A 57671-nucleotide genomic window follows, 5' to 3' on the forward strand; every position below is an offset into this window, starting at 1 on the left:
CAGGAAAAAGACTTCGGTTTTGCCCGGGTGTACGGTGTGGAGCTAAAATACAAGCAGCCGCCAAAGCTGGACCGCAACATGCTTTACGAGAAGATGGAACATTACACGGGTAAAGTGGATCGCAAAGAACAGCAAAATCCAGACACTGCGGGACTTGCTGTGTGGGAAGCGAACAATCAGGAATTGCTGCATTTTTTCCATCTGAATTATATGGTTGAATACGCGCAAGGCGAAATGCCGGCGCAAACCAGCCTGGTGGATACGGAAAGCCGCCCGGTCACGGACTATGAAACGGCCATTCAGCAGTCCTGGCATTGGCGGGAGGCAGCTCAAATCGTGAGTGAGTGCGAGCACTCGCTGCTGTTGATCGACATGATGGCATCGGGACTTGATCCCAAATCGCGGCTGCAGCTGTTTACCGGTTCCCTGCGGGCGGTGCTGGAAACAGCGCCCTGCGACGCAATCTATTTCCGGGAAAGCGACAAGCTCGTCGAGCCTAGCGCTTATCTGGCGGCGATTGAAGAAGGTGAGCTGTTATATGGTGCGCTGAACATACGTTTTTATAATGTTGAAGGCACCGGCAGCGGCCGCCCGGAAGGTCTGATGGATTCATTGGGACTCGCCGCGCTGGGCATTCCTGATGTTCAGTGTCATTATTACGATCTGGAGCCAGATGAAGTAGCCGGTAATTTGCTCAATATCGCCTATTATTTATTTGACCGCGGAGACGTTATTTCCGACGGGGAGACGGTTGGTTTCACCGAAGAGATGCGCTGGCGCTGCGAGCACCAATACGCGCTGGCCGCGCCGCACCGGGTTGTCATCGATATAGATCCGGGAGAGCCTTATTATGCCGGCAGACAGGGCGCAGAACAGTCATAACCCCTACTAACCCCTACATCCCGTGAGCCTGTTATGTGCAGTTTTATATCAAATAGAGAAAAACCAGTCTTTCGCACGGAAAATCGTGCGTAGACTGGTTTTTTATATGCATTCATGCGATTGAAGATAAACCTTGACTCACCAAAGTCTTATTGGGCTCGGTCCCCGTCAATAAATCCCGCTTTGAGCAGCATTCGGTACAAAAGCGCCGTCGTTTCGGCGCGGGTTACCGGTTTCTGCGGATGCAGCGCATTCCCGTCACCCTTCACCAACCCTCCGTCAATGGCGATCCGAATAGCTTCGCTTGCCCAATTGCTAATTTGATCATGATCCGTGTAACGTTCCAGATCAACCATGACTCCGGCGGCATTTGTTCCCGGATGGCCATTCATCAGCTGCATCGCCCGAACGATCATCACGATCGCCTCCTGCCGGGACACCGGCTGATTCGGTTTAATTGCTCCATCCTTGAAGCCATCCATCATGCCATTGGCTTTCATGGCTTCGATCGCGCCGCTGTACCAGCTTGATTCAGTTACGTCTTGGAATTCCCGACCGCCCTCTTTTTCAGGCAATCCCATGGATCTGGCAAGCAATGCGGCCAATTCAGCTCGTGTCATGACAGCCTCAGGGGCGAATCGGCTTCCGTCTATGCCTTGAACAATCATTCTGCTGTTCATGTCTTCGATATCGGCCGCAGCCCAATGACCTTGTATATCCGTTAGCTTCGGAGTTTTGTATATCAGCACAAACGCGCCGTTCGTGAAGCTGTGAATGAAAGCAGCTTGGCGCCCATCCACTTTAATGAATTTCGTCGGCACCGGACGTATCCCTTGCTTAGGGTCCCAAACTGCAGCCGTTGAAACTTTGGCGTTCTCGCCCGGCAAGTAAACGACCCTCTCCACGAAATGTTTGAAGCTGGGGACTTCTTTTTTGGAGCCGTGATTCTGCACATACATATGAAAAAGAACCGGCTCACCTACAAGCTGTAAATCTCCTTGATCCGCCGCCTTTTGCAGCCCGGTCACCGCTTTCGCTTGGCCAGGTTCAATCGTGATTTGAACTTCCCCGTCCTTTGTCCAATCCGGCTCTTGCTTCACTACTTCGGCCAAAGGCAATCGATATTGGCCTTCCTTGGTCTTCAGCATGATTACAGCCTTCTCTCCAAGGAGTTTCGCCGTTTCAACGGGGATCCGGAAAGCGACTTTGCCCGGCTCGTTAGCGATGGAAACCGAAAGCTCAGAGTCTGCAGCGGAACGTGCATCGAGTACCTTTTTTATTGTTTTGATATCTAAAAGAACTTCAGTGAAGTTCGTCCCATTGGCTGCTGGCTGCCGCGAGGCAATGCCGGATACCTTTTGCTCATTGATCCAAACCGCGATCGGGTTGCCGGATGGCGCAGTGTTTGATGGAAGCTCGGCATTCGGAGCTCCCCCAGAATAGGAACCAGAGCTGGGGCCTGAATTAGGGCTCGGACCAGGGCCTGGATTTGGGTTTGGGTTTGGATTGGAGCCGGGTTCCGTGCTTTCAGCTGAACGAACCACGGTGAGCGTATATGTTTTAATGGAGCCGTCTTGTGCCTTGACCTCAACCTCAAACTTGTTGCTGCCAAGCTGAAGGGGATACTCATCGGTTAACGTTCCGCCATTTACCTCTACCCCATTCACGGAAACGGCAGCGTAAGTATTCTCCGCCTTCAGTATCATTTTTACGCCATGTACCGGATATGCCGCCCCGACCGAATAATTCGTTTTTTCCGGATCAAACTTGAAGTTTACCAATCCTCCTACTCCTGTCAGCTGCCAAAACGCCAGATTCGCGTTGCTGCTCCTCGGAACAATATTTGCGATTTCGATCAGGCTAACGTTCGCGTTGCCTGCCGCATCGCGCACATAGATAGAAAAAATCCCGTTTTGCTGTACGGTGAAATGATTCTCTATTTCCGTTCCCTCCGTCTCGAAATAGGAGACAGGATGATTTCCTTCAGCCCATTTGATAGCCGATATGCTGTTGAACTCGCCATAGGCGGCGGCCTTTACCGTAACCGTAACACTTTCAAATGTCGAGGTTACGGGATCCGCTTGCAGTTCAATACCCGGAGGCTGCTCATAAGTAAATTTGATGCTTACGGTTTGGTCCAGCGTCACGCCGCTGGTTTCCTCCTTTGCAAGAAAAGTCACATTTTCCGCCGCCGTATTGGTAACCTCAAATATGGCAAGTCCGTTCTCATCGGTCACCCCATTGACCTCATGAATAACGGACCGCCCGCCATCGTCTTGCAGCAGCACCCGTTTTCCGGCGAGCGGATGATCAAATTCATCATTAAGTTTGACGGTAATCGACGCTTTACTGCTTCCATCCGCTTGTACGACAAGATCGCTGGCGGTCATTGTCGAATGGGAAGCACTTACCTCTCCCGACACGAACTGCACATTCGCCGTTTGCTCCACCGCTTGGCCGCCGATGCTTGCGCTGATCGTCGCGGCGCCTACCGTCGTTGGAGCCGTCAATATCGCCGTGTACGTTCCGTTTTGGTTGTCCGTTACTGCACTGACGATACCTGCCGTCGCAGTAATGACAACATCAGTCCCGCCGCTTGTTACGTCATTTCCCTGCGCGTCCTTCAGCTTCACGCTGATCGCCGTTTGGCTTGTCCCGTCTGCAGGCAGAAAAGAGTCCGCTGCTTCAACCATACTTGTTTGAAGGGACGGCGGCCCTGACAAGAACTGTACGCTCGCCGTTTGCTCCATCGCTTGGCCGCTTATGCTCGCGCTGACCGTCGCGGTGCCTACCTTTGTTGGAGCCGTCAATATCGCCGTATACGTTCCGTTTTTGTTATCCGTTACGGCGCTGACGGTACCTGCCGTTGAGGTGATGGCAACCACAGCGCCCGCGCTTGTTACGTCATTCCCCTGCGCATCCTTCAGCTTCACGGCGACCGGCGTTTGGCTTGTCCCGTCGGCAGGCAAAGAAGCGGCTCCCATTTCAATCATGCTAATCTGAAGTGACGGCGGTCCAGGTACGAACCGCACGCTTGCCGTGTGCTCCATCGCTTGGCCGTCGATGCTTGCGCTGATCGTTGCGGTGCCAACCGTCTTGGGAGCGGTCAGCGTCGCCGTGTACGTTCCGTTGTGATGATTCGTTACGGCGCTGATGGCACCTGCCGTCGTGGTCATGGCAACTTCAGGCGCTCCGCTTGTTATGTCATTCCCCTGCGCGTCCTTCAGCTTTACGGTGATCGTCGTCTGGCTTGTTCCGTCGGCGGCCAGGCTCGAATCCGCGCTTGCGATCCCGCTCTCGGCCGGGGATAACGAATAGTCCGGGACCATATAGGTCTTGAAAGCAAAATCATATCCGGGAGCCGCAGAGGAACCCCCTTTATAGGGATCACCACCGGCCATGTACCAGCCGAAACCCGAAGGTTGTCCGAATTCAGTGGATACGACCATCCGATACATCGTATTTCTCTTCAAATAAGGCGATTCACCGGAAAAATCGATCGTTGCCCAACCTGACCCGAATGAGGCCAACTCCGCAGATCCCAGCGGCTTCGAAAGATCTCCTTCCTTATATAACACTACCCGAAGAGCTCCAGTCGCACCAAAGCTGTCGAATATATTGAGTTCAATCCTGCCCAGTTTTCCGGTTACGGATGGCGTAAATGTCTGATATTTCGGGTAATCACGATTCACCCAACCATTCCCTTCGGATTTTGTCTGCTCTTGATCCAAGACAGCCGTATCGTCAGCGAAAACAGACCTCTCCCAAGGTAATCCCGACACAATCAATGCAATAATCAGCAGGGCGGCAGTCCATCGCTTCCCCTGTTTCAACACCTTCATCCATGCTCCTCCCAGTCTTAGCTTCGATATGATCGCGATGATGATTACAATCCATATCATTTCATCCCTTTTCATAAAACCAGCGCTTCATTTTTCTACTAACCATGACTTTTCGGGTTTCAGCCCGCAAAAAAGGTGCCTATTCCAACAACGGCTGCCGCAACGAGACAAATGCCGAAAAACCACTTGGTAAATCTTAGGCTCATGCCAGCTCCGTCCCACCAGACCTTGACGTAGATGACAATGCCAAGCAGAACGATGCTAATAAAAGCGATGAAGGCATTCGTCATTTTTCCTCAATCCCCTCCAAATGAAGTAATGGCAAATAGAAGCATAGGTCATATTTTTCAATTCCTTAATACCTAAAAAGGGGTATTTTCCGCAAAAACAGCGTTATGTCTACAAAATCCAACTCTACCTCTATCGTGGTATGGCGTTTTCTGTCATGCGGCTTTAAGATAATCGGTAGGTTTTATATGCGAGGGCAAACCATGAAAGAGAGGGCTAAATGTCGAATATGTTTGCATCCATCTGCACTAATGCCAAACGGAGGATCCTCGTGGTCAACGTGGTTATTCATAGCTTCTACATTCTTGTACTGCCTGTGTGGTATTTTTTGTCCGTATTCTCTGCGCCGAATGTGGGGCAAAGCTGGAATCTTGCGGTATGTTACTACGCTTTAAAACTGTATCCCTACGCCGTAATCGTCATCATTGCTTGGGCCTGGGTATTTTATGAAAAGGGATTTTACAAATGGACCTATCCGCTTAATGCCATTCCCGCGGTCCCTATAATCTTATGTACGGTACTGATGGCTGGTCATATCGGTTAGCTTTCCGGGCATTTTTTTGGGGCTGTTGCATATGGGGCTCTTCTATTAAAATAAATCGTAACTGGAAGTAATGCTGACGTTAGAGGTGTCCGAAAAATGAAAATGAATCATCCCTCAGAGAGCTCCCCGGGCCAATCGGAACATACCACTCGGGGCCAAGATTTTGGAGCAGAACTGGCAGCAGGTGTGACCCTTGAGGAATACATGGGACGGCAAAAGTGTGTTGATCCGGATCTGTTTGTCCTGCTTGCAAGATCGATTGCGGCGTGTATCTTGAAACTGCATCTGAAGCAAACTCTGCATCTCGATCTGCGACCGGAGCGAATTGGCCTCTTCCCCGGCAAAAATGAAACTTTTCTGGTCGATTCCGGGGTTGCCGTCCAATGTTCGGAGTCCGGTTATGCCCTCCCCCAAGACTTCAGCGTTTCTGAAGCCATCCTGCCCTATTGCCCGCCCGAACTTACCGGCCGAATGCTTCGGACGGTGGATGAACGCAGCGATCTGTATTCTCTGGGCGTGATTTTCTATAAAATGCTCACTGGCCGCCTGCCTTTTACAGCCGACGATCCGCTCGAATGGGAGTATATGCATCTGGCGCAAACCCCGCCGCCATTGGCAAGCCAAGGTGCCGAATTGCCTGAAGGGCTGTCCGCCATCGTCATGAAGCTGCTGGAAAAAAATCCGGATAATCGTTACCAAAATGCGGGTTTTCTCATTCAGGATTTGGATAAAATAGGGGATTCCCAGGGTACCTTTCTTATGAAACCCGGCCTCCACGGCAGAGAGTATGAAATGTCCATGCTGACGCAAGCCTTTTATTCCACATGCTTCGGATCAACGGAAATGGTATATATATCGGGCGAAGCCGGCATTGGCAAAACAAGCCTGATGGATGAAATGTTCCGAAAGCAGCAGCATGCGCAGGATTTCTTTTATATCACAGGCAAATTCGAGCAATTATCCATGGAAAGCCCTTATCATCCGATTATTCAGGCGTTCCGCGGATTGATGCGCCATTTGCTGGGGCTGCGGATAGACCGGTCCGAGGAGTGGAAAACCAAGCTGCAAAACGCTTTAGGTTCCAATGCGAACGTTATAACAGCCATTATTCCGGAGGCGGGACTTCTGCTGGGCAATACACCGGCAGCGGAAGAGCTTCAGGCCAGTGAATCGAAAAAAAGGTTCATTTACGCTTTTCGCAAATTTGTGCAGGCACTGGCTTCCAAAGAACAACCGCTTGTCCTGTTTATCGATGACCTCCAGTGGGCCAATTCCTCGTCTCTTCAGCTGCTTCATGCGCTGCTAAGCGATCCGGAATCCCAATATCTGATGATTGTCTGTGCCTACCGCCATACGGAAACGGATGAAACCAGGCTGCCCGGGTATGAACCGGACGGAAATGTAACGGATCAGGCGGTTGTCCGCCGCATCCACCTATCTCCGCTCAGTTTGGAACAGATGAACCGGATCGTCATGGAGATGCTTTATAGCTCCGAAGATACAACGCTGCCTTTGACGGAATTGTTATATCATCGATCAGGCGGAAACCCTTTTCACTTCAAACAGATTCTGCTCCGCTTGCAGGACGATCGTTTGCTTGCATACAACCATGAAACGCGTTCCTGGCAGTGGCATCTGGGCCAGATTATCGACCAAGAACCAAACTTCTCCATCCATGATTTGATTGAGCATAAGCTGCGCCGTCTCTCGCCTGAAGCACAGCGGCTGCTCGAAATTGCTGCCTGTGTGGGGAGCGCGTTTGATCCGCAACTGATCGCATGCGCCTTCAAAGGAAAGACCGAAACCGTAACGGAAGATTGGTCCGCCATTGAAAGCGAGGGCATGATCGTTCCGATGGAAGCAGATCGTTTCCGTTTTGCCCACGACAACATACAGAAGCTGATATATGGCCGGATAGCTGATGGCTCAAAACAGGATATCCACCTCCGGATCGGCAAATGCTTGGACGGCGATAACCGCTGGAATGAAAGTGATTTTGATGCAGTCAACCATTTGAATCTGGGTTCGGGCAAAATGACGGACAAACAGGAAATCCGTCATCTTATTGAGATGAATCTGAACGCGGGAAACCGCGCCAAAGCATCTTCCGCCCACGACGTCGCGCTGGCGTATTTCAGCAAAGGCGTGGAACTGCTGACCACAGAAGATTGGAATCAAATGTTCGATCTCAGCTTCGAACTTCATGCACAAAAGGCAGAATGTCAATATTTATGCGGAAATTCCGAGGAGTGCAGCCGGGAAATCGATTTTCTGCTAGGGATTGCCCGCAATCCCGTTGAACGCAGCAGAGTGCAGATGATCCGGATTATGAAGTACATCAACCAAGGGAGATATTTGGAAGGCACGGCTCTCGGGCTTGAAAGATTGAGGGAACATCGAATTATCATTTCGCCTCATCCGGGTAAATTCATGCTGATGATCGAAGGCATGCGGATCGAGATGCTGCTGCGTGGACGGTATGACAAGCTCGCCCAATTAAAGGAGATGTCGGATCAAGAGCGGATTGCCGTAATGAATCTGATTTTTGCGATCACCCCCTCCACCTTCTTCACCGATAAAAAGATCTTTTTCCTGCTCATGTGCAGAGCCATCCAACTATCGCTTAAATACGGGAATACTCCTGTATCCGCAGCCGTGTATTCCTCGATCGGCATGGTACTGGGGCAAGCGATGAATAAATTCGATAAAGGTTATGCACTAGGCAAAATTGGCGTGGAGCTTTCCGAGAAATACGACATTGCCTCCATTAAAAGCAAAACCTACACGATTTTTGGCGGCGTGTTATGCCAGTTTGCCGGTAACGCCAGCGAAGGCGACGCCTATTTGGACAAGGCCCTCCGCTTCGGTATGGAATCGGGCGATTACGTGTTTGCCAGCTATGCGATGGGAGCGCATGTCAATTCCTTGTACATCAGAGCGCCTTTAAGCGAATTAGCCAGAACGATTGCGGATTATATGACGGTGTTGGATACCACGAATGATGAATTCGTGAGGCAGAATTTTTATTTGTATCAGCGGTACATTCTCGCTCTTCAGGGAAAGACGGCTGCTCCCGACTCGTTTAACGGGAACGGTTTTGAAGAAGAGGAGTTTTTGAACCGCATCAGTCGGGAGGAAACTTCGGCTACCACCTTGTTTCAATACAGCACATATAAAACCCAGCTCTGTTATTTGGCGGGCCGCCATCATGAAGCGATTCGCTGGGCCAAGGAGGCGGAGTCTTATGAGGCCTATGCCACCCACCTGCCTCATCTGCCTGAATGCCTGTTCTACGAATCACTGGCCATTACGGCCAGTTATCCGGACTTACGCCAGGAAACCGGCATGAGGAAAAAGGTGATCGGCAATCTTCGCCGTTTCCGCAAATGGGCTGCTTGGAGCCTGAAAAATTACCATTCAAGGCTGATTCTTTTGGAAGCGGAATATGCGTATGCAAACGGCGATTGGGACAAGGCCGAAGAGATGTATGACAAGGCGATCCGCGAAGCAAGGGAACATGGAGATATCCAGGTTGCAAGCATTGCCTGTGAACGTGCAGCCAACCATTTCTTGAAACGGGATCAACGAAAATCAGCGTTGCATTATTTGCATTCGGCTGTTGAAGGATACTCTCATTGGGAATTAAATATGAAGATAGCGGAATTGGAAGAACGGATGGAAAACCTGCAAAATCCTGCGAATACCGGGCGAGCAACCGAAAACGGACAAGCTGAAACTGTCCCGATAGCTCCGGAACAGGCTCATGGAGCAGCGCTTCTTCCATCTCCCCCTCCATCCTCCGGCGTCGACTTTGCGGCAATTTTGAAAAAAATGCAGTCGGCAGCAAACCCTATGGACATGGATGCGGTGCTGACGGAAATCATGAACAACATAATGAAATATGCGGGCGCAAGCAAAGGGGCCCTACTTGCAACCAGTCATGACACGCTTGTTGTTCAAGCATATGCCGATTCGAAAACTCAGATCATCACCTCGCCTTCAGAGCTGAGCAACAGTGCTCTTTTGCCTGAAGGAATTATTCGGTATGTTTACCGTACCGGGGAAGATGTCCAATATACGGGGGGCGAAGAAAGCTGGTTGATTCATAACCCTTATATCGCCTTAAACCATCCGCAATCCGTTTTATGTACTCCGGTCATCGTTCATGGCATTATGCTCGGGATTCTTTACCTTGAAAACAAGCTGGCCCAAGGCGTATTCACTAAAGCTCGCATGGAATTGCCGCTGACCCTGGCTTCGCATGGCATTTTGATGTGCGTGCTGCAAAGCTTTGCCGAACAAGCTGCTGCAGATCCCGATACGGACGAGGAAACAGCTCCCGTGCCAGGTCACATGGAAGAACCGCTTACGGATCGCGAGCTTGAGGTGCTTGCCTTATTGGCGGCAGGTTTGTCCAACAAGGAAATCGCCGATCAATTGATTATTGCCGTCGGAACAGTGAAGGTTCACGTCAAAAATATTTTTGCAAAATTAAAGGTGAACCGCCGCACGAAAGCAATTGCTCAAGCCAAGGAGCTTAAACTACTGGATCAGACCTCGAAACCGTAACATTCGGTTCATGCGTGGAGACTATCATTGTGCAGCAGGAACTAGAATCATTGGCAGCACTGGCATCCAAGGGCGATAAAAATGCGTTCGGGACGCTGATACGCGCCCATGAAGCTTGCCTTTACCGCATTGCCAAAACGGTTGTTCATTCCGATGAAGATTGTGCGGATGCCATACAAGAGGCGGTGCTAAAAGCATACCGTTCCATTCGTTCGCTGCGTGAGCCGAAATATTTCAAAACATGGCTTATCCGCATACTCATCAACGAGTGCCGTACGCTGCTTCGCAAAAAAAAGAAAACTGTTCCGTTTGCCGAACTTCAGCATACTCCTACCGAATCGGATGATTATGGGCATATCGAAATGATCGATATCGTCAACCATTTGGAGGAAGACTTGCAGGTTGTCGTTACCCTGTTCTATATTGAAGATTTGCCGCTAAAAGAGATCGCCGAACTGCTGGATCAGCCCGTCGGTACGATCAAGTCCCGCCTGTACCGGGCGCGGTGCACGCTGGCGAAATTACTTCATATTCATAACGGCGGTAAAAAGGACCTGATGATCTAGACAAATCGAAAACTCCCCCGAAGCGAAACATGCCGTTTCCTTCTGGGGGAGTTTTTTGCCTAAAGGGATGCAGCCCCTGCCGCCCTCTAGGCCTTGGTTTTGAACCCCTTTGAGTCTGCCTTAGTACTTCGTGGTTGGTTCTTTTACCTTATCGAAGACGATAATGCCGTCATACTGTTCCTTCGGAACAAATTTCATTACCATCGGTTCAATGATTTCGGAGGTCATGCCATCCTCAGCAGCGTACATCGGCTTGAACATCCAGGCGTTGTTTTTATTTGGCGACTTGTGTTTGGATAAATCGGCGAAGGCAATCTTATAACCGCTCTGCATAAACAGATGCTCCAAGCTTCCCTTCGGCATCGGTTTGATCTGAAACAGCTTCTGCGTCGTGATGGTGCTTGCTTGTCCGCTGTTCATATACAGGCCGATAACGTATTCCTTATCCTTCAATTTTTTATTAAGCAGTTCGCCCATGCTGGTAAAGCTGTTAGTCCATTTCCCCTGTTCTTTAACGGCGATTTTGGATGTGTTTTTTGCCAAATGGTCGTTATGCGCCCACAAAATCACTTTTTTCCCTGGATACAGCTCCTTCATTAACCATTCCACGTTTTCAGTCATGATCCGGTCTCTGAATTCATAACTTCCCCTCGTATCGTACATACCCATTTCGATAAACTTGACGCGGTCCTCCAGGGTTTTCACAGCGACTTCGAACAGATGCGGATTTTTCGGATATGCCGCCACCAGCTCTTTTTTATGGTCTGTCATGAACTGGATTAACGCTTTGTATTTCGGTTCGTATTCATCTTTGACTTTCTTAATTTCCTGCTTGACCTGCGGGTTATTGTCGTTATCCAAGCCGTATTTGTTAAGAACCCCATAATAATCGGTCATCGCCTGCATTTCAAAGTTGAAATAGTCCTGCCCCTGCTCTTTGTCTACTTTTGCGATCCACTGCGCAACAAACTGCGTGAAATAACCTGATGTAAACTGCATGTCATAACCGGCCAAATATAGCGGCTTGTCAGTTTTGCTCTGCTTTTTGATATATTCGAACAAGTTCTGTGTCTCTTTGGAATGCCATATCGGAAAAATGGAGCCTTGCATCATCTGTTTTGGAGTCAGCGAATCCATATTCTCATAGGTCAAAAAGGAATCGCCAAGCCCCGACTCAAACGCGATGACATCAAACCCGAGCTCTTCATGCAAATATTTGATCAATCTTGTTTTCATGCTGCTGTATTCGGCGACCCGGTGGAAGTTTTCCCCCAGGCTGACAACGGTTTTATCCTTCAAGATCGGCTTTAGAAATTCCAAATCTTTATAGTCGCTTGATGTGAGAGATTTGATATCTTGAAAATTCCCCTTCATTGCCGCATTGGTTTGCGCATTAGCCGCGGATGTGTTAACCGGCGCAAGCATTAAGGAAATAGCCAGCCCCGCTGCGATCATACCTGTAAAACGTTTTATGGCTTTCATTATTACATTCTCCTCTCTATTTCTTTACATCGTTCTTTCTTCCTCACAACCATCGTAACGGGAACTTATAAAGAAATTATAAAGTCGGGACAAAAATCTGTTCGGCTCTTGTCGCCAGGGCAACAGATACAACTGTACTGAAAAATGCTATTATAGAATCGTTTTCCATCATTTTTTTAGAGAGCACGGGGGGATCATGCATGCAAAAATTTGTCCATCATATCTGCATCCAAACCAATCGATACGAAGAATCATTGCAATTCTACAGGGACGTCTTAGGATTTGAACTGATCAACGAATCGCCAAATTTCCACGGCCGTCATTATAATTCATGGTTAAGACTAGGTGGCTTCTGCATTGAATTACAAACCGGAAAAATCGGGGAAACGCTCCGCGGCGTCGACCGGGATACCGAAGGTATTGTGCATTTATGTCTATGGGTAGACGATTTGGATCGTGAGGTCGAAAATATAAAACAGTGTGGTTGCGAACTTATTCTGAAAAATAATCAGGAAATATATAAGGTCGAAAACGGCAGGTTATGCAAGTTGATCGCACCGGAAGGCACCATTATTGAGCTTCGGGATAATCAGGGAATATAGGGTCAATTGAACGGTCCCGGCTTAAATCATATTTACTTTCCGCATCGTTGAGGTACAATATATGGGAAATTAATATCGTTAAATAACCAATCGTTATGGAGAAATAGATGAGGAATTTTACAAGTGACACGGCCAAAAAAATATTAGCGAATGAAATCAATGTGGAAACGCTGTTAACCCAATACCCGGAGTATAAACAAGAGGTGTTGAACGAGCTGCGCGTTCTGAAAAGCAATCATGAATCGAACATCGTTCAAGCCATTATCGACAAATATACGGCCAGTGCAAAGATGGCCAAAAATAAAATCATGAAAAGCGGCATGAATGAAACGACGGTGAATGCTTTTCTCCCCCATATCATCAAGGCGCGGTTTGCGATTTACCTGCTGGAGCAGTTAAATACGGCGGTGGCAGCCGCGAATGCATCCGACAAAAACGTCAAATTCAATCTTTGGGACGGCATGATTTTGCAAAAGCTTTTGTTTCGCAAAGGATTCGAGAGAAAGCCGGTATCTCTGGGCTTATTTCGTTTGGGCTGGAAATTGGTCATGCATAAAAAGATATTAATGCCTCTCGTCAACCAAAAGGGCATCTATTGCTTCTACTCCAAACCTTTAATCGGGGAGCTGGCCAAACTGATCGGCGGCAAAAGCTGCCTGGAAATCGCCGCAGGAGACGGCACCTTAACGAAATTTTTGAACGAAAAAAATGTAGGCTGCAAAGCGACGGACGACTACAGCTGGCAGCATTATATCTCCTATCCCGAGTTTGTGGAAAAAGCGGATGCCAAAACGGCCCTGCACAAATACAAGCCGGAGGTTGTCCTATGCTCATGGCCTGTGCCGAAGAACCCGTATGAAAAGCATGTGTTTCAAACCGGTTCCGTAGACATGTATATCGTGATCGGAACCCGAAATCCTGCTTATACCGGGGACTTCGATGCTTATAACAACAACGGCAAGTTTACAATGGAACTCAATGAGCGGCTGTCTTCCCTCATCGTTCCCCCGTCCCCCGAAAATGCAGTCTACATATTCCGGCGGATTCAAAAATAAAAAATGGATCCTAAATAACATTCAGAGGCACTGATCGCTCCATCAGTGCTTTTTCTCATTTACATAGAATGATGCTGAATGATCAAACGCGGTATTTATTAAAACAAATGAACTGTTTTTGTAACAATTACAGTATTTTTATATCACAATATCATGATATAATGATGTCGTGATATTGCTGGCATTCAAAAAAGGAGGTGTTACGCATAGTGGATCAATACCAAAAACAAGCCGAGTGGTTGAAGACGCTGGCCCATCCGGTCAGGCTTTGCATAGTAAAAAATTTGATGGCAAAAGGCAGCTGCAACGTTTCCGATATGCAGCATTGCCTTCAAGTTCAACAGTCCACGCTGTCCATGCATTTGCAGAAGCTGAGATCTGCCGGAATTCTTGAAGGCAGCCGAACGGGAAGCGAAGTCATTTATACCTTAAAAGATACGGCAGCCACTCAAATTGTTGAGATCTTGCTGCACGAAGAGCAGCCTTCCCTACCCAATCAGTAAATTGAAATTTAAGGAGGAGATCCTCATGAATAAAAAGGTGATTATCGTTGGCGGTGTTGCCGGTGGAGCATCCGCGGCAGCCCGACTGAGAAGATTGGATGAAGAAGCGGAAATCATTTTGCTGGAACGGGGAGAGCATATTTCTTTCGCTAACTGCGGCCTGCCCTATTATATCGGCGGAACGATTCAAGACCGTTCCAAGCTGCTGGTGCAAACGCCCGAAATGATGGATCGGCGGTTCCGTATTGATGTCCGCGTCCAAAATGAGGCTATCCAGATCAATACGAAAGATAAAACCGTCACGATCCAGCATAACGGAGATACTTATGAAGAAAATTACGACGCCCTGATCCTTTCACCGGGGGCTAAACCCATCAGCCCCTCTATTGAGGGCATTGATCATTCAAAGATTTTGAGCTTGCGGAACATTTCAGACACCGATCACATCAAAAGCATGGTAGACATGGATGCCGTTCGGGAGGTTACGGTCATCGGCGGCGGTTTTATTGGCGTTGAAATGGCCGAAGTTCTGGCAGAACGCGGGCTTAAAGTAACATTAGTGGAATCCGCCCCCCATATCCTCGCTCCCTTTGACGATGATGTCGTTCCCATTGTCGAAAAAGAGCTGCAGGATCATGGCGTCCGCCTGATCCTTGGAGATCCCGTGATGAAATTCAATGACGTAAGCGGCAATGGGCCAGAGGTCATTCTGCAAAGCGGACATTCCCATCATGCCGATTTGGTAATCATGGCCATCGGGGTTATGCCGGATACGGCGTTTTTGAAAGACTCCGGCATTGAACTGGGACCAAAAGGTCATATTATCGTCAATGAATATCTTCAGACGAATTGCGAAGATGTATATGCCGTAGGGGATGCGATTGAAATTTCAAACTTCGTAACCGGCCAAAAAACCGCCGTGCCTCTTGCCGGGCCTGCCAACAAACAGGGACGTATCGCCGCGGATCATATAGCCGGTCTACCATCCAAATACGAAGGTGCGCAAGGTACGAGCATCCTCAAGGTTTTCGGTTTAACCGCCGCCAGCACCGGCAGCAACGAACGCACCTTGCGCCGCAGCGGAATTCCATATCGCACGGCCTTGGTACACCCAGGCTCCCACGCTGGTTATTATCCTGGTGCTGAGCCTATGACGCTCAAGTTAATCTATGACAAGCAAGGCAGAGTATTGGGGGCTCAAGCATTGGGAGGCGCTGGCGTAGATAAGCGAATGGATGTGCTTGCTACAGTGATCCGGCTCAAAGGCACCGTGCAAGATTTGACGGAGCTGGAGCTTGCCTATGCGCCTCCTTATTCCTCCGCCAAAGATCCGGTCAATATGGCGGGATTTGTTGCCCAAAACGATCTTAACGGCATGTCGCCGACGATTACGCTGGAGGATATCAAAGAACGAAATAAGGAAAACACCATTTTGCTCGATGTGCGTACCCGCCAGGAATTCGAACAAGGACATATTCCGGATGCAGTCAATATTCCTCTTGACGAATTGAGAGACCGGTTAGATCAGTTGGATTCCTCCAAAAAGCTGCTCGTATACTGCCAGGTCGGCCTTAGAGGTTACACAGCCGTAAGGATTTTGCGCCAAAAAGGATTCAACGCCGTCAACCTGACCGGAGGGTACAAATATTATAAATCGGCTTCCTTTACGCCGGATCAAGATGGCATTATCATTTATTAACGAGAACTAAAGCTTAAACAGCAGGCAAAATAACCCATGAAGTGGGGCCTATGCTTCAATGCTTATTCCAAATGCTTTGCGGGAACCCAAAACTTCTATAATCTAAAAAAAGAACTTGGCGAGGTGATATCCCCATGCCAAGTTCTTTTTGTCGACTTATGAAATCTTCTTTAATTTGTTATGGTCACTTCCTCTTTACCGGTCTTATACGTATAAATTTCTAACACTGCATGATCTTGTTCCTCTCCACTTGCCACAACTTTAAAGGAATGATTAACTTCATTTTTCCCAGGCGTGTAAATATGCCTACTCCAAGTGGAAGAAGCATTGAAAATTGGATCCACGATCTTGCCAGTCGTCTCATCAATGATCGCCAAGTTAATGGTGGGCATTTTGTCCGTCAATTCCTTTATATCGATCGCTAAAGTTTCACCGCTCTTTATGACAAAGGCAGCACCGAGCTGTACCCCCTGATTTATTTCGCCGTTCTCATTCGTTTTGGGCAGCTTAGCTTTTCCGTCAAAAATGTCTGTTATTTTTATTTTTTTGTCATGCGAAGTATACATTTTATGCCCAACGATGGCGCCGCTTGTATTTTGGGACAGGCGATAAGTAAACTGTTTCGGAGTAATAACCTCATCTATTACATAAACTCCCCGCTTCATAAGCTCGTTGAAAAATGCCTGATGATTATACTTATATTTAGGGTCATGGTAGTCCAAGTTAAAAGTAATTTGATTGACTATCATCTGTTGAATCACTTTATCGTCTATGTAATCCTTTGCGCGTTCACTAAAAGCAATCGTTACCGTTTGGCCTTTAATGGACATCGTTTTATTGAGCATGTTCGCGGCTGACTCTTTTTCCTGCCAATGTTGAACAATTTGATAGTAAGGCTCCGTGCGGTTGAAGTAATCGATCTTTCGTCCATCAGCATCAATATACAAATCTTCGGTGATATGAATCGATTTTTTTCCAAGCATGAGTTGCACATTTTCCTCAAGTGTTTCGAACGCATCGTAATAGGTCTTAATGCCACCGCTATATTCCGTAAGAGGCTTGGATTTTTCAGCAAAAACAACGGAGGATGAGAAGACTGACACTGTTGTAATTAGAACAACAAGGAAAATGCCTAAGACCTTTTTTCCGCTTCCCGTATTTCGTTTCATGATTAGTGAAAACCTCCTGTACAACTGTTTTTTGGGTAGAGCTAGATTGCTGTTCAGAACAGGCGAATTTGAAGCAAAATGTAGAATCATCTCGCTGTATCGCTTCTTCTCAGCCGTTTTCAAGCCTTTCGTTATTTGTTCGTCAACGGCGTATTCGCAGGCCTCGCTAATATTAGCCAAAGCAAGATAAGATACCGGATTGAACCAATGCAGGCAGTTGACCAACACCGCCATAAGCTTAATCCAAACGTCTCTTTGCTTGTAGTGGATCCATTCATGCTGTAGCGCAAGTTGATAATCCTCTTCATTGATGTTCGCGTTTGGCATTACGATTGTCGGCTTGATAAATCCAATGAGCATAGGAGAGTGCACATCATCGCTCACTACCACTTTCAGATCTCCTATCCGATCGATCGGGGAGGATTGAATCGCTTGCTTTTTAAAGCGAAAGTAAGCGAAAAAATAACGGTACAACATTGCTAAACAACCGACCATCCAGATTCCAAGTATCCACTGATCTACAGATAAAATAGATGAACCTTGGCTTTCAAGCGTCGTGCTGACATCTGCCGTCTGGTCAGGCATTGACGTTCCGATCGTTGCAGTCCTCTCGATAACAGCGCTCGTTGAATCTGGTTGCACCTGTTTTTCATAAAAGGAAAACGGCGGTTGATGAATTGACACGTTAAAGTGCAGCGGGAAAATAAAAAGAGCTAATGCCATCAAACTGGCGTAGTAATACCACCGACCACCATATTTTGATGCCAATTTCGTTCTTAGCAAAATGAATAATACGCTTGCAACACTACCGGTAAGAGAGGTCATTAACAACCATTTAATCATCTCTGTCCGCCTCGCTGTTTATAAATGCCCGGAGCTCTTCGATATCCTTCTTTGTCAAATTCCCAGCCTGAAATAATGAGCTAATCAAACTTTTGGCAGAGCCATTATGGATGGAGAGTAGAAAGCTCTTTGTTTGCATTTTTCTGTAATCCTCTTCAGTGATTGCTGCCCAATATTCATGAGCATGCGAACGTCCGAGTTTCACGGATTGCAACGCACCCTTGTCTTGTAACCTACCGGCAAGCGTAAGAATAGTCGTCTTATTTTTGTTGGGGAAATATTCCATGATTTCATTTGTAGTCATCCTTCTTTTACTTTCCCATAGGACTTTCATAATCTCCATTTCAGCTTTTGTGATTTGCATATCGTTATGTCGCCTCCCTTCGATTCTACGTTATGTTTTTTATTCTACATCACGTTGAAACGAAATTCAAGCCGAAGAAAACAGCCAAGATTGCTGCGTTTCGTCGGCTTTGGATAAAGATTCTTATTAACGAACTTAGTTCATGCTCCATTTCAGGTATGACTGCTGGATTCTGCTCATGCCACTCCTGTTGATTCTCGCCGCTGGGACGCACATGCCTAAGCAAGGCTACTGCCGAGACCGCCACTCCGATCAAAAGAACGGCGCTGATCAAAGATACAGTTGAAAACCCGTTGTTAAACGCATCACGGGCTGAAGCCAACAAAGCTGCACCAAGCGAATCAGGAAGATTCCGGGCTGCTTCCGCAGCGCCGACAAGCGAGTCGCTGGCGGTCCCGATCGCCTCATGAGGAACCATAGCCGGCATGCTCCTTGTAATCTGGTTGCGGTATACGGCAGTACCGATACTCCCTAGAACGGCGATCCCGAGTGCGAATCCGACTTCAGCGCTGGTCTGAGATAATGCGCCTGCCGAACCCGCTTTCTCCGGCGGAGCGGATCCGACGATCATATCGGGCGTTAAAGTCATTAACGGACCTGCCCCGAAATTCGTTAACGCGTAACCGATCACCAGGGCGGTGAATCCGGTCGTTACATCCACCCGGTTAAGTATCAACAGCCCCGTCACCGAAAAGGCAAGCCCTATTCCTATCAGGTATGCCGGACGGATTCGGCGCGCGATAAGCGGGGAAAGCAGAAAACTTGCCATTTGCGCGGCTACCGAGGGGAGCATCCACAAGGCAGCTTGTAACGGTGTTAATCCGTCGACCAATTGGAGGTATTGCGTAAAGAGCAGCATGATTACACCCATAAGAAAGGTGCCAAAAAATTGTCCGCCCAATGCAGTACGTAATGTACGGTTAGCAAACAGACGCAAATCGAGCAAAGGTTCCTTCAGCGAACGTTGACGTTGTATGAATATCAAACCGAACACGCAGCCAACCACAATTTCAATAATGTTAACCGGTTGCAAACCATTCTTAGCCAGTTCCTTGATGCCGTATACGGTCGGCAGAATCGCTGCAAGTGACAGGATGACGCTGGTTAGGTCCAGGCGGCCTGAATCGATGTTGCGATATTCGGGCAGCAGAATCGGACCCAGAATAAGCAGCAGTACCATGACAGGTACGCCGATCAGAAACGTTGAACCCCACCAGAAGTTCTCCAGCATCACTCCACCAATTACCGGACCGATGGCAGCCCCGCCCATAGCTCCTGCCATCCAGAGACTTATGGCAAGCCCCCTCTGCTTCGGATCCTGGAACATGTTGCTGATTAAAGCTAACGTTGAAGGTACTAATGTAGCTCCAGCTATGCCAAGGATAGCGCGGGCTGCGATCAACATCCCGGGACTTGTCGAAAACGCGGCAGCCATGGATGCGATGCCAAAAACAGCTGCCCCTATCAATAGCACTTTACGACGGCCGATGCGATCTCCCAAGGTCCCCATCGTAATTAAAAATCCCGTCAGCATAAACCCGTAGATATCCATGATCCATAACTGTTCAACGCTTCCAGCGCCTAAATCTGCACTCAGATATGGGAGCGCCAGGGCCAGTACTAAGATATCGATAGATATGAGCAGACTGCTCAAGACCAATACGCCTAGTCCAACCCACTCTCTTGTACCGGCTTGCATATCGGTCTCCGCTGGCATGCTAGTCATGGCTATTTCCAATCGTAGACTTGTTCAGCAGTTCCTCCCCCAGTTTGTCCAACATAATTTTCGTTCCGTGCTCACGTTGGGCTACCGTATCATGACCATCGAGGAAAGCGCATTGTTCGGTGTATATGAGCTTTGTACCACCTTTTGCTTCCTTGAATTCCACCGTTGTTACGGATACCGACATACGTGTTTCATTCATGTCTAAAGTATAGGAATAAACAATACGTTCATCAGGGACTATCTCTTGATAGCAGGCATCAAAGGTGAAGACCGGACCTCCGGAAGGGCCGCCTTGATTGAACTCTCGCCCGCCAACCCGAAAATCGAATGAATCGGCCTTCGGAAACCATTTTCCCTTCGCTTCCGGATCTGACCAAGCAGCAAATACCTTTGCCGGCAGGGCGTTATAGTTTCTTTCAATAACAAAAGTATCATGCGATACAAAATGTTTGCTCATCATTTATTTCTCCTTTTTGATTGGTTGACTAGGAATGCTTGTCAAGAAAATCCCCAAGCATGTCGAAGTGACGTTCCATACTTGTGCGGCGTTCCGCAAAAAATTTCTCATGGCTCTTTTTCATCATGTCTAATAATTTGGTAAAATCCTCAACCGTCAGCGGTTCTTCCATCGCCATCAGGCTCGATATATTCTGCAATTCTTTTAAAAGCTTCTGCTGAATTCGGATATTTTCTTTAAGCCGGTTAATTTGCAGTAATACGACTTCGGATGGATCGTAATGATCATCGGATAGAATCGCTTTAATCTCGTCAAGGGTTAAACCGAGCTCCTTTAATGCCAAGATTTGTTGCAGACGGGAGAGATCATATTCGTTATACAACCTGTATCCTGAATCGGAATATCCGGACGGTGAATACAAACCTATTTGATCATAATATCGCAAGGTTCGAATCGTTAATCCCGTTAAATTGGCGAGCTCCCCTACTTTCCAATATTTTTGGCCTGTGATGATCATCCCCTCATTTCGCGCGATATTGATTACCGGTGACTCAAATATATACCATTATGTCACGTAAGGCTCAAGCAGATATGTAAAAATTTATTGAAATCAAGATTTTAATCAAAACATGATCAGAACATAACGTTAAATAATCAGATATCCGCCAGGGACTTTGCTACAAGGAAACGTTTATGTAAGTCGCCTTTAGAAGGAACTATTTCCCAAATGTCGAATAATACAGATATTTGCAAAATCAAGACCTTACAAAAAAGAGGGGTTGGAACATGAAGTTAAGAAAAATGCTGCATACCGCTACACTTGGCGCTCTTATTCTTGGCGCCAGTACGATTTGTGGAGGCAGCGGCGCTTCTGCCGCAGGAGATCAGCAGTTGCAAATCAAAGATATTGTCGGCAAAAACACGTTCCTGATGAGCGACGGGTCCATGTGGTCCATGATCGACGGCAGCCGGACGGTGTATACGAAAGGTTCCATTGAAGCCATCTCCGGCGATATATACAGTGGAATCGGAATCAATCGGGACGGCAGCTTAGTTGAATGGAGTATCGGAATGCAGCCCCATCTCGTCGAAGGCAAATCAGGGATTAAACAGGTAGCTGGTCCTTATTGGCTGCAAACGGACGGCACCGTCTGGAGCGGCGGCAAGCAGCAAAAGAACCTTAGCGGCATTTTGCAAATTGCTTATGGAGATAGAGCCTTTGCAGCCCTGGCCCAAAACGGCGACTTGCTTTTCAAAGACCCATATAAGCAAAACCATTATAAAAAATTTGGAACTGTGGCCAATCCCGCTTCGGTGAAAGCCATGGTGGCGCATGACGACCGTGCGGCTCTGCTTTTCGACAGCGGCGAAGTTGTCGTCTATGAGGGTTCAAATTTTGACGATAACGGAAAGATAACTCCAGTCACCATTGCACAGGATGCGGCCCATATCACATATGTTTCTTCGGATCCCACCGACGTGGTAATTGTGACGCGAAAAGACGGAAGCGTGTGGTTAACAGGGGAATATACCAACCGCTGGAAGCTTGCAAAACAAGTGCCCGGACTGAGCAATATCGTAAAAACCGCGGTCGATGTCTATTCGGATGATCTTTCCAAAGGCATCTATGCGCAGCGCAGCGATGGCACATGGGTGCTCAGCCAAGATGGCGAAATCCAGCCGGTAGATGTCCCTACCGTAAAAAATGTAGCCATAGCGGTTTCGGACAAGGAACCTTATGTCGGGGATGTCCTCAAAGTCGATATCCAGGAAACCTATACGAATGGAGCCAAAATCAAAGTACCCGTTCAGGAAGCCAAACTCGACATGGACAAACCCTATCTGCTCAAATCCCAGCCGGATGGCACATTCAAAGCGGCGGGCGTAGGTGAAACACGGTTGACGGTTACTTCAGGCAGCGCCACGGCAAGCGCCACCGTGTCCGTCAATCTTCGCGACCCGTTAAAATATGCCAAGCAAGCAAAGGGCACCGTATTCCTTCCGGCAAAACCGGTATTCAAAGCGCTGGGCGGCAGTGCAGCCATCTCAGGTAACGAATGGAATGTTGCATTCGGAGATGCTTCGTTAACATTCAAATTCGGTAGTTCCGCGGCCCAATACGCCGGCAAAGATATTCCATTAAAGGCATTACCGTTTACGGAAAACGGTGAAACCTATATCCCTGCTTCTCTGTTAACCGATGCGCTGGGAGCCAAGGTCGACTGGGATGCGCAGTGGAAGCAGGCGGATATCAGCTTTGGCAATGCCAAGATGACGGTCGTATCCGCGGAAACCGCGGGATTAATCAAAAAAGCGATGCAGGGCAGTCTCGCCAAATTTATCGGGAAAACGTATTGGGTGAATGATTTTGATGTCTGGGAACGGTTCTCGAAAGTAACCGTGTCCGACATTCTCCCGATGGATACGGGCAGCTTCGTGATCGTCTTCAAATCCGCTGCAGGGCAAACGCTCAAAAGCTATTCCATGAATGCTTCGGAAGTAACGCAAGTACTCACGGACTCTCGTTATTTTTTACATTATGATCCTTATAAAAAATATCAATGGTCTGCCTCCGTCTGGAAACAGATCAAAACCGGGAAGATATCGCTGGGCATGAACAAAGAGCAGGTCCTGTTCTCCTGGGGGAATCCTGTCGCCAAGGATACGCAGTCCGCAAACGGCACCATCATTGAAACATGGGGTTACGGCAATTATAATATCGTCGCATTCATCAACGGCAAAGTTACCTTGATTATTGAATAGTCTCCAAACTGGAACTCAGCCACTTTGTGCTCTCTAAGAGAAAGCCTTCGGACCATAATCTGGTCTGAAGGCTTTTTATTAAGGCTTTAATACATTTTTGTTTATCGTCAATTTTCCTACAGAACTTTCGAGCAGGTTCTTTTGAAAGCTTTCAAAGTCCGCGCCCTCTTTGCCAATCTTCCCTTCTGCGGCAAGCTTGTCGAACAATTTACCGATCAGTAAAGCTTTTTCGTATTCCTTTTTCGTTTGGTCACTGTTCCAGAATTCATCTTCGGATAAACCCGTTATTCGAATACGCTGTTTCATCAATTCGCGCACCGTTTCATTATTTCTTCCTTTAATCGATGAGTCGCTAAGGGAAGACCTTTCCCGCTCGATCACCGCATCCACTTCCTCAGGAGTTACTTTAAGTCCTAAGTTCTTGGCATAACTTACGGTTAACTTTTTTTTCACCATGTTATCAATCAGCGCATCATCCGAAATCGAAATTTGATGGTTTTGGAGTTTGTTAATCAGTTCTAGATTGCTTTTGTAAAAAATAAATTCCTGCTTGGATATTTGAAAGTCTTCGCCTTGAACTAACGGGACAGGCACAGCTGAGTTTTGATGGTTTTGGTCTGGATCAAGTTTTGCTTTAAGATCATTAAAGCTTGAACGGATCGTATCCACTTTGTCCGTAGATGGATTGGCAGCGTTAGAAGCACTCGCACTGAATGCAAAACCGATGAGAAATAAGGACAAGCAAACGCCGCCCGCGATTACGGTTAGCTTGTTTAACTTCATTATTTACACCTCTGCTTCTCAAAATGAGATTGCATCCTACTTTATATAACGCATGAACACTATATCATCTAACGGAAATCCCCACAGAATTTTTTAAAAAGAACATGCCACTTTGGTACAACATCATCCTTTGCCCCCATAACGTCTTATATATTCAGGATACGCCCGGAGATGGATTTCTTTCGCCCGTTTTTGCGCCGCTTCTTTCACATCCGGCATACTTTCCGCTTCGACATAATCGGCAAGCACATCAATAACGTCGTCGAGGAGTTTCGCTCTAAAATAAAGCTCCATCCGTTCAAAAGTTTCCTCACCTGCCAAACGAATGAGCTGCTCTTTGTATGCCGGCCATTCTTTGGTCCCATATAAAGGCCATAGAAATACGGAATAGTCCATCGCGGCATCCCCCGATACCGACAGGTCATCCCAATCTATAATCCAAAAGTGATATTCATCGTTTACCAAAATATTTTGCCAGTTCAAATCATTATGTACGATATCGATGGCCTGATTTTGAAAACATGCCATTTCTCTAACCGTTTCCCGCAATGACTCGATCTCTGCATCAAACCAGTCCAACGTGCGGTCTTCCACAAAATCAAGCATATGCATTCCGGAACGGATCGTTTCCAAATCTTCTTCGAACCTTGTAATATATTCCTCGGCAAATGCCTCCGAATAAGTATGAGCTTCTCCATCTGCAATCACATGGCGAATCTGTTCATCACGATGTAATTGCTTAAGTAGATGCAGCACCTTATCGACAACAGGCTCAGGATTCGAGTCGGGGCTTAATGGCTTGCCATTAAGGTATTCAAACACTAAACCATAATGAAACCCGGGCACAACAGGTTCGGTTACCTCATGAACAAGGCGGGGTGCATTGTAGTTTTCCGTCAGATACCCGCTGATCCCTGCCCATTGTTTAAGGCATGCTGCCCGGTCCTCTCGGGCGAATTTCACATGCAGGAACATATCCCCATCCGATAGACGATAAGACTGATTAACGAACCCTCCGGGATTCCAGATATATTTGGCTTCGATGTTCGCCCCTTTCAGTCCAAGCAACTGCGAATTTTTCTTAGCCCATTCCGAGACAAGTTTTTCAGTTAACTGCAGATCCATACGTTCCTCCCCCTATACGGATTCTGAAAATATATCAACATTCAGCTGTTTTAAAACGGCTATCGCTTCGGACACCGGTAGTTTAGGTAGCATAAATTCCTCGGCAATCACGGCCTGAATCTCTTCGGTTGACTTCAAAGTCGTCACGCTCGTTTGGCCGTCTGCATAACGAATTCCAAATTTATTGTTTACTAATGATACACTTCTATTTTTCCCGGTTTGCCAGCGTTGACATCTCAAAATCGTCATAAACGAAGATCCTGGTTGATTAGATTTTATGATGGCTTCAGTAAAATCGCTAACCTGACATGCTTTTGTAGAGTTGAACTCCCATGCCTTTCCGTTTTGTTTACCTTGAACATATCGAATATATTGATATTCGTAATTTTGTGGTCTGACCGGTAACAAATGAACTTCGTCCTTTCCAAATTGCGAAACATTTTGATGATCACTTTCAAACCGCACAGGTTTAAAAAATGGCGCAGCCGCACCACAGTCTACATAAACCCGCTCCTGATCCACAATTACGATAATCCCCATATGTTCCTTGCCCAGCATAATGTGGTAACATTCAAAGCCTATTTCTGTTAACAAACGCTTGAAACTAGAATTCAGCGCGTAGCATGTGCCGCCAAAATGATATTCGATATGGTTCTCTACAAATATATCAAATGGAGGAATATCAAAACCGATGCGGTTCCGATCCCGAAAATACAGCAGCTTGCTAATGTTTTCAAACGGGAAAGTGTTTAAATGAGCGTGACAAATTCGCTCCAGATAATCAAATGTTGGAATTTCTAACGGTAGATTGAGAACACTCAAATACTTTCTAGCACTTTCGGATATATTCCTCATACATATTCTCCTCTGTTAATTAATAATAACCTGTTAAACAATGAATCAAGATGCTCTTGTATTTAACAACTTTATCCCTAATCCAATAAAAATAACGCCGGTTATTTTATTCAATACAAATTCGATTTTGGAATTGTTCCTTAGTTTTTCCGTTGCATATGAAGAGAAAAAAGACACGAACAAACTCCAGATCGTTCCTGTTGTAACAAAGGAAAGACCCAAAATGATAAACGGCAATGGACCATAAGCGTTATCCCTTGAAATAAACTGAGGCAGAAAAGATATAAAAAACAAAGCTACTTTTGGATTCGTAACATTGGTAAGCAGACCTTGCATATAGATCTTTTTTAAAGACATGCTTGTTGTAGCCTTAAGTTCCAAATGAGATGATTTTTGCAATAACATTCGAGCACCAAGATATATCAGGTATGCTGCACCTGTTATTTTTACAATCGTGAATAAGAGAGCGGATGTGGTAAGAATGACCGATAAACCAATAGCAGCTAAAAAAATATGCACCAACACTCCCGTAGAAATACCAAGAACAGAGTAAATCCCTGCTTTTCTTCCTTGTGATACACTTCTGCTAACAATGTACATTGTATCTGCGCCTGGAGTAATATTCATCAAAAATGCAGATAACAAAAAAAGTCCAAAACTTGTTATTCCAATCACTAAGTACACTCCCATCGAATTTTATTTTCGAACCCATTCCATAATTAGGATATCATCTTAACCCTCAGAAATCATCATGTAGTAGATCTTAGTTCTTCTCCAGCTAAATCCGAGCCTTCTCCTTGTTGGTCTCCTGTAGTTTTATCAATCCATAAGTTACACTTCCCTCGCTCGCTTCCTTAGACGGCGAGGGTCTATTGTAGTTCCTATTTATTCATATTTGACGATACCAGACATCAAATGATAAAAAAAGATGACTCCTGATAATTTCAGAAGTCATCACATTACAACTTAAAGTTCGGGGACTCTATTTAGAAAAGCATCTACAGATAAAGCCACAGTTCAGTCTTTAAAGGTCGCTAGGAATCGTAAATGACATACCCCAAGCTTCTCCGCTCATAACATTTCCACCAGCTCGATATGTGACAATGTATTCTCCACCAATTACTCCTTGCTGGTAACCTATGTCGAAACTTTTCCAATCCAAGGGTTGAGCGTCTGGAGCAATGCTTTCAGTAAAATAAATTCTACCTGAATTTCTATGCTGTAAACTTACAGTAATAGTTGATTTTCCGGTGTTTTTTGCAAAAACCTTAATGTGACCATAACCCGGATTAACAGCAAAAGTAGAGGTAGCCAAATAATAAAAAGTTACTCGTCCAGGTGAAACTTACCTTTGAACAAATTGATTATTTCTGACAATTAAAACTGAAAGGGGAATACACTTATGGATTTTCGTAATCCGCCAGGACAATACGATCCTGACGTACACAAAAGACGCCACGAAGAGGAAGAACAGAGGAGATTATCCGGATTTTTTAGGGGGGTTATTTGGAACGCAGTTAATTTCCTTATTGGTGTTGCGATTATTGTATTAATTGTTTTCCTGGTCAAACTTTTCTAATCTTTACATTCTCCCTATTTCAATCTTTATTTCAATAAGTACGCTATCCCGCTAAACAACAATTCATCAGCGCTTTGACTTATTATTTTTTCATCGATTATTGCTAATGCTTCTTTACTAAGGCTGGTGACATGCCCGAAACACAACAAGCAGCTGTACGCGACTATAACAGCCAGATGAACTACTTATTTTGTTCCTGTTGTTTATTACCCTTTATCCTCAATAACAGTTGCTTTTTCAGTGCTTTTACTTGGTTCCGTTGATCAATAAAGAATAAGCGAACCACAATAAAGCTGACGTATCTACGAACCCAGCGAGGCTAACTCGGACGGACTTAGCCTCGCTGGGTTGTTCGCTGATTCAATCTCGCTGCCTATACTCCTTGCGAACCAAGGGTGAAGCCCGCAGAGTAGATACAGTGTTATCTGTGTTCGTATTCGCCATAGCCATAATATCCTTCAAAAAACTCTCGTTGTTTTGATACTGACTTCGCTTGAAATCAACAAATGTATTCTCATTTTCATATCGGACGATGTTCAATAGTTCCAATCCAATATCCCCTTGAACATAGACATCTAAATGCTGATTGACCCAATATACATACTCATGTCCGAGGTACCTTCGTCGCTTCAAAGCGCAAAGCAGTCTTCACAATAGATAATTCCGATTATACTTCCTGAAACCAATATTTTTCCTGCTATCTGATTTCCATAAGCTCGAGTGCCTTCTCTAGTGCTATGTCACGGTTTTGATAGAGATCTTCTCTTCTAATTGATACCTCTATGTCTGGAACAAGACCGAACCCTTCAAACGATCCGCCATTTGGTAAAAGTGAACGAACGGCGCCAACCATGACGATAATGTTTCCATGATCAAAATTTCGAAATAGGGTTTGACCCGTTGAGCCAAATGTCCGTTCTCCGATGATTGTTGCCCTATTATTATCGATGAATGGGAGAATGAAGTCCTCTGCGGCCGATCCAGTGAAACGATCCACTAGAAGGATAAGTTTACCCGAATAGGCGATTTGAATCGAGGGATCAATAAAATCAGGTTCAGTCTCTGCATAACTATAGTCAGTAGCAAACCGAATTTTTGAATTCGGGTGCCTTTGTCTCAAGAATTCAGGATGACGTGCTTGTTCTTTCCACCATCGATAAGGTCGATTCATGAGATGATGTGTTAACCTTCCCGGAGTAGAGCCCCCACCATTGCCTCGCACATCGATGATGATTGAAGATGCATCGCGAAACTCCTCAAGAAGACCCAATGCTCTTTCCTCAAATTTCGGATGATTAAAACTTGGAATATGTATGTATGCCCTTTTTTTATGCAGAAGCCATCTTCCCGTCGTTTCCCCATGATTCTGTGCTTCGAAGTCAATCGATTTGCGAGGAAGAGCAAAAGATCGGCGGCAACTTTGCTCGTCCATGATTTCGATCTTGATCTGTTCTTCCGAACAAAAATGCGAAAGATAGTAAGGCAAGCGGCCTATCATCGAACGCCAATTTGTAATTCCAGTGAGACGGCCAATTTCATCCAACCATTCCTTCAGCGGCTTCCCTTCTACCGAAATCACTTCGTCCCCAGTTCGAAGCAACCCAGAATCGTCTTCTTTAACCACCCATGCTCCACCTAATAACAGCAAGGAAAAGTTGACCATCCCGCCATGGGGAAATGAAGCAACTCGATCGAAATAATTCGAATGAGCGTTACGAAGTTTTCCGAAATACTCCCACATAACGATCTGAAAATCTGCCCGTTTCTCGGCTGTAGCGGCTTTCCTAAAAAACTCCTCGGCTAAGACTCCTAGTTCATCAGGAGTAATAATCGCATTCTCCCAATGAGCAAACGCTTTTTCGGTCAATCTCATGGATTCCGACATTATCAAAAGCCGCTGTTCTAAAGATAGCTCTTGCATAGATACACTAAGCTCCTCTACTTTGAATAAGTCCTGAAGTGGTCATCATTACATTTTTCATAATACCTTATTATTCATGTTGAAGAGAAGCTTACTTGCAATTCGTCGCTCTACTATACTATATTCTGACGAAAGCACTATCAAGGACAGGCAAAAAGGCCTGGCGTAAGGGCATAGCAATCGTCTGAGTGAACGCAGCAGGAGCAATGCCTGAATAAAAACCTTCACTTGTTCAAGCCACTATGCCCTTGCCTCTTTTGCCTCACCTAGGCGGGACTCCTCTTATAAAGTGAAATCCCCTCCTGTTTTCTCACTTATTCTCAACATTTCAACCTTCATGTTTTTACATGCCGAATTAACCGAACCAACCGAATAACTTCCATGCTTCCCTTCAGTGCCATCAGTACAGTCATCCATTTGAGCCAAAGGATTACGTCCGGCTGAAAGATTGTTGCAATATGCCATACCGGCACAACTTGAGTCATACTCAACAACATGATAATAAACAGACCTGCAAAGTTCAGAACAATTTTTGATATAACTTTGATAGATATTTCAGTATGGCCAGAATTGTCAGGACTCCAAGGCCCAAGGCAACGCATCGCAGTTCGAGCGGTCGTGTATAATAACCATGCGCTGAGCATGAATATGAATCCATTTACAAGCAAGTATTTCTGCGAAATGCTTAGACCAGATCCTCCAATCGGTTGTTCATTCAGTAAGTTTATGACCCCGGAAGCGATGTGGGTAGTCGTAATGACGTGTGTTTTGGGCCAAGCGGCATCGATCGCGTCAAGCACGTTAGCGAATACGATAACTCCCAGTTGTTGTTCCGGAACAATATAAGTTTGGGCTTGAAAGCCAATCGAGCCACCAGGTTGTCCGATAACTGGTAAACCGTTAATGTGATCTGTCATCCAACCCATGGCGTACGTTCCTGAAACAGGTTCGGTCTGCATAAGCTGAATCCCTTTCGCAGAGAGGACGGAAACATCCTTAAATCGGCCGCCGTTTATTTGGGCAATCAAGTAATGGCACATGTCCTCCGCACTGGTATAGAGGTAGCCCGCTGGCGCATCCCCTGGAATAAAGATATAGGGGCCTTCGTAGGCAACGTTGTATCCGAGTATCCGACGGTAGGGCTTAGCCAGTCCATGTACAGCTGCCTCATCGAGCGTAACGAAGCTGTTATGCATAGACAGAGGGCTGAAAATATGTTCCTTCACATAGTCGCCATAGGACTGGCCGGATACTTGTTGCACAATATAGCCGAGCAGTACATAATTTGCGTTCGAATACCTGTAGGAATGTTCGGTTTGATTGGTTTGCTTTAAAAACTTTTCCGCATAAGACATGGCGTTTTTCTCCAGAGCATCTTGATCTTGATCGTTGGCACTTGACAGCGTGTTGCTAAAAGTTGAGATTTGGGTAAACCCGCTTGTTTGGTTCAGTAACTGACGTACGGTAATGAACTCTGCACCTTTATACTTGTTGGGGATATAGCGTTGTATAGGAGCATCCAAGTCAATTTTCCCTGTTTCGGCAAGTTGCAGAACGGCCGTAGCAGTAATCGACTTGCCGATCGAACCTAACCCGAAAGGGGTTTCAGCTGTTATAGGGCGACCCGATGAATCGGCTTGACCATATCCCTTAAGGTAAAGAATGCGATCCCCTTGTACAATCCCGAGGGCCAGCCCCGGAAGACGTTGTCGTTTCATTTCACGAGCAATATACGCATCCACTTCGGAGAAGACTGACGTTCCCGATCGCTCTAATTGCATGCCTTCATCACTTCGCGCTGAACTGAATAAGGGAAGGATGAACAGACCACACAAGAATATTGCTATAATTCTCATTCTCATTTTCATTCCATCCCACCCCCAACGAATCGAAGAAAAAAACAGCCGATACCCACCGGAACACGCCCATGAAGGGCAGGAACCCCAACGCGCAGGGCACCATGGTCAGGTCAACCGGTGCGACGGGAGCGGGCCAGAGTTAGCCCGGCGAGAACCATGCTGATCAATCCCATCACAATGGCAATGATGGCTCCGGCTCGCCCGCTGCCTGTGCCGAAATCACCAGTGAATATGGTCAGATGCAGCACGGCGTAGGCTATGACGATCAGCCCCGCCACTCCGGCCACGATGGCCCCGCGTCGCCCGCTGCCTGTGCCGACACGACCCGCAGAGCGGGCCAGAGACAGCCCGGCGAGTATCGCGCTGATCAACCCCACCGCCGCATCTATCGTGGCCCAGAGTCGCCCGGGGGTGGTTACTCCATATCCGACATTACCGTTGGTCATTTCAGCAGAGGCAATAGTTGGAACCAGTAGAAATGCACAAAGTATTACAGATAAAACCAGCTTCATTTTCATTTGTTAATTACTCCTCCTTGTTGTTAAATTTTCTGGATAAATCCAAACCCTCTTTAGCGCTGGGTTCAAACCGTTCCTCTCAATCGACATTGCACACAATTCAGCTCATTTCCAGCACTTTTAATTTTACGTTTTTCATGAAAACGGCCTCCCGCTCACTTATCCTTTCTTGTTTATCGCCGCTATTTCTCTCGTTTCACAATCAGTTTAAACAATAAATGTCGAGAACTTATGCAGTTCTTCCTCTATTTATGTGGATTTCTTCAAAGAACATGCTAAATCAAGGTATAATTTTAGGTAAGCGGTGTATTCTCGCACTGAAAGTAAACTAAACTGGAAAGATGTGATTAGAATGGAGCCGAAATTATTGCTTGTGGAGGACGAACCGGACATGCTTGAGGAGATGCACACCTATCTGCAACGTGAAGGGTTTCGGGTATTGACCGCCTGTACCGGCAAGGAAGCGCTCATGATTGCCCGGTCTGAACGGCCTGATCTCGTCGTGCTTGATTGGATGCTCCCCGAGATAAGCGGTATTGACGTATGCCGTGAAATAAGGCACTCCTCGCACTGCGGTATTATTATGGTCACAGCCCGATCGGATGAATCGGATAAAATCGTCGGTCTGGAAATCGGCGCGGACGATTATTTGACGAAGCCGTTCAGCTTGCGCGAGCTCTCTTCGCGCATCCGAGCCTTGCTTCGCCGCTTGCATGGTCCTGAAGACAGGTTGATGTTATTGGAAAGAGATAACCTGATCATTTCAGAGGCCAAATGCCAGGTATTCAAGGATGGCCAGGAAATCCAACTGACACCGACGGAATTCAAAATTTTATATACATTGGCTGCGCGTCCCGGAATCGTTTTCAGCCGCCTGCAGTTAATAAAAGCTGCACTCGAGGACGAATATATGGGATACGAAAGAACGATGGATTCCCATATCCGGAATCTTCGCCGCAAGCTGGGAGACGATCCGGCCAATCCTCGTTATATTCAAACGGTATACGGTTTCGGTTACCGGTTCGGTGAACAATCATGATGCTGACGGTACGCCAAAAAATATTTATCTACATGGGACTTCTCGTTCTTATTATCGGCGGCGCTCATGCCGTAACCAAACAGGTTTACATGGAGTCTGTGTTCGATCAATTTCGTAAGGAAGAAATCAGTGCATCTTATTTGAACGCACCGCCCGGGGAACAAATCGAGATCTTGAAGACTTATGTTTCAGGTAAAATGCAGAAATTTGGGCTTGAAAATTGGGTGTTTTTTATAGCAATCGGGCTGTTATTCAGTTTATGGATTTCAGGGTTGCTGACGATCCCGCTTCGAAAGCTCGTTGCCGCTATCGAACGCGTTGCGCAGGGGGATCTGGACGTGAACGTTCCTGTACAATCAAAAGACGAATACGGTAAAGTAATCCAGACATTCAATGATATGACGCTTCGCCTCCGGGAAGCTGAGGACGCCCGCAGGCGGTTGGTAGCTGATGTTGCTCATGAGCTTCGAACTCCGCTGTCTGTCATGCAGCTAAAATTAGAAAATGCTCAACAGGCCGGTCAATACGTCCCCCCGGAAATGCTGCTTAGACTCCATGACGAAGTGATCCGCTTAGGCCTGCTTGTGGAAGATCTTCATGTCTTGTCCTTGGCTGAAGCGGGCCGGTTGGCATTGGATTGCAAACCGCTCGATCTGGCGGCAAAACTCGAACAAGTCGTTGATGATATGAAAATGGAGGCTGAGGAGAACGGATTAGAAATAAGCTTCCATTCGAACACAAGGCCGGTAACGGTGGTAGCCGACGCGAGACGGATCACGCAGGTATTCATCAATTTGTTGACTAATGCAATCCGCTACACTCCGGAAGGCGGAAAGATCTCGGTTGTAATTGAAGACAAGGTCCTGGATCTAGATGCGGTTTATACATGTGTGTCAGTGATGGACACAGGCATCGGTATTCCAGCCGAAGAGCTGGCTCACCTATTCGATCGTTTTTATCGCGTGGAAAAGGCCCGTTCGCGACATACAGGCGGAACGGGCCTCGGATTATCGATCGCTCATCATTTTGTCAGAGCCCACGGCGGGTTCATCCGCGTTGTGAGTGAGCCTGGTCAAGGTACGACATTTACCGTTTATTTGCCTTGGTGCAACTAAAATATTGCTGCTTCAAATATGTATTTTTAAATGAGCATTTCGCATTAATCTGAGCTCTTGAGTAGCAAAGATATTCGAACATAAAAGGGACTTCACCCCGACTTGTAGCAATACTGATTTGTCTACCACTTTGGTTCCGGTAGAAAAAGGGGATGGTTTTTGCATATGGCATACAGAGTGGCAAAACCGTCTCCATCATCAATCATAACGCAATTTCCTTATCCACCACGAACGCCGCTAAAAGTTACAGTGCCAGACATAAAAGCGACAATACCGTTCCCCGTTGAATCGCCTGGCACCGATATCATCCATGTCATTTTCCTTCTTAAAAAAAGTAGCTGGAGCATAATGCCGGCTGTCCCTTGTTCTAATTTGTAGTATAAGTCCAAGTCTGATTACCAAAATGTAATGCTTGCTGATATTTATCATCAGATTTGTTACACCCAAGAGGCGTTACCCCAGAACTTGTGTATGCTGCCGCTCGACAGAATCCATACCAAACATCAAGAGCATAATATGATTGTGTAGCTGCTATTCCAGTATTGTTAAACCAAGAACCAATGCAAACTTGATTTCTTCTCTCATTTTAATGGTTTCCAAAGATAAATTGGAACCGAGGCAAGGAAGATGTTTCCTTTACAACTCTTTACGCTTGTCAAATACCCCTCCTCCATTTTGTAAATATTACCTAAAGTCCACCCAGTGGCATCACCTCCATTCATAATTACCGATACTTCTCCCGTCTCTTCTGAAAATGCGTAGAAGTTAACATGATCTTTAAGAAGCATACTTATCGATGTACGGTTATTTACTTCCTTCCAATCTTTCAGCTTCAGATTGTAGATTCTTAAAGAATTGTCTTTAAAAAGGCAAAGTATATTGTCATTAATTACTTGAACCTGTGCCAGTTTGTCAGGAAGAGAAATGTTTATCCATTCCGCACTCTTATTAGAAATCAATTCAAAGCTTCCTTCCTTTAGATAACCCAAGCTTCCGGACTCGATTACACTTCCGTTTAGTGTTATCTCAAGTTTTGTTGGATGCGGCTCATCATTAAACATAAAGTGAACAGTTTCACTTTCAGTAGTTTTAAGAGTTGTTTTAGGAGCCCATATATATGTACTTAAAACTCCTACTCTTGGATCTTCTGATAATGGACTTGCAGTTTGTTGCTTACTACTTGAGTTAGGAGCCCCATAAATATTTCCTTCGAATAAATTAATTAATAAAATGAATACCAAAATAACAGAAAGCATTTTATTTTTCATATCAATTTACCCTTCTATTAAGATGAAGTAAAACAAGTAAAGTCACTTGTACATTAATGTAAGAAAAACACAAAAGCCTATAAAAAGTGCAAGAAAACTATACCCATATATTTTTAATCGAACTATAGTAAAAATAAAAATTGCTACACTTAGTACAAGAACTGCTAAATATAAATAACCATCTGGATCACCAATCCTAAAATCTCCGACTAATGACAATCCGAACAACAAAAGTGTAAAAGGTATGACATAACCAGCTATCAACCCTACACATATTGAAACTATTGTTTTTACAATTTGCATATATTCCCCCCTTTTGCAATATTTAAGTTCTTGGCGTTTATTGTATTTATCGGAATGAAAGCAACTACCTTTCATAGCAAAAAATATCGTATGATGTAAATTGAGGATTTTAGTTACACACCAAAATTTAAAGTGTTTTTCTCATACTACTTGCATGAGTCCCAAGTGTTTATTTTTTTGCATTTCATCAGTAATCGTAAATATCAAAATTAAAGCAATTGTTTGACACAAGTTTGTTAAACAAAACGCTTGTAGTTACGGCAAGAATTTTCTTTAATTTCAAAATCGTCTAAGTGAACGCAATAGCACTGCCTGAAAGAATGCCTACCCAAAGCCTGAGAAAAGCCTCTAAGATATGATTCGATAAGACCCCTGCTTTCCTTTGCTTCACCCTAATTCCTTACCCTAAAAAGAAAGCCGCGCAAGTGTCAGGAATTATCCTGCATCTGCTCGACTCAGTTATGACTTTTTTAATACGACTTAAATTGCTTTGATCGTGACTCTATTGCCACACTTTACTGAAGTGAAAGCAGCATTGTTGGTTAACTTTTAGTGCCCAAATCCGAAATACCTAAGATGACCGCAGAAAAGCTCAACAGCCGAAAAAGAAACTACACGTAGCCCACCGTAATCAGGGTTGTAGCAAAACTGTGCCTCCCTATTCCAATCAGGACATGGGGCTCTACGTAATTTCAAAGATATGTTTATGATAAAACTGTCACGTAGAGCTACAACTGGTTGGCTAATTACTCCCCTATATTCCCTTAGATATATAACTCTACCGCTTTATAATCACACTGTTGATTTTAATCTATTTTTCAACTGAATAATTTCAATAATTTCAATTTTATCCTTATCGTTCAAACTTCTATATCCTTTTAGCATTTGTTCCTCACGATTGTCCTCGTATGTAGCCCCAGCTTCTGTAGCATTTCCAGTTAATAACCAATTCAAATTTACATTATATCGTACTCTAATAGATATTAATGTTTCAGCTGAAGGATTAGAATTTTCCCATTTCAATTTCACTGAGATTACCTTGTGAGATTCCTATACTCTGAGCAAACTGAGATTGGCTAAGCTTATTTTCTTTCCGAATACATTTTACCCTAAATCTAATATCACTCATTACATTTCACCTCCATAATTCATTCTCCTCGCTAAAAAGCCGCAATAACATTATAAAAAAATAAGGGTAGCCACAGATATAATTCATCGGGCTACCCTCAAGATGTTAAATCAAGTTACAGAAGTGTGGTTCCACACATTTTTTACTGGTTCCAAACTTTCTTTATTGGTTCCAGACATCTTTATCATCTGACAACAACAACTCGCGTAACTTCCCTTTACTCCACCGTCACGCTTTTCGCCAAATTCCGCGGCTTATCTACGTCGTTTCCTCTTGCGAGGGAAGCGTAGTAGGACAGCAGCTGCATCGGTACCACTGACAATGCAGGTGTTAACAACGGCAGCGTCTTCGGAATGGCAAAAGCTTGGTGTACGGATTTAAGCAGGCTGGCGACATGCTCTTCATGCGTAATCGCCATAATGTCGGCGCCGCGGGCGCTGACTTCTTTGATGTTGCTGACCGTTTTTTCGAGAACGGCTTCTTGCGTTGCCAGGGCAATGACAGGAATGCCTTCTTCGATCAGGGCCAGCGTGCCATGCTTCAACTCACCGGCAGCATATGCCTCGGAGTGGATATAAGAAATCTCTTTCAGCTTCAGCGAGCCTTCCTGTACTACTGCATAATCCAGTCCCCGGCCGATAAAGAATAAGTGCTCATGCTTGGAGATCTGTTCTGCATAGGCTTTGATCGCATCCGGCTTAGCCAGCATGCTTTCAAGCTGCTCAGGCAAGGCCTGCATGGCGGCAATAAACCGTGCGATCTCTTCAGGAGATTGCGTGCCACGCACCTCTGCAAGGTACAAGGACAGCAGATAAAATGCAATCAATTGGGACGTGTATGCCTTCGTCGAAGCTACCGCGATTTCCGGTCCGGCCAGCGTGACGATAACGTCGTCGGCGTCTCTGGCAATGGAGCTGCCCACCACGTTGGTGATAGCCAATACATGTGCGCCGTGGGAATGTGCTTCACGGAGCGCTGCCAGCGTATCCGCTGTTTCACCCGATTGGCTTACGACGATTACCAATGTATCCGGTGTAACGATTGGCGAGCGGTAACGGTATTCGGAAGCGACATCGGTCTCCACCGGAATCCGTACCAGCGACTCAATCGCATGACGGCCGATAAGCCCCGCATGATAAGCCGTGCCGCAAGCAATGATCTGCACTTTGCTAATGCCTTTGATTTGCTCCTTCGTTAGCTTCAGTTCAGGCAATACGACCTTTTTGCCGGATTCGTCAATCCGTCCGCGCATCGTGTCGCGATATGCCTTAGGCTGCTCATGAATCTCTTTAAGCATAAAATGCTCAAAGCCGCCTTTTTCCGCAGTAACGGCGTCCCAGTCGACATGAATCATTTCCCGAGAAATAAAATTCCCTTCAATGGTCATCAATTCGACAGAGTCCTTCGTCAGGACAGCCATCTCTCCGTCATTCAAAATATACACGTTACGCGTATATTGCAGAATCGCCGGAATATCCGAACCGATAAAATTCTCGCCTTCGCCGATCCCGATAATAAGCGGACTTGCCTGACGGACAGCTACCAGTTTATCCGGTTCATATTCGGTCAAGACGCCCAATGCGAAAGCACCGCGCAGGTGCGAGATCGCTTTTTGTACCGCTTTGGCGATATCTCCGTTATATTCGCGGGCAACCAGATGCGAAATCACTTCCGTATCTGTTTCCGACACAAAATGATGGCCCTCAGCGATCAGTTCTTCCCGCAGTTCCAAATAATTTTCGATAATGCCGTTATGCACAACCGAAAATTTATGGCTGTTGTCCGTATGAGGATGGGAGTTCGCATCCGATGGCTTGCCATGGGTCGCCCAGCGTGTATGTCCGATCCCGGCGCTTCCCATCAGCGGCGCTTCTTCCAGCTTCGACTCCAGATTGGCGATCCGACCTTTGGCTTTGGAGATTTGCAATCCATGATTGGTGAACACCGCAATACCTGCGGAATCGTAACCACGATACTCCAGCTTCTTCAATCCCTCGATCAATACTTTCTGCGTATCCTTTTGACCAATATATCCAACAATACCACACATAATTCAAATTCCTCCGTTCACTTCTCCATAATGGGTTCGTGAGCATACGGGAACGATCAAGCCGTGCGGTATATGCCAGGATGTACGGCAAAACAAACATTGTATGAAGTTTACAAGGTACGTTTCACGAATGTACATTCTGGCTGTCGCTCGCACGCACTGTTATCTAGCCCGCACACTCATGAATATTTTGTTTCACCCACCGGAAGCGTTGTGTGAACGGTCACCCATTCATTTTCCGTTTTCGGTTTGACGGCTTTGGTGAATCACCGGAAGGTCCCCGCCGAATCATTCGAACACCTTCACCTCGTCAACTTGGTGCTGCCGTGAATCCGCTTAGCCAAGCGAATCCATTCCCCCGCGCTAGCCCAAGTTCTGGCGCTTAAATTGGTAAACCTCACGATCCCCGCTTTCTATTTCAAAATGACATTTGGGTGTCTGTCGCTTCATGGTTCGACAAACGTAGTTTTTATTATATTCAAGTCAGGCCGCTTTGGCAATGTGCTTAATAACCCATCTCCGAAGCCTATACCTAGCCTCGATACGATATGAAAGCCGATGAAACCTGAACTTTAGTTTCACCGGCCCATGAAAATAGTTACTTTATTTTACAGGAAAAATAAACCCGAAGGCTCACGCCAGCTCCCGCTTCACTACTTCCACGATTTGATTCACGTATTGATCCAGCTCGTCTTTATCCGGCCCTTCGGCCATAACGCGAATCAAGGATTCCGTACCCGATGGACGTACTAACACACGGCCGTTATCTCCAAGAATCCCCTCAACCTCTGCAATAGAGGCTTCAATCGCGGCATTGCCTTCAAACTTGCTTTTATCTTCGACACGTACATTGACGAGTACCTGCGGATATTGGCGCATCATGGTTCTAAGCTCGCTCAGCTTTTTGCCGGAACCCGCCACGATGTTAACCAGTTGAATGGCCGTTAGAATTCCATCTCCGGTTGTGTTGTAATCAAGGAAAATAACATGTCCGGACTGCTCTCCGCCGAGATTATAACCGCCTTTGCGCATTTCCTCCATCACATAACGGTCGCCCACGGCAGTCTTGGCCGTACGAAGGTCAAGCTTCTCCGTCGCTTTGTAAAAGCCGATGTTGCTCATCACTGTCGACACGATGGTACTGTTTTTCAGCTTGCCTTCCTTGTTCATGGCGTCTCCGCAAATGCAGAGAATAAAGTCGCCGTCCACTTCTTCGCCGTTATTGTCGATCGCGATCAGGCGGTCGGCATCCCCGTCAAAAGCAAGGCCGAGATCGGCTTTCAACTTCACAACCTCTTCCTTAAGCCTTTCAGGATGTGTAGAACCGCAATGATCATTGATGTTCAATCCATTCGGTTCAGTGCCAATCTTGATGACTTCCGCGCCAAGCTCTTCAAAAAGCTTCGGTGCCAGCTCATAAGCTGCCCCGTTCGCGCAGTCCATCACGATTTTCAGTCCATCAAACCGATGGCTGATCGTCGATTTCAAATATTCCAAATATTTATATTTCGATTCATTGTCTACAATAACGTTGCCAAGGTCTTTGCCGATTGGACGCGGCAGATTATCGGTTTCGGCATCCATCAATGCTTCAATTTTCAGTTCCGTTTCATCCGAAAGCTTGAATCCGTCACCGCCGAAAAATTTAATCCCGTTGTCCTGGACCGGATTATGGGAAGCGGAGATCATTACACCCGCATCAGCCTTCAGCAATCTTGTAATGTATGCAACCGCTGGAGTCGAGACAACCCCTAGCCGCACCACATGCGCTCCAATCGATAGCAAGCCTGCGACAAGGGCGGATTCGAGCATAACGCCGGATACCCGCGTATCCATGCCGATCACAACCGTCGGCTTTTCGACGTCTCCCGTCAGCACATAACCGCCGCAGCGGCCGATGCTGTAGGCCATTTCAGCAGTAAGTTCCTTGTTTGCGACACCGCGTACACCGTCAGTTCCAAAATATTTCCCCATAATCGTTCTCCTTTTTCATATACTTCCCTTTCAGGCGCGATCAAAAAAATGGCTGCTCAAATTTACTTTTTTGATACGCCTAAATGCAGATATTATAAATTCAAAAAGCGACTTCCGGCTTAATTACCGCCATTCTCTCCCGTGTCTCCCGTTGTTCCTTGATTTTCAGTCGGATCAGTTGTATCTGTACCTACCTGCTCCTCGGGTCCAGCCCCAGGGTTTTTATCCGCTTCATTTCCGCCGGTTCCCGTGTCGGGATTTGTTACAGTAGGTTTGTTGGCTGTTTCCTTAATCTCGATCGTCGCAATCAGGGGCGTGCCCGGATCCGCGCGGGAAACATACCTCGGAAGGATAACCTGCAGCGTCACTTCATGCGTACCCGGCTTTAACCCGTCAATGCTGGCAATGAGCTGAATATCATTTTTCGTCAACGTATTCAGCAAACCCGGAGCGCCATTTAGCGCCAGTGACATCGTCTTGCTCGCCGGATTGGTGATAGTGGCTTGCAGGCTGCCGCCGCTATCGTTTTTGATCGTAATCGGGATATCGTTTATGACACGCTGCGAATTGGAAACCGTGGTGATTTCCACCTGGAGGGAGCTAGGCTCGATTTTCTCAAAACCGGGAGGCGGCGTCAAGTCCACAGGAAGTACTACTGTTCCGGCTGTCGTAATCTTGCTCAGATCCACATTAATATTGCTGTAGGACTTTACTCCCGCCAGCGCCTCCTGCGAGCCATAGAGCTTAACCTTGCTCACGTTCGCCTGGGCTTTGGATATAACCAGACCTTCAGGTAGTTTACCGGTATATTGCATCTCTATCGGTACTTCCTTATATGGTGGCGTGATTGGCACATCAATCGATACCGAAGGCGGATCAAGCACCGCTCCCTCAATGACCTGCCCTTGTTTATCATACACCGACAGCTTAACCCGTTTATCCTTCATCGTAGCGTCTTCACCGTCAATTGTCATGATCCCTTGCACTTTCGCAACCTCGCGCAGCTGGCTTTCCGGAAGCGTTACTTTAACGGTTGCCGGCTGCGGCGCAATCTTTCCAAGCAGATAACCTTCAGCAGGTGTGCCTTTGGTCACGATCGATACCGGGAAAGTGGCTGTATTTCGTTCCTCAATATTCACCGTTACCGATGACGGCTGGATATTCACGACTTCCAGACCCTTGGGAAGATCTACGCTCAAAGGCAGCGTGCTGGTCCCAACTTTGGCATTCGTCAAATCAAGCTTGATTCTGTATTCCCCGGTGAACGCCGAAATCAGGTCCATTTTCTTTCCTTTGATTTCAATGCGAACCCTATCCGTATCCATCGCGCTTAATATATATTTTTTTTCATCCAGGCCATAAGGCTGAACCTTAACATTTTCAATAATCCTGGTCTCGATTTTCGTTGTAGGCGTTGGCGTATTGTCGTTATTCAAATGAACCATGCTCCATAAAATAATGCTAACTGCAATCGCCAGAATTTTCGCGAAATTATTGTTGTTTATCCATTTATTCATCTCGATCATTCCCCTTCCGGCGCCAGAACAGCGGGCGTTTTTCTTTAGGGGTGGAATTAGGACGCAGCTCTTCGTACAGCTTCGAGATCAGGGATTCTTCTTTAATGTCGCGAACAACCTGCCCGTTAATGGCAAGAGAAATTTGGCCTGTTTCTTCGGACACAACGATCGAAACGGCATCTCCGACTTCACTGATCCCGATTGCAGCCCGGTGCCTTGTACCCAATTCCTTGCTAATAAATGGATTTTCGGAAAGCGGGAGATAGCAGGCCGCTGCTGAAATCAAATTATTTTGAATGATAACAGCCCCGTCATGAAGCGGTGTATTCGGGATAAAAATATTGATCAGCAGCTGCGAGCTGACCATGGACTGCATTGGAATGCCGGATTCGGTATATTCGTTTAAACCGGTTTGCCGTTCAAAAACAATTAATGCGCCTATTTTTCTGCGCGCTAAATAATTCACAGCTTTAATAATTTCGCCAATCAGCTTATTGAACTCCTCATCTTCCGCCGAGGTCCTTCCGAAAATTTTACCCCGCCCCAGCTGCTCCAGCGCTCTGCGCATCTCTGGTTGGAAGATGATGAAGATAGCGAAAATGCCGAAATTAAATATCTGATTCATTAGCCATCTTAAAGTGAATAAATCAAACCATGTGCTTAATGCCCATATAATCACGAGTACCAGGATGCCTTTCAGCAGCTGAACGGCCCTGGTACCCCTTACGAGCAAAATGACATGATAAATAATATACGAAACGATCGCAATGTCGATAACGTCTTTAATGGAATCCTTCCATGTCCAATCCGTAAAATAACTCATACTTAGGCCCCCGTACTTCCCTTGAATGTAAATGGGTCTCTTTTGTATATAATTTCCCCTATATCTTCTAGGTTATAACGATCATCTTCAGGTTGCAAGCGAAGGAAGCTCATAACTGGTTAAATTTGCACATTTTTCCACAAGAAAATCGACATTCGTTCGCAAATTCTTAGAAGACAGACCGCTTTTAGCGGATGTTTTTCTTGCGAGCAAAAAGTGTTCAGCTTCCGCTGAACACTTATACTCTCTTTGCTCTTCAAAATAACCCCACAAAGTGACGTGTAGCCTTTGAAGCTTATTCCGATTACTTTGCGGGGACCCCGGGAGTTCATACTAAAAGGCGCCTTCCTTCATGAAAGAGGCGCCAAAACATTCAATTAAAGCAAGATACTAACGGTAGGCGACATCCGAGAAAGCATTTGTGATTTTATACCAAATCCAGTCCAGTGCCTGATCAATATTTTTGACCCTTCCTGCGATATGAGCGGTAGACGCTTGATACAAAGACCCGTCAATAACCGTCAGATCCCCGTTCACTTCGCCGTAAATTTTCGTTTTCCCGTTTTCTACCGTCAAATTGCCTGTAATGCTTTTTCCTTCGGGGACAATTACCGTATCTCCTTCAATGACAACCTGATCCAAATCGCTTCCCTTTACCACAAGCTGTGTTTCCTGATCCCAGAAGCTGACGGAACTGATGAACATTACGATCAGAAAAACAGCTGCTGCCGTAATGGCCGGATGTCTTCGAATCCATCCCATCCATGGCAATTGTCTCTTTTCTTCTGGCAGGGCACTCATGATCCGCTGGGTCAGCTCAAGAGGCGCAGACGGGGCGTGATGAGATAACGAAAACATCAGCATATCCGTCCGCTCCAGCTCTTTAAACTGCATCCGACATTCAGGGCAGGACAACAAATGGGCCTTGAGCTCCAGCTGCTGTTCCTTGGTCAAGTCGTCGTCTAAATAATCATGCATTAAAGAGACGGCCAAGTTGCATTCCATATGAGCCAATCCTTTCATTCAAATAAATATTTGAACCCTCATTTTCACATGAAGGCACACAAGACCTTTTTAACTGGTAATACGCAGGGCTTGTTAATATGTTTCATCAAAATACAGGAAATTCACATTTTGGGCTCGAGCTTTTTACGGAGAAATTCCCGGCCCCGGTGCACCCGCGTTTTAATCGTTGTTACGGGCATCCCAAGAACATCACTGATTTCCTGCAGCGACAGGTCCTGCAAATACCTGAGGATCATAACCGATTTATATTTGGCCGGCAGCGAATCGATCGCCTGATAAATGATCTGCTGCGTCTCTGACAACAGCGCTTCGCTTTCCGGCGTACGGTCATCACTGGGAATCATCGAATAACCATCCATGCCTTCCTGATCATTTACATCCGCATCCAGCGAATAAGAAGGTTTCTTTTTCCTAAGACGGTCGATGCATAAGTTGGTCCCAATCCGATATATCCAGGTAGAAAACTTTTGATTCTGGTCGTAACGATCCAAGTTTTTATATACGCGCAAAAAGGTTTCCTGTACAATATCCTCCGCCTCATGGCGGTTGCTTAGCATCCTGTAGGCCAAATGGTATATTTTATCCTTGTAAAGCTCTACAATTTCCGCAAAAGCACGCTGGTCCCCTTTTAGAGCCAGCTTGGTTAACCTATTTTCTATATTATCCACCAATATATTCCCCCAGACTTGCTGATGGGTAATGAGCTATTTTTTTGAGTCCATTCAAATCGTAATTCAAGTACCGCTAAAATGCAAGACAAGCTCTGTCAGGAAAAATAAAACCATGATCGGCGCAGCTTCCAAAAATAGATGAACGGTTTCGTAAAGCATCATTTTCCGGTATTCAAGCAACGTACAATGTTTAATCTTCGCTCAAAGCTAAAAATCCTATAATCCCTAAAAAAAAGAAAGCCAGGAATTCAACAGGTTGAATTCCAGCTTTCTTCTATGGGCTTTTCCATCATGTTGCCGCGGCTCAGCCCGTATTACGCAGCCCTGCTGCAATTCCGTTGATCGTAAGAAGGACCTCGCGGAGCAACTCGGCGTTATCTTCGCCCTGCTCGCGAAGTTCGCGCAGTTCGCTTAACAGCTGCACCTGCAGATAGCTGAGCGGATCCACGTACGGATTGCGCAAGCGAATGGATTCCTGGATGACAGGCACGTTATCCAAAATTTCCTTTTGCCCGGTTATTTTCAGAATCAGCTCCGACGTCAGCTTGAATTCCTCTTTAATTAATTTAAAGATGCGCTGGCGTGCCTCATCGTTTTTGGACATATGCGCATATTCATGGGCGATGTTCATATCTGCCTTTGCAATCGCCATTTGCAGAGAATCAATCAATGAGGTGAAGAATGAGAACTTCTCATACATTTCCTGCATGATTTTGAGATTCTCTTCCTTATTCTGATAAAAGCTCTGGAGTCCGGTTCCCGCGGCATACCAAGCCGGCAGCAGGAAGCGGCTTTGCGTCCAAGAGAATACCCACGGGATCGCGCGAAGATCCTCAAAACGATCGCTGTTCTTGCGCTTCGAAGGCCGGGAACCGATATTTAGCTCGCCCACTTCAGGCAGCGGCGTAGACTCTTTGAAGAAGGTCAAAAAGTCCGGATCGCGGAAGATCAGATCCTGATATTTGGTACGGGAAACCTCCGACATTTCCTTAACGATCTCATCCCAATACGCTTCCATAGCATTGTCTTCCTGTGGAATGCGATTGTTGATCGCAGCGGTAATCAAGGCTGAAGTAGCCTGCTCCAAGCTGCGGTACGCGATACCTTTTAATGAATAACGGGACGAAATGACTTCGCCTTGCTCCGTAATTTTGATTCCGCCGCCGACTGTTGATGCCGGTTGGGCTAGAATCGAACGGTTGAGCGGCATACCGCCGCGCCCGAGCGCTCCGCCACGGCCATGGAAGAACTTGAGCTTGATTCCGGCCTTGTCGGCAACGGCTGTCAGTTCCTTCAAGGCTACGCGAAGTTCCCAGTTTGCAGTTACGGCGCCGCCGTCTTTGTTGCTGTCCGAATACCCCAGCATAATTTCCTGCAGATCATTTCTTGCAGCAATGCTTTGCCGGTAAATCGGCAGATTAAATAATCTTTGCATAATTTGCGGTGCGGCATGAAGGTCTTCAATCGTTTCGAAAAGAGGAACGGCCTGAAGCGTGCAATCGACGGTTCCATCGCTATTTTGCCGGAACAATCCAACCTCTTTGGCAAAGACCATCACTTCCATAATATCGCTTGCGCCCTCGGCCATACTGATCAGATAACTAGTAATGCATTGTGATCCATACTCCTGTTGGGCTTTATATACAGTGCGGAATACATCAAGGCACTCTTTGGTGCTTGCGCTGTATTGGTGATAGCTCGAGGTAATCGGTCTTGGTTCGCTGAGCAGTTTGGCCAAAAGCGCAATTTTTTCCTCTTCGGACAGTACAGAATAATCAGGTGTCACGCCGACCTCAGCCAAAACCTCTTTCATTGCATTTTCATGCTCCTGGCTGTGCTGGCGGATATCGAGCGCGGCTGTGTGGAAACCAAACAGCTCCACCTGGCGTATTAATTTTTGTATATACGTATCGGCAACATAGTCGGCATAGTGGAACCGCAAGCTCCGGTCGATTACTTTCAGATCTGCAATAAAATCAAGCGGTGAACCGTAAGATTCAGGCGTACCTTTTTTGTTTTCGTCGAGCACGTTGCTGATTTTTTCCATCATATAGACAAGCTTGATCCGGTATGGTTCTTTTTCGTTATGCCAAGCGCTGCGGTGCGTTATTTCCACGTGCTCGCGGTCATCGGCAATGGATTCCAAAAGTTCCCCTGATACCTCAACAATCGAGGTGCTAAAGCTCAGGTACTGCATATATTCGATCAAAATCCGCTGATATTCGCGAACAGCCAGCTTGCGCTGCATCCGCAGCGTCTCCCAAGTAACCTCTGCCGTTACAGACGGATTGCCGTCGCGATCCCCGCCGATCCAAGAACCAAAACGCAGATACGTCGGCACATGCCAGTTATGGCCCGGATAATACTTATTCAAGCAGCGTTCCAGTTCCTGATAAACTTCAGGCAGCACATGAAACAGCGTTTCGTGGAAATAGTACATTCCATTTCTGACTTCATCAAGCACCGTCGGTTTACCTGCTCTCAATTCATCCGTTTGCCAGAGAGTAATAACCTCATTCAGAAGCTTCTCACGAAGCTGTTCACGTTCGCGGAAGGTCAAAGTAGGGTTATCCAGGAGCATAACGTCCTCAGAGATCCGTTTATGAATGTCGAGAATGGCTCTGCGCATGGCCTCCGTCGGATGGGCAGTCATGACCAGTTCAAGAGAAAGGCTTTCGATAATCTCCTGCACCTGCTCATATGAAAACTGGCGATCCTTCAAATCCTGAACAGCATTTTCAATGGAACCAGGCTGTACCGTTTCCCCTGCTGATCTTTCATAATCCCGTTTGCGCCGAATCCGGTGGTTTTGCTCCGCAATATTGACCAACTGGAAATAGATCGCAAAAGCTCTGATCACCTGATGGCGAATGTCTGGCTCAAGCGTTTTAATGATTTCTTTAAAATCCTCATACAATTCAGGCAAAAATACAGAGCGTAATGACTTGCTGGTCTCGCGAATCTTTTCAACGATATCGAGAAGCTCGTTGCCGCCCTGATGGACAAGCACTTCGCCGAGTATGTTGCCCAAAAAACGCACATCACGCCGCAGAAGGTTGTTTGAATTGCTTTTATTTGCGGTAACCGTAAGTTCAGTCATGCTACTCCTCCCGTTCCATCCTGTTTGTATAGCTATCTCTTTGAAATACTTTCTAACATCATACAACAAATCAAATCGAAAATCTGCACTTTTCTATGCTAAAGCCAAAAAATATTATGTAAAGTTATAGAGATTTACTGTATTTATATGCATTAAGAATTTCGTCTAAACGCTATAATATAACTTGTATTATTTGAATATTTCAATATTCATCTATTTATAATCAATCCTAAAATCAATTTTTTATTCAGTAAGGTTTTATGACATCCAAAATATCCCTGTAACCACAAACAGTCATTTTAACCTAATTTCCAACAATTCGGTATTCAAATTGAAGTATTTTGAATGGTCATTTGTTTCTTATTAGTGCTTATAACAATGCATATATGTAGCTTGCGTCCTAACCGCAAAAGTTACTCATAGCCCACGAACAACTTCGGCAAAAGACACTTAATAAAATGTAAAAAACGCCCTTTGACGTTTCGACCGCAGCTCCCAGCGCGCGGTGCTTCGCTGCATGACGGATTGCTTCAAATTATATGGAGCCTGGTGATGGGAATACTCAACATTCTGATTTAAAGTGCGATCCTTCGGATCGCGAATAGAGGTCATGTTGACGCGCGTCCTGATCAGCAATTTCATATGAAGCCGGCACGGACGGTCGCACCCACGCTACCAGCTTGGAAGGCTGATAATGCCCCTAGTCTATGGTGCTCAATCCCGGTAAAAATCCTTATATATCAACGGTTTTGAGATTTTCTCCTAGTCAACGACGGTCAGACAAGACGCAAGTTCAGGAAAAAATCTGCCCCTTTTTTGCCCCTTTTGCTTAAAAAGGGGCAGATATTGAGGAGGAATAACTTTGAAGTATGAGGATCTTAAACCTGGATTACCGGTACGTGTTGCCACCGATCATAAAAGTGGGTACGGTGGCCGTGGAGGAATCGTGTTGAATGTCGGAACGTTCCATCTCATTTCAGGCGAATACCGAACCGGCGCTTTAGTCGATATCGGAGAAAATGGTTTACTGGTCGTAGCAGCTGAGGACCTGGAAATTGTGGATATCGATCCTCCTGATCTGGGCTGGGAAGAGTTCGATATATAATAGAAGGAACAAATTCCAAATAGAAAATTACAATTACAAGAAAAGGCTCCGCCGGCATATAACCAGTGGAGCCTTTCACGTATCCATGCTTTCGGATTTCATAACGGTTTTTCCACATATGTCGGTTCTTTCACAGTATATTCCTTTGTATTTAAACAAAGAAAGCTCATGCAAGCAAATTGTTAATAAGAACTTGTCCCGATTGAAAGGATCTTCATTTCCCAGACATTTGTAACATAGCAGAAATTACTTGCCAGTTGGCATAGACAATGCTTCCAATTCCAATCAAAATAGCTATTACAGAGCCTATAACAAAGTACTTTGATGAATCGACTCTCCCCTGTAAGTTATCAATTCTTCCTGTCAAATTTGTCATTTCATCTCTTGTGTGTGACATATCGGAACTAACATGATTCATTTTCCCATCAATCAGAGTAAGTTTGTGGTCGATTAATTGTTGTTGAGAAGCTAGCATTTCTGAAATTTGCTTTAAGATGCGGTCATCTCTTTCTTTAGCATCCTCTTTCTGTTCTTTAATTTCTTGATAGTATCGTTCTTCACGTTCACGAGCATCCTGGTGATAACGTTCTTCACGCTCCCTTGAATCACGTTCTATACGTTCAAGCATCATTTTCAGGGTTTCGTCCATATTATCACCATCCTTCTCGTAGTCAGAGCTTGCGGTCGACACCTCGAATTTCCCTCGCATAATCTCAGATAATTGTTCTTTAAAATCTGCTTGTTGCCTAGGTGATTTAGAACTTTCATATCTAATATTCGGTGATATCCCCCTTTGATGTGAACCACTCGACTTCTTTTTAGAATAGGCTCCGTTTCCGATCGGGACGTTATGAAATATAGGATGGCCCTTAGCTTCCATTTGATTATTCATAATTATCATCACTCAATTTTAAAGTTAAAATATCTTTAAAAGCTCTTTCAATGTACGCTTTCTCATCTTTAGATGCATCTACGTATTTATTTTTCAGTGCGGTTAACATTACACCTATGATAAATGTTGCTGTCTGTGAATCAACCACGAAATCAAATTTTTCTTTGTCAGCTCTAATTAACCTAAACATTTCTCCAGAATTGATAAGAGGTTCCAATTGTATGACAGTGTATGGTGATTGATTATAACTTATAATAGAGCAAAAGTAATTAAAGCGGTGGCGTAAAATAAGTTGTGTACCATGATTTGGAGTCTATCCAAAACATAAAAAAGTAGGGTATTCTCGGGATTGCGAAGTCACCAAGAAAGGAACCCTACTCAATGAATATGATACCCGAAAACATGCTCAACAATCTATTTGAAAATCTTGTCACTCAATTTGTAAAAGAGAATCTGGAAACCATCATGCGAGCGGAAATCCAACAGTTCATGGAGAATGAACAAGAAGGGATCCGCAATAGTCGCAATGGTTACTACAAGCGTAATCTGCACACGAAGTACGGAAACCTAGAAGACCTGCAAGTGCCCCGAGATCGTAACGGTGATTTTCAAACGCATGTGTTTGAGCCCTACCAAAGACGGGACGGTTGGCTGGAAGAAGCCGTGATTCAGATGTACAAAAGCGGCATGGGTACCCGGGATGTCGCCCGTTTCATTGAAAGCATGTTCGGCAGCCACTATTCGCCGACAACAGTCAGCAACATCACCGCTACAGTCTTGGAGGATATCGAGAATTGGCATCAGCGAAAATTGAACAAGCGGTACTCTGTCATCTACTTGGATGGCCTGTATGTGAAGCTCAAGCGTAGTACGGTAAGCGGCGAGGTCATTTACTTTGCCATGGGAATTGACGACGAAGGTCGCCGCCAGATCCTGGGGTTTTACGTAGGCGGACATGAGAGTGCGAATGGATGGCGTGATGTCTTGAAAGACTTGTACCGACGCGGTGCCCAGGAAGTGCTGCTTGGTGTATTTGACGGCCTTCCTGGACTGGACGATGCCTTCCGTGAAACCTATCCTCAGGCCGACGTGCAGCATTGTGTGGTTCATAAGGTGCGGTCGACGTTTCCAAAAATCCGTGTACAAGACAAGACGGCATTTCTCGACGACTTGAAGACTGTCTATAACGCCCTTGACCATGATCTGGCTATGGCCGCCTTTGATACACTCAAAGCCAGATGGGGCAAGAAATACCCAAGGGAGATCGAGTCGTGGGAGAATAATCTGCCTACGCTGTTAACCTTCTACAAGTATCCAGTCGCCATTCGAAAAGCCATTTACACTTCTAATCCCATCGAACGGATGAACAAAGAAATCCGGAAGCGTCTGAAGCCAATGAACAGCTTAACCAATCTAGACGCTGTAGAGAAGATTGTGTACCTGGATGTAGTGGAGTACAACCAGCGTTACGCGGACCGTATTATCCCAGGCTTTGGTGTCCCGGACACGAAACAGGAACTGCGGAGTCTTTTTGAGGAGCGGTATCCTTCGTCCATGGAAGATGAATCCTAAAACCAAGCTCCCGCGCCTTCGCTTGGGCTATGTCCTCTCACCACCACAAAAAAATTATTCAACTACGTTGGTGTTGTCGTTTCCTAAGTTTACCTGCTGTGTGCTTACACAAACTTCTTGACGCTACCATTAAAGCCAAAATTCTTACGAATTGATATATAAAAAAACCTATTATTAATTAGGTGCGGATCTATTTCACTGAATTCTTCAGTAATAATTCTTTCAATTGCTCTTCCAGCCGGGGAACCAAATATGTTATCGATTAATTCTGATAAAGGTTCCGAGTTAAAATAAGTTCTATTTAATTGGGTATCGATTGTTCTCCAGATTAATTCCATGTTGAATTTATCAGAGTTGATAGCATTATCTAGAATTTTCAATCCATTTAAAAACTCTGTCACTTTTTCTTGATCCATGCTATTACGTGCCCCCTGTAATTATATAACCATACAAACTGTAAAACAGCTTTCGCAGTACTTTATGATTTATGTTATGTATTTATAGAAAAATTTTCCTATAGTTTATTTATACCATGGATATTTATTCCTGGTCAAAGTATAAAATTAACCTTGCCAGCAAATTAGCCAGTAAGGGTCTTCGCATTACTCTCAAAACAAATATATCAACGATCAACGTTTCAAAATAACAAAAGTTACGACAAAAATAAAAATAATCTTACAAATATTTTCATGGAAATCGTTTACATATATTGATGATACATGGTATATTTTGAATACGGTTGGCCAACCACTGAACAGAAGAATTTTTCGACATCTTATGTTGCAGTTTTCACATTACACTAGATTGCTTAATCCTAGTATAATTGGAGGTTTGAACATGAAGAGGTTAAGAAGAATCTTTGCAACAGTGGCTTTAGCTGCTTGTTTGATGGTCTTTGGGGCTTCTAATTCAGCATTTGCCTTAACTGGATTCGCAGATACAATGGACACAGCAGCAGTTATGTATAGAGCAGGCGGAGGACCTTCGTATGATATTACAATTCCTCTTGACAGTCCGACCGATCATGACTGGTATGTTGTTGATAACTCTGGGGGATCAGATACATTCTGGTATTATGTAATCCTAACCCCACCTCCTGGCATTAATCTGCAGTTTCAATGGGTGAGAACTGATGCATACAACAATATCATCGAAACTGGATTTAACAACTTCAACGGCCCTGGTCAAGAGGAAGGTCGTGGAGCATCAGCATTCGCTGGTGAAAAGACATATTTTCGAGTAATGCCTGTGGGTTATAATGATTACGACCCAAGTGTTCCTTACAGATTTCAATTTGTAAGAACGGATTAATCAAATTGGAGACCCTACCGATCATGGTAGGGTCTTCGTTATTTCCGATTACTTGGGAATTCATATTTTATTGACTACGATTCCTTTTTCCTTCCGATAATTAATCACAAGCTGTCGCCAGTAATCATAGCTTCCTTTTTCATCTTTAATGTAAGGCTTGTAGTAACCATAAGCTTCCTTTGCCCAATCTGGACAAGTCATCTCGGTCCGTTCCTTTTGCTGCTTAATCCATTCCGCCTGCTCCTTGAGTGTGACCTGTAGCTCCTTTAATTCTTTTTTTGCCACTTCGTCCTCATCCTTTCCGGCCAATTCAGCAGCCACTCTATTTTTGAAATCAAACCAGCCCGTCCACTTGCCGCTATCGTACATGAGCCTTGGGCAAATCTTCCTACTCCAGTCCCAGTGCCTCCGTAGCCGTTCAACGCCCCATCCTCGTACGCGCAGCATGCTGGCAACCAGTTGAACGGCATTATCTAAGTTTTTCGCGTAGTCCCCACTTTCGCAGATTTCAATACTGATCGACGTTCGATTGCCGCTTGCTGCACCGCTGCCGTCTCCTGCATGCCAGGCGTTCTCATTGAGCGGAGTACATTCGATCGCTTCTTTGCTATCTACGACAATGTGAAAGCTGGCCGTCCGGGTGTTACTTGGATTAGTAAGCCATGACCGCTCATTAGCCGCCGTGCTTGATGGGTTGCCGGTATTATGAATCGTAATAGTGGTCGGAGACATCGGATACCCAGGACGCCGGTTATTCGCCGTGCCTTTTGGAATATGGTCCTTTCTATAGTTCACGTTTACTCCTCCCTCTTTTGTGGCTTGTTTAATGAACTGGTTGCCGTATACTGCAAACGCGCCAGCGAGTACGCCCTGGATAATGGATTCAGGACCAAAGCCAAGCATCCATACCGTTACCACCACCGCAACAATCGTAACAGCATACACGATGGTCTAGTCAGGCACATTAGGCGTTTGTTTTAACACATACCCAATGACCCAACATAGAGCGACTACCACCAGCAATCTAGCATCAATCAATCCATAAGTCGTTTCCCAATTCATTCAAACATCCATAGTTGTCCCTTTAGGGATGGTTTGATCTGACCAAAACGCAGTATATAAACCAATGGCATATATACCGGATTTTTTAACCCTAAGCTCGGATGCAGAGTATTTAAAGGTATCCCTAACCTTTTTTGTAAAATCAATGTCGGTGAACGTGTACATACCTAATGTAATACTCCCAGATATCCCTCTATCAATGAGCGTTTTATTTGTATAAGGGATCTGAGATGCCTCTACCGCCAATTTTACCGCTTTTTCCGTAGCGGCTACGTTCTCACGTGTCCCCGTAATGGAATTGGATAGCATCACGATCCCTTTTATTGTTGTGCTTGCATCGTTTATAGGCGGGATCGTCAATATTTTTTCATCTGTATATTTCTCGGCGTCTTGCAGAGCTTTATTTGACGGAAGAATCCGAAGGCTGGGTGGCTATGCCGAAGTGGTATATGGATGAGCTTAAACGCTATGAGCGGGAATGGAGAAAAGAAAGAATGTCCTGCAAAAATTGGCTCGGTGAAGACAAGCAGTACATTTTCCACGGAGGCCGAGGCATTATGTATTATCCAAGCACGCCAACCGGAACGTGGTCAAAATTCCTAGAAAAGAACGGGCTGCCGCATGTGAAGCTCCATGGCCTGCGACATACCGCTGGCATGCTGCTGCGGGAATCTGGTGCCGATCTCAAGACCATCCAGGAGCGATTGCGTCATACTAAGCTGGACACGACAGCAAACATCTATACACATAAATCCGAAGCCATTAGCCGAGCTGCAGCTGATCAGTTGGAGGAGTTGAATCCAAAATGGATCAAATTTGCCCCCTAGTTTGCCCCCGCAGGAGAAAATCGTCAACCGTTTGTCGAAAATCGACAAAAGAAAAAACCCTTGCGGCACAAGGGTTTCAAGGATTTTTCATAGCGAAGCGGGTGATGGGAATCGAACCCACGCTACCAGCTTGGAAGGCTGGAGTTCTACCATTGAACTACACCCGCATATATCCCCGTCAAGAAGACGGGATCATTAAATATCGGGATGACACGATTTGAACATGCGACCCCCTGGTCCCAAACCAGGTGCTCTACCAAGCTGAGCTACATCCCGATATTAAATTAAATGGCGCGCCCTAAGAGATTCGAACTCCTGACCTTTTGATTCGTAGTCAAACGCTCTATCCAGCTGAGCTAAGGGCGCATCTATAATGGAGCGGACGACGGGAATCGAACCCGCGACCCTCGCCTTGGCAAGGCGATGCTCTACCGCTGAGCCACGTCCGCGAAGATGGTGCGCGTGGAGGGACTTGAACCCCCACGTCAAAGACGCTAGATCCTAAGTCTAGTGCGTCTGCCAATTCCGCCACACGCGCACATTACAGAAGGATCAATTCCTTCAGACTTCCTGGTGTGCTAACATGATTGGTTCATTTCATGCTCACCTTATCTTGTTAGCGACAAGAATTATCTTATCATACTTAGGCATCAGGAGTCAAGCATATTCAATAATTTTTTTAAAAAAAGTTCTTCCCTATCTCCCAGAGCGAATAAATCACACTATGTTAGGCTTTTAGCGCTGCTACCAGCAAGCGGTGTGGAGTTGAATGATAACGATCGGTCTCTCGACGTATCTTGCAATGAATTGGTTGAATTAAGCATTTGGAAATGACAAGCGGAAATAAGCAAGCGTTTCTTTATCATTTACGTAATAAGACACTAAAACTTGTAATACCAAAAAATCGCTTTTTCATTGGCTGTAGGAAAGTTTGAATATAGCATATTATCAACTGCACCGATTATAAAACTGTTTTTTACATAAAAACGGCAAGCTGAAACATTAACATCTTGTGTTTCAAGCATAAGACCAATAAATTTATTCTGCTTTGCCCAATCAACCGCTTTTTCCATCAATGCTGATCCAATACCTTTTTGTCTCCACTCTTTGGCAACAGCAATATCCTCAATAAGAGCATATCCATTCCAATTGGAGCAAATTCTAATTTGTCCTACGCAGTGATTTTCATCGTAATATAAAAAAACAGCCTTCCCATCTTCTTCAACATAACTTATGTCGATTTCATCATTTTCATATTGCTTGAAATACGGTTCAGAAAAGATCTCCTCTGTATATGTCCAATTGTCGTCTACATACCTAGGTATAATCCGCCCTATCACGATGAAACCCTCGTTTGGTTTGTTAAAATCATTCATATTGGAATGTGTCATTTTAACTATCATACAAATCTCCCTCTATTGTATTAGCGATGGTACCATCTAACGTTCTACCATTATCCGTATCCATATATCCATAAGTCGCACAAAGAACATTTGATTCGCTCAGATGACAGCAATCATGGCTTCTACACGTCCCTTCAAGCTCGAAAAGAAGCTTTCCTCTTCCTTTTGTTTAAAAGGTCTATTCAAACACTCTACAGGCTCGTATAAGGCTTCCTGATGGGTTTGTAAGGTTATACTTACCCTGGCTACATAAACCCTTTTACAAGCCTTAAAATTGCTTAGGGTCAGGTTTAGACATTGCTCCTGAGCAGGTCCTGCAATCTTTACACCTACACGCTGCGTACTATTTGCAACTCTGTAGGCGGTGGAATAATGAATAGTTCTCCCACCCATTATTAGTCATGATGTAAACATATGTAGTCCTTACGAGGTACCTTGATTTGTACTTTGACAAAAATCAGCCAAGCCAGCAATGACATAAAACCCCTGTAATCATTAATTCTATAAATGATTACAGGGGTAAAAAAAACAAAAACCATCTATTGTAAAATAGATAGCTTGAGATGTTAAAGAATAAAGAGTGAGCCATGAAGGACTCGAACCTTCGACACCCTGATTAAAAGTCAGGTGCTCTACCAACTGAGCTAATGGCTCAAATATTCACCAGGTTCCCCGAAGAGCATTCGGATTTCCTTACGAAGCATTTGCTTCACTTTTTGAGGTGAAAAATGGCTGGGGATATAGGATTCGAACCTATGCATGACGGAGTCAAAGTCCGTTGCCTTACCGCTTGGCTAATCCCCAATATATTAGTTTTAGCTTGTCCATTGCAAGGACAAATGATTCAAAATAATGGTGGAGGCTGAGGGGATCGAACCCCCGACCCTCTGCTTGTAAGGCAGATGCTCTCCCAGCTGAGCTAAGCCTCCGTATAACTTATGTATAATAAGCAAATTAAAATGGTGACCCGTAGGGGATACTCTCACTTCGTTCGAGACTGCGATGCAGTGCTATCGAAGTCGATGCTTCGACGAACCCTTTTGGGTTCTCATCCCTATCGAAGCTAAATTAAAATGGTGACCCGTAGGGGATTCGAACCCCTGTTACCTCCGTGAAAGGGAGGTGTCTTAACCCCTTGACCAACGGGCCCTATAAAAAGAAAATGGAGCTCTCAACCGGGATCGAACCGGTGACCTCATCCTTACCATGGATGCACTCTACCTACTGAGCTATGAGAGCAAATGGCTCCCCGAACAGGACTCGAACCTGTGACAACTCGATTAACAGTCGAGTGCTCTACCAACTGAGCTATCAGGGAATAATGCTTGGCGGCGTCCTACTCTCCCAGGACCCTTCGGTCCAAGTACCATCGGCGCTGGAGGGCTTAACGGTCGTGTTCGGGATGGGTACGCGTGGAACCCCTCCGCCATCGCCACCAAACGATTCAAGTGTTTGATCACCTGAAAACTAGATACGAAACGTTTTGCGTT

The 57671-nt window shown here is 45.6% G+C and carries 49 protein-coding genes, 11 tRNA genes and 1 rRNA gene (1 of these 61 cut by a window edge); 16 read left to right on the forward strand and 45 right to left on the reverse strand.

The window, feature by feature from the left end; translation table 11 throughout:
• Positions 1-882 carry the 3' portion of a DUF4261 domain-containing protein gene (locus L6442_RS29415; RefSeq protein ID WP_212979071.1) on the forward strand. Its footprint begins 9 nt before the window's first position, so the window shows 882 of its 891 coding nt (coding positions 10-891); the start codon falls outside the window, past its left edge; the stop codon is at positions 880-882.
• Between the two features lie 149 nt (positions 883-1031).
• Here L6442_RS29415 and L6442_RS29420 read toward each other — a convergent pair whose 3' ends face one another.
• Both L6442_RS29420 and L6442_RS29425 read right to left on the reverse strand, forming a co-directional pair.
• On the reverse strand, positions 1032-4724 hold the full coding sequence (locus tag L6442_RS29420; protein WP_212979072.1) for an invasin domain 3-containing protein: 3693 nt from the start codon (positions 4722-4724) through the stop codon (positions 1032-1034).
• Between the two features lie 119 nt (positions 4725-4843).
• Positions 4844-5014: a hypothetical protein gene (locus tag L6442_RS29425; protein ID WP_212979073.1), complete on the reverse strand. Its 171-nt coding sequence runs from the start codon at positions 5012-5014 to the stop codon at positions 4844-4846.
• 218 nt (positions 5015-5232) lie between these two features.
• Here L6442_RS29425 and L6442_RS29430 point away from each other — a divergent pair, with 218 nt between their 5' ends.
• The 3 genes from L6442_RS29430 (at position 5233) to L6442_RS29445 (ending at position 10691) form a co-directional block, all read left to right on the forward strand.
• Positions 5233-5556: a hypothetical protein gene (locus tag L6442_RS29430; protein WP_212979074.1), complete on the forward strand. Its 324-nt coding sequence runs from the start codon at positions 5233-5235 to the stop codon at positions 5554-5556.
• Between the two features lie 96 nt (positions 5557-5652).
• Positions 5653-10125 carry a helix-turn-helix transcriptional regulator gene (locus L6442_RS29435; RefSeq protein WP_272880297.1) on the forward strand — a complete coding sequence of 1491 codons (4473 nt, stop codon included), beginning with the start codon at positions 5653-5655 and terminating at the stop codon, positions 10123-10125.
• A 29-nt stretch (positions 10126-10154) separates the two neighbouring features.
• Entirely contained in the window at positions 10155-10691 is a 537-nt protein-coding gene (locus L6442_RS29445) for a sigma-70 family RNA polymerase sigma factor (protein ID WP_212979075.1), read from the forward strand.
• A 120-nt stretch (positions 10692-10811) separates the two neighbouring features.
• Here the strand turns inward: L6442_RS29445 and L6442_RS29450 are convergent, their stop codons facing one another.
• Positions 10812-12173, reverse strand: coding sequence for an erythromycin esterase family protein (locus L6442_RS29450; protein ID WP_212979076.1), 1362 nt, complete (start codon positions 12171-12173; stop codon positions 10812-10814).
• A 200-nt stretch (positions 12174-12373) separates the two neighbouring features.
• On the opposite strand from L6442_RS29450, the gene L6442_RS29455 reads away from it, so the two are divergent.
• The 4 genes from L6442_RS29455 to L6442_RS29470 all read left to right on the forward strand — a co-directional run bounded on the left by L6442_RS29455 (position 12374) and on the right by L6442_RS29470 (position 16032).
• Positions 12374-12775, forward strand: a complete 402-nt coding sequence (locus tag L6442_RS29455) for a VOC family protein (protein ID WP_212979077.1) — start codon at positions 12374-12376, stop codon at positions 12773-12775.
• Between the two features lie 107 nt (positions 12776-12882).
• The gene (locus L6442_RS29460) at positions 12883-13830 is read left to right on the forward strand and encodes a hypothetical protein (RefSeq protein WP_212979078.1); all 948 of its coding nucleotides are present in this window, start codon (positions 12883-12885) and stop codon (positions 13828-13830) included.
• A gap of 209 nt (positions 13831-14039) precedes the next feature.
• Complete coding sequence (locus L6442_RS29465) at positions 14040-14333, forward strand: ArsR/SmtB family transcription factor (protein WP_237100127.1); 294 nt, start codon at positions 14040-14042, stop codon at positions 14331-14333.
• 25 nt (positions 14334-14358) lie between these two features.
• Complete coding sequence (locus tag L6442_RS29470; protein ID WP_212979080.1) at positions 14359-16032, forward strand: FAD-dependent oxidoreductase; 1674 nt, start codon at positions 14359-14361, stop codon at positions 16030-16032.
• Between the two features lie 170 nt (positions 16033-16202).
• On the opposite strand, the gene L6442_RS29475 is transcribed toward L6442_RS29470, so the two are convergent.
• From L6442_RS29475 to L6442_RS29495, 5 genes are read right to left on the reverse strand one after another with little or no spacing between them, the layout of a single operon-like run.
• Positions 16203-18044, reverse strand: coding sequence for a M56 family metallopeptidase (locus L6442_RS29475; protein ID WP_212979081.1), 1842 nt, complete (start codon positions 18042-18044; stop codon positions 16203-16205).
• Positions 18037-18408 carry a BlaI/MecI/CopY family transcriptional regulator gene (locus L6442_RS29480; protein ID WP_194232556.1) on the reverse strand — a complete coding sequence of 124 codons (372 nt, stop codon included), beginning with the start codon at positions 18406-18408 and terminating at the stop codon, positions 18037-18039. The genes L6442_RS29475 and L6442_RS29480 overlap by 8 nt, the downstream gene beginning before the upstream one ends.
• Positions 18409-18457: 49 nt before the next feature.
• Positions 18458-20134 carry an MFS transporter gene (locus L6442_RS29485; RefSeq protein WP_212979082.1) on the reverse strand — a complete coding sequence of 559 codons (1677 nt, stop codon included), beginning with the start codon at positions 20132-20134 and terminating at the stop codon, positions 18458-18460.
• Positions 20127-20591: an SRPBCC family protein gene (locus L6442_RS29490; RefSeq protein ID WP_194232582.1), complete on the reverse strand. Its 465-nt coding sequence runs from the start codon at positions 20589-20591 to the stop codon at positions 20127-20129. The genes L6442_RS29485 and L6442_RS29490 overlap by 8 nt, the downstream gene beginning before the upstream one ends.
• A 28-nt stretch (positions 20592-20619) precedes the next feature.
• Positions 20620-21108, reverse strand: a complete 489-nt coding sequence (locus L6442_RS29495; RefSeq protein ID WP_194232557.1) for a MerR family transcriptional regulator — start codon at positions 21106-21108, stop codon at positions 20620-20622.
• Between the two features lie 269 nt (positions 21109-21377).
• Here L6442_RS29495 and L6442_RS29500 point away from each other — a divergent pair, with 269 nt between their 5' ends.
• A complete protein-coding gene (locus L6442_RS29500) occupies positions 21378-23354 on the forward strand; it encodes a stalk domain-containing protein (RefSeq protein WP_212979083.1) in 1977 nt (658 codons plus the stop codon).
• 78 nt (positions 23355-23432) lie between these two features.
• Here L6442_RS29500 and L6442_RS29505 read toward each other — a convergent pair whose 3' ends face one another.
• From L6442_RS29505 to L6442_RS29525, 5 genes are all read right to left on the reverse strand, one after another.
• The gene (locus tag L6442_RS29505) at positions 23433-24137 is read right to left on the reverse strand and encodes a SurA N-terminal domain-containing protein (RefSeq protein ID WP_212979084.1); all 705 of its coding nucleotides are present in this window, start codon (positions 24135-24137) and stop codon (positions 23433-23435) included.
• 123 nt (positions 24138-24260) lie between these two features.
• A complete protein-coding gene (locus L6442_RS29510) occupies positions 24261-25262 on the reverse strand; it encodes an aminoglycoside phosphotransferase family protein (protein WP_212979085.1) in 1002 nt (333 codons plus the stop codon).
• A 12-nt stretch (positions 25263-25274) separates the two neighbouring features.
• Positions 25275-26117, reverse strand: coding sequence for an arylamine N-acetyltransferase (locus tag L6442_RS29515; RefSeq protein WP_212979086.1), 843 nt, complete (start codon positions 26115-26117; stop codon positions 25275-25277).
• A gap of 45 nt (positions 26118-26162) precedes the next feature.
• Positions 26163-26792, reverse strand: coding sequence for a LysE family translocator (locus L6442_RS29520; protein ID WP_212979087.1), 630 nt, complete (start codon positions 26790-26792; stop codon positions 26163-26165).
• Positions 26793-27141: 349 nt separating this feature from the next.
• A complete protein-coding gene (locus tag L6442_RS29525; RefSeq protein ID WP_212979088.1) occupies positions 27142-27432 on the reverse strand; it encodes a hypothetical protein in 291 nt (96 codons plus the stop codon).
• An 87-nt stretch (positions 27433-27519) separates the two neighbouring features.
• Here L6442_RS29525 and L6442_RS29530 point away from each other — a divergent pair, with 87 nt between their 5' ends.
• Positions 27520-27696, forward strand: a complete 177-nt coding sequence (locus L6442_RS29530) for a hypothetical protein (RefSeq protein ID WP_212979089.1) — start codon at positions 27520-27522, stop codon at positions 27694-27696.
• Positions 27697-28393: 697 nt separating this feature from the next.
• On the opposite strand, the gene L6442_RS29535 is transcribed toward L6442_RS29530, so the two are convergent.
• The 3 genes from L6442_RS29535 to L6442_RS29545 all read right to left on the reverse strand — a co-directional run bounded on the left by L6442_RS29535 (position 28394) and on the right by L6442_RS29545 (position 31994).
• Entirely contained in the window at positions 28394-29617 is a 1224-nt protein-coding gene (locus tag L6442_RS29535) for a S41 family peptidase (protein WP_212979090.1), read from the reverse strand.
• 335 nt (positions 29618-29952) lie between these two features.
• Positions 29953-31485: a serine hydrolase domain-containing protein gene (locus L6442_RS29540; RefSeq protein WP_212979091.1), complete on the reverse strand. Its 1533-nt coding sequence runs from the start codon at positions 31483-31485 to the stop codon at positions 29953-29955.
• 101 nt (positions 31486-31586) lie between these two features.
• Positions 31587-31994, reverse strand: coding sequence for a DUF6223 family protein (locus L6442_RS29545; RefSeq protein ID WP_212979092.1), 408 nt, complete (start codon positions 31992-31994; stop codon positions 31587-31589).
• 352 nt (positions 31995-32346) lie between these two features.
• Here L6442_RS29545 and L6442_RS29550 point away from each other — a divergent pair, with 352 nt between their 5' ends.
• Both L6442_RS29550 and L6442_RS29555 read left to right on the forward strand, forming a co-directional pair.
• Positions 32347-33033, forward strand: a complete 687-nt coding sequence (locus tag L6442_RS29550; RefSeq protein ID WP_212979093.1) for a response regulator transcription factor — start codon at positions 32347-32349, stop codon at positions 33031-33033.
• Positions 33030-34148: a sensor histidine kinase gene (locus L6442_RS29555; protein ID WP_212979094.1), complete on the forward strand. Its 1119-nt coding sequence runs from the start codon at positions 33030-33032 to the stop codon at positions 34146-34148. The genes L6442_RS29550 and L6442_RS29555 overlap by 4 nt, the downstream gene beginning before the upstream one ends.
• A 581-nt stretch (positions 34149-34729) precedes the next feature.
• On the opposite strand, the gene L6442_RS29560 is transcribed toward L6442_RS29555, so the two are convergent.
• The 11 genes from L6442_RS29560 to ppc form a co-directional block, all read right to left on the reverse strand.
• Positions 34730-35416 (reverse strand): hypothetical protein, encoded by a 687-nt coding sequence (locus tag L6442_RS29560; protein WP_212979095.1) that lies wholly within the window; start codon positions 35414-35416, stop codon positions 34730-34732.
• Between the two features lie 42 nt (positions 35417-35458).
• Complete coding sequence (locus L6442_RS29565; RefSeq protein ID WP_212979096.1) at positions 35459-35719, reverse strand: hypothetical protein; 261 nt, start codon at positions 35717-35719, stop codon at positions 35459-35461.
• Between the two features lie 792 nt (positions 35720-36511).
• The gene (locus L6442_RS29570; protein WP_212979097.1) at positions 36512-36748 is read right to left on the reverse strand and encodes a hypothetical protein; all 237 of its coding nucleotides are present in this window, start codon (positions 36746-36748) and stop codon (positions 36512-36514) included.
• The gene (locus tag L6442_RS33225; RefSeq protein ID WP_212979098.1) at positions 36723-36848 is read right to left on the reverse strand and encodes a helix-turn-helix domain-containing protein; all 126 of its coding nucleotides are present in this window, start codon (positions 36846-36848) and stop codon (positions 36723-36725) included. The genes L6442_RS29570 and L6442_RS33225 overlap by 26 nt, the downstream gene beginning before the upstream one ends.
• 217 nt (positions 36849-37065) lie before the next feature.
• Entirely contained in the window at positions 37066-38898 is a 1833-nt protein-coding gene (gene glmS, locus L6442_RS29575; protein ID WP_212979099.1) for a glutamine--fructose-6-phosphate transaminase (isomerizing), read from the reverse strand.
• A gap of 633 nt (positions 38899-39531) precedes the next feature.
• Entirely contained in the window at positions 39532-40872 is a 1341-nt protein-coding gene (glmM, locus tag L6442_RS29580; RefSeq protein WP_212979100.1) for a phosphoglucosamine mutase, read from the reverse strand.
• A 119-nt stretch (positions 40873-40991) separates the two neighbouring features.
• On the reverse strand, positions 40992-42389 hold the full coding sequence (locus tag L6442_RS29585) for a CdaR family protein (RefSeq protein ID WP_212979101.1): 1398 nt from the start codon (positions 42387-42389) through the stop codon (positions 40992-40994).
• Positions 42382-43212 (reverse strand): diadenylate cyclase CdaA, encoded by an 831-nt coding sequence (gene cdaA, locus L6442_RS29590; RefSeq protein WP_194232569.1) that lies wholly within the window; start codon positions 43210-43212, stop codon positions 42382-42384. The genes L6442_RS29585 and cdaA overlap by 8 nt, the downstream gene beginning before the upstream one ends.
• Before the next feature lie 390 nt (positions 43213-43602).
• Entirely contained in the window at positions 43603-44217 is a 615-nt protein-coding gene (locus L6442_RS29595; protein WP_212979102.1) for a zf-HC2 domain-containing protein, read from the reverse strand.
• Between the two features lie 122 nt (positions 44218-44339).
• The gene (gene sigW, locus L6442_RS29600) at positions 44340-44906 is read right to left on the reverse strand and encodes an RNA polymerase sigma factor SigW (RefSeq protein WP_194232571.1); all 567 of its coding nucleotides are present in this window, start codon (positions 44904-44906) and stop codon (positions 44340-44342) included.
• A gap of 307 nt (positions 44907-45213) precedes the next feature.
• Positions 45214-48009, reverse strand: a complete 2796-nt coding sequence (gene ppc, locus L6442_RS29605) for a phosphoenolpyruvate carboxylase (protein ID WP_212979103.1) — start codon at positions 48007-48009, stop codon at positions 45214-45216.
• Positions 48010-48871: 862 nt separating this feature from the next.
• Here ppc and L6442_RS29610 point away from each other — a divergent pair.
• On the forward strand, positions 48872-49114 hold the full coding sequence (locus tag L6442_RS29610; RefSeq protein ID WP_212979104.1) for a hypothetical protein: 243 nt from the start codon (positions 48872-48874) through the stop codon (positions 49112-49114).
• Positions 49115-49328: 214 nt separating this feature from the next.
• Here the strand turns inward: L6442_RS29610 and L6442_RS29615 are convergent, their stop codons facing one another.
• Positions 49329-50006: a hypothetical protein gene (locus L6442_RS29615; protein WP_212979105.1), complete on the reverse strand. Its 678-nt coding sequence runs from the start codon at positions 50004-50006 to the stop codon at positions 49329-49331.
• Complete coding sequence (locus tag L6442_RS29620) at positions 49999-50196, reverse strand: hypothetical protein (RefSeq protein WP_212979106.1); 198 nt, start codon at positions 50194-50196, stop codon at positions 49999-50001. Before L6442_RS29620 ends, L6442_RS29615 begins: the two co-directional genes overlap by 8 nt.
• Positions 50197-50387: 191 nt before the next feature.
• Here L6442_RS29620 and L6442_RS29625 point away from each other — a divergent pair, with 191 nt between their 5' ends.
• Complete coding sequence (locus L6442_RS29625; RefSeq protein WP_237100128.1) at positions 50388-51578, forward strand: IS256 family transposase; 1191 nt, start codon at positions 50388-50390, stop codon at positions 51576-51578.
• 104 nt (positions 51579-51682) lie between these two features.
• On the opposite strand, the gene L6442_RS29630 is transcribed toward L6442_RS29625, so the two are convergent.
• A complete protein-coding gene (locus tag L6442_RS29630) occupies positions 51683-51994 on the reverse strand; it encodes a hypothetical protein (RefSeq protein WP_212981612.1) in 312 nt (103 codons plus the stop codon).
• Positions 51995-52415: 421 nt separating this feature from the next.
• Here L6442_RS29630 and L6442_RS29635 point away from each other — a divergent pair, with 421 nt between their 5' ends.
• A complete protein-coding gene (locus L6442_RS29635) occupies positions 52416-52889 on the forward strand; it encodes a hypothetical protein (protein ID WP_212981611.1) in 474 nt (157 codons plus the stop codon).
• Positions 52890-52949: 60 nt separating this feature from the next.
• Here L6442_RS29635 and L6442_RS29640 read toward each other — a convergent pair whose 3' ends face one another.
• Entirely contained in the window at positions 52950-53834 is an 885-nt protein-coding gene (locus L6442_RS29640; RefSeq protein WP_306436717.1) for an N-acetylmuramoyl-L-alanine amidase, read from the reverse strand.
• Between the two features lie 117 nt (positions 53835-53951).
• On the reverse strand, positions 53952-54311 hold the full coding sequence (locus L6442_RS29650) for a phage tail protein (protein ID WP_212981610.1): 360 nt from the start codon (positions 54309-54311) through the stop codon (positions 53952-53954).
• A 44-nt stretch (positions 54312-54355) separates the two neighbouring features.
• Between L6442_RS29650 and L6442_RS29655 the strand changes: the two genes are divergently transcribed.
• On the forward strand, positions 54356-54778 hold the full coding sequence (locus L6442_RS29655; RefSeq protein WP_237100129.1) for a tyrosine-type recombinase/integrase: 423 nt from the start codon (positions 54356-54358) through the stop codon (positions 54776-54778).
• 96 nt (positions 54779-54874) lie between these two features.
• On the opposite strand, the gene L6442_RS29660 is transcribed toward L6442_RS29655, so the two are convergent.
• The 13 genes from L6442_RS29660 to rrf form a co-directional block, all read right to left on the reverse strand.
• A tRNA-Gly gene (locus tag L6442_RS29660) sits at positions 54875-54945 on the reverse strand.
• 35 nt (positions 54946-54980) lie between these two features.
• Positions 54981-55054 (reverse strand) — tRNA-Pro (locus L6442_RS29665).
• A gap of 13 nt (positions 55055-55067) precedes the next feature.
• Positions 55068-55144: transfer RNA gene (locus L6442_RS29670), tRNA-Arg, on the reverse strand.
• An 8-nt stretch (positions 55145-55152) separates the two neighbouring features.
• Positions 55153-55227, reverse strand: a tRNA-Gly gene (locus L6442_RS29675).
• Between the two features lie 5 nt (positions 55228-55232).
• Positions 55233-55316: transfer RNA gene (locus tag L6442_RS29680), tRNA-Leu, on the reverse strand.
• Between the two features lie 343 nt (positions 55317-55659).
• Complete coding sequence (locus tag L6442_RS29685) at positions 55660-56181, reverse strand: GNAT family N-acetyltransferase (protein ID WP_212981609.1); 522 nt, start codon at positions 56179-56181, stop codon at positions 55660-55662.
• 581 nt (positions 56182-56762) lie between these two features.
• Positions 56763-56835, reverse strand: a tRNA-Lys gene (locus tag L6442_RS29690).
• 75 nt (positions 56836-56910) lie between these two features.
• Positions 56911-56985 (reverse strand) — tRNA-Gln (locus L6442_RS29695).
• A gap of 49 nt (positions 56986-57034) precedes the next feature.
• Positions 57035-57110: transfer RNA gene (locus L6442_RS29700), tRNA-Val, on the reverse strand.
• Positions 57111-57255: 145 nt separating this feature from the next.
• Positions 57256-57330 (reverse strand) — tRNA-Glu (locus tag L6442_RS29705).
• Positions 57331-57344: 14 nt separating this feature from the next.
• Positions 57345-57420: transfer RNA gene (locus L6442_RS29710), tRNA-Thr, on the reverse strand.
• Between the two features lie 3 nt (positions 57421-57423).
• Positions 57424-57499: transfer RNA gene (locus tag L6442_RS29715), tRNA-Asn, on the reverse strand.
• Positions 57500-57504: 5 nt separating this feature from the next.
• Positions 57505-57621: ribosomal RNA gene (rrf, locus tag L6442_RS29720) — 5S ribosomal RNA — on the reverse strand.
• Positions 57622-57671: the final 50 nt, after the last annotated feature.

The sequence above is a fragment of the Paenibacillus azoreducens genome, from assembly GCF_021654775.1.
GTDB lineage: Bacteria > Bacillota > Bacilli > Paenibacillales > Paenibacillaceae > Paenibacillus_AQ > Paenibacillus_AQ azoreducens.

Coding starts and splice junctions, on each gene's coding strand:
- glmS (WP_212979099.1), bottom strand. CDS start 38,898: ATGTGTGGTATTGTTGGATATATTGGTCAAAAGGATACGCAGAAAGTA.
- L6442_RS29450 (WP_212979076.1), bottom strand. CDS start 12,173: ATGAAAGCCATAAAACGTTTTACAGGTATGATCGCAGCGGGGCTGGCT.
- L6442_RS29595 (WP_212979102.1), bottom strand. CDS start 44,217: ATGGAATGCAACTTGGCCGTCTCTTTAATGCATGATTATTTAGACGAC.
- L6442_RS29490 (WP_194232582.1), bottom strand. CDS start 20,591: ATGAGCAAACATTTTGTATCGCATGATACTTTTGTTATTGAAAGAAAC.
- L6442_RS29535 (WP_212979090.1), bottom strand. CDS start 29,617: ATGCAAGAGCTATCTTTAGAACAGCGGCTTTTGATAATGTCGGAATCC.
- L6442_RS29620 (WP_212979106.1), bottom strand. CDS start 50,196: ATGTTTAGGTTAATTAGAGCTGACAAAGAAAAATTTGATTTCGTGGTT.
- L6442_RS29515 (WP_212979086.1), bottom strand. CDS start 26,117: ATGAGGAATATATCCGAAAGTGCTAGAAAGTATTTGAGTGTTCTCAAT.
- L6442_RS29685 (WP_212981609.1), bottom strand. CDS start 56,181: ATGATAGTTAAAATGACACATTCCAATATGAATGATTTTAACAAACCA.
- cdaA (WP_194232569.1), bottom strand. CDS start 43,212: ATGAGTTATTTTACGGATTGGACATGGAAGGATTCCATTAAAGACGTT.
- L6442_RS29505 (WP_212979084.1), bottom strand. CDS start 24,137: ATGAAGTTAAACAAGCTAACCGTAATCGCGGGCGGCGTTTGCTTGTCC.
- L6442_RS29555 (WP_212979094.1), top strand. CDS start 33,030: ATGATGCTGACGGTACGCCAAAAAATATTTATCTACATGGGACTTCTC.
- L6442_RS29460 (WP_212979078.1), top strand. CDS start 12,883: ATGAGGAATTTTACAAGTGACACGGCCAAAAAAATATTAGCGAATGAA.
- L6442_RS29435 (WP_272880297.1), top strand. CDS start 5,653: ATGAAAATGAATCATCCCTCAGAGAGCTCCCCGGGCCAATCGGAACAT.
- L6442_RS33225 (WP_212979098.1), bottom strand. CDS start 36,848: ATGAGTGATATTAGATTTAGGGTAAAATGTATTCGGAAAGAAAATAAG.
- L6442_RS29470 (WP_212979080.1), top strand. CDS start 14,359: ATGAATAAAAAGGTGATTATCGTTGGCGGTGTTGCCGGTGGAGCATCC.
- L6442_RS29545 (WP_212979092.1), bottom strand. CDS start 31,994: ATGAAAATGAAGCTGGTTTTATCTGTAATACTTTGTGCATTTCTACTG.
- L6442_RS29425 (WP_212979073.1), bottom strand. CDS start 5,014: ATGACGAATGCCTTCATCGCTTTTATTAGCATCGTTCTGCTTGGCATT.
- L6442_RS29585 (WP_212979101.1), bottom strand. CDS start 42,389: ATGAATAAATGGATAAACAACAATAATTTCGCGAAAATTCTGGCGATT.
- L6442_RS29625 (WP_237100128.1), top strand. CDS start 50,388: ATGAATATGATACCCGAAAACATGCTCAACAATCTATTTGAAAATCTT.
- L6442_RS29635 (WP_212981611.1), top strand. CDS start 52,416: ATGAAGAGGTTAAGAAGAATCTTTGCAACAGTGGCTTTAGCTGCTTGT.
- L6442_RS29530 (WP_212979089.1), top strand. CDS start 27,520: ATGGATTTTCGTAATCCGCCAGGACAATACGATCCTGACGTACACAAA.
- glmM (WP_212979100.1), bottom strand. CDS start 40,872: ATGGGGAAATATTTTGGAACTGACGGTGTACGCGGTGTCGCAAACAAG.
- L6442_RS29420 (WP_212979072.1), bottom strand. CDS start 4,724: ATGAAGGTGTTGAAACAGGGGAAGCGATGGACTGCCGCCCTGCTGATT.
- L6442_RS29430 (WP_212979074.1), top strand. CDS start 5,233: ATGTCGAATATGTTTGCATCCATCTGCACTAATGCCAAACGGAGGATC.
- L6442_RS29510 (WP_212979085.1), bottom strand. CDS start 25,262: ATGGATCTGCAGTTAACTGAAAAACTTGTCTCGGAATGGGCTAAGAAA.
- L6442_RS29455 (WP_212979077.1), top strand. CDS start 12,374: ATGCAAAAATTTGTCCATCATATCTGCATCCAAACCAATCGATACGAA.
- L6442_RS29630 (WP_212981612.1), bottom strand. CDS start 51,994: ATGGATCAAGAAAAAGTGACAGAGTTTTTAAATGGATTGAAAATTCTA.
- ppc (WP_212979103.1), bottom strand. CDS start 48,009: ATGACTGAACTTACGGTTACCGCAAATAAAAGCAATTCAAACAACCTT.
- L6442_RS29485 (WP_212979082.1), bottom strand. CDS start 20,134: ATGACTAGCATGCCAGCGGAGACCGATATGCAAGCCGGTACAAGAGAG.
- L6442_RS29615 (WP_212979105.1), bottom strand. CDS start 50,006: ATGAATAATCAAATGGAAGCTAAGGGCCATCCTATATTTCATAACGTC.
- L6442_RS29565 (WP_212979096.1), bottom strand. CDS start 35,719: ATGCAAATTGTAAAAACAATAGTTTCAATATGTGTAGGGTTGATAGCT.
- L6442_RS29495 (WP_194232557.1), bottom strand. CDS start 21,108: ATGATCATCACAGGCCAAAAATATTGGAAAGTAGGGGAGCTCGCCAAT.
- L6442_RS29475 (WP_212979081.1), bottom strand. CDS start 18,044: ATGATTAAATGGTTGTTAATGACCTCTCTTACCGGTAGTGTTGCAAGC.
- L6442_RS29500 (WP_212979083.1), top strand. CDS start 21,378: ATGAAGTTAAGAAAAATGCTGCATACCGCTACACTTGGCGCTCTTATT.
- L6442_RS29480 (WP_194232556.1), bottom strand. CDS start 18,408: ATGCAAATCACAAAAGCTGAAATGGAGATTATGAAAGTCCTATGGGAA.
- L6442_RS29550 (WP_212979093.1), top strand. CDS start 32,347: ATGGAGCCGAAATTATTGCTTGTGGAGGACGAACCGGACATGCTTGAG.
- L6442_RS29560 (WP_212979095.1), bottom strand. CDS start 35,416: ATGAAAAATAAAATGCTTTCTGTTATTTTGGTATTCATTTTATTAATT.
- L6442_RS29540 (WP_212979091.1), bottom strand. CDS start 31,485: ATGAAAATGAGAATGAGAATTATAGCAATATTCTTGTGTGGTCTGTTC.